The organism is Pseudoalteromonas sp. APC 3893, from assembly GCF_030408095.1.
In the GTDB taxonomy this organism is placed as follows: Bacteria; Pseudomonadota; Gammaproteobacteria; order Enterobacterales; family Alteromonadaceae; genus Pseudoalteromonas.
Genome location: NZ_JASDCD010000007.1, coordinates 1 through 57,671 on the forward strand (window position 1 = coordinate 1; position 57,671 = coordinate 57,671).

General features: G+C 41.0%; 45 protein-coding genes and 1 riboswitch (1 of these 46 running past the window's edge). Of the genes, 26 read left to right on the forward strand and 19 right to left on the reverse strand.

Annotation, left to right across the window (positions count from 1 at the left end):
* Window positions 1–180 precede the first annotated feature (180 nt).
* From QMA12_RS10445 to QMA12_RS10465, 5 genes are all read left to right on the forward strand, one after another.
* Entirely contained in the window at window positions 181–870 is a 690-nt protein-coding gene (locus tag QMA12_RS10445) for a DTW domain-containing protein (protein ID WP_290210143.1), read from the forward strand.
* 869 nt (window positions 871–1,739) lie between these two features.
* On the forward strand, window positions 1,740–2,744 hold the full coding sequence (locus QMA12_RS10450; RefSeq protein WP_290210144.1) for a Fe(3+) ABC transporter substrate-binding protein: 1,005 nt from the start codon (window positions 1,740–1,742) through the stop codon (window positions 2,742–2,744).
* Complete coding sequence (locus tag QMA12_RS10455) at window positions 2,744–4,375, forward strand: iron ABC transporter permease (protein WP_290210145.1); 1,632 nt, start codon at window positions 2,744–2,746, stop codon at window positions 4,373–4,375. The genes QMA12_RS10450 and QMA12_RS10455 overlap by 1 nt, the downstream gene beginning before the upstream one ends.
* A 12-nt stretch (window positions 4,376–4,387) precedes the next feature.
* Window positions 4,388–5,434 carry an ABC transporter ATP-binding protein gene (locus QMA12_RS10460; protein WP_290210146.1) on the forward strand — a complete coding sequence of 349 codons (1,047 nt, stop codon included), beginning with the start codon at window positions 4,388–4,390 and terminating at the stop codon, window positions 5,432–5,434.
* Between the two features lie 35 nt (window positions 5,435–5,469).
* Window positions 5,470–6,369 carry a Dyp-type peroxidase gene (locus QMA12_RS10465; RefSeq protein ID WP_290210147.1) on the forward strand — a complete coding sequence of 300 codons (900 nt, stop codon included), beginning with the start codon at window positions 5,470–5,472 and terminating at the stop codon, window positions 6,367–6,369.
* Here the strand turns inward: QMA12_RS10465 and argR are convergent.
* Entirely contained in the window at window positions 6,366–6,833 is a 468-nt protein-coding gene (argR, locus tag QMA12_RS10470) for a transcriptional regulator ArgR (protein WP_006794541.1), read from the reverse strand. The genes QMA12_RS10465 and argR overlap by 4 nt on opposite strands.
* A 250-nt stretch (window positions 6,834–7,083) precedes the next feature.
* Here argR and mdh point away from each other — a divergent pair, with 250 nt between their 5' ends.
* Entirely contained in the window at window positions 7,084–8,019 is a 936-nt protein-coding gene (gene mdh / locus QMA12_RS10475) for a malate dehydrogenase (RefSeq protein ID WP_290210148.1), read from the forward strand.
* A 96-nt stretch (window positions 8,020–8,115) separates the two neighbouring features.
* Here mdh and ispB read toward each other — a convergent pair whose 3' ends face one another.
* Complete coding sequence (gene ispB, locus QMA12_RS10480; RefSeq protein ID WP_290210149.1) at window positions 8,116–9,087, reverse strand: octaprenyl diphosphate synthase; 972 nt, start codon at window positions 9,085–9,087, stop codon at window positions 8,116–8,118.
* 409 nt (window positions 9,088–9,496) lie between these two features.
* Between ispB and rplU the strand changes: the two genes are divergently transcribed.
* The 6 genes from rplU (at window position 9,497) to QMA12_RS10510 (ending at window position 14,727) form a co-directional block, all read left to right on the forward strand.
* Complete coding sequence (gene rplU, locus QMA12_RS10485) at window positions 9,497–9,808, forward strand: 50S ribosomal protein L21 (RefSeq protein WP_004587921.1); 312 nt, start codon at window positions 9,497–9,499, stop codon at window positions 9,806–9,808.
* A 16-nt stretch (window positions 9,809–9,824) separates the two neighbouring features.
* The gene (rpmA, locus tag QMA12_RS10490) at window positions 9,825–10,082 is read left to right on the forward strand and encodes a 50S ribosomal protein L27 (protein ID WP_087531066.1); all 258 of its coding nucleotides are present in this window, start codon (window positions 9,825–9,827) and stop codon (window positions 10,080–10,082) included.
* Window positions 10,083–10,235: 153 nt separating this feature from the next.
* Complete coding sequence (gene cgtA, locus QMA12_RS10495) at window positions 10,236–11,390, forward strand: Obg family GTPase CgtA (RefSeq protein ID WP_290210150.1); 1,155 nt, start codon at window positions 10,236–10,238, stop codon at window positions 11,388–11,390.
* Window positions 11,391–11,462: 72 nt separating this feature from the next.
* The gene (gene folA / locus QMA12_RS10500) at window positions 11,463–11,954 is read left to right on the forward strand and encodes a type 3 dihydrofolate reductase (protein WP_176372482.1); all 492 of its coding nucleotides are present in this window, start codon (window positions 11,463–11,465) and stop codon (window positions 11,952–11,954) included.
* A 79-nt stretch (window positions 11,955–12,033) separates the two neighbouring features.
* Window positions 12,034–12,411 (forward strand): DUF3718 domain-containing protein, encoded by a 378-nt coding sequence (locus QMA12_RS10505; RefSeq protein ID WP_087531063.1) that lies wholly within the window; start codon window positions 12,034–12,036, stop codon window positions 12,409–12,411.
* A 282-nt stretch (window positions 12,412–12,693) separates the two neighbouring features.
* Window positions 12,694–12,846, forward strand: a riboswitch (cobalamin riboswitch).
* Between the two features lie 33 nt (window positions 12,847–12,879).
* Window positions 12,880–14,727 carry a TonB-dependent receptor gene (locus QMA12_RS10510; protein WP_290210151.1) on the forward strand — a complete coding sequence of 616 codons (1,848 nt, stop codon included), beginning with the start codon at window positions 12,880–12,882 and terminating at the stop codon, window positions 14,725–14,727.
* Window positions 14,728–14,845: 118 nt separating this feature from the next.
* Here QMA12_RS10510 and msrA read toward each other — a convergent pair whose 3' ends face one another.
* The 3 genes from msrA to QMA12_RS10525 form a co-directional block, all read right to left on the reverse strand.
* Complete coding sequence (msrA, locus tag QMA12_RS10515) at window positions 14,846–15,382, reverse strand: peptide-methionine (S)-S-oxide reductase MsrA (protein ID WP_290210152.1); 537 nt, start codon at window positions 15,380–15,382, stop codon at window positions 14,846–14,848.
* A 128-nt stretch (window positions 15,383–15,510) separates the two neighbouring features.
* Window positions 15,511–18,612, reverse strand: coding sequence for an efflux RND transporter permease subunit (locus QMA12_RS10520; RefSeq protein ID WP_290210153.1), 3,102 nt, complete (start codon window positions 18,610–18,612; stop codon window positions 15,511–15,513).
* A gap of 3 nt (window positions 18,613–18,615) precedes the next feature.
* Window positions 18,616–19,668 (reverse strand): efflux RND transporter periplasmic adaptor subunit, encoded by a 1,053-nt coding sequence (locus QMA12_RS10525; protein WP_087531059.1) that lies wholly within the window; start codon window positions 19,666–19,668, stop codon window positions 18,616–18,618.
* Window positions 19,669–19,910: 242 nt separating this feature from the next.
* On the opposite strand from QMA12_RS10525, the gene QMA12_RS10530 reads away from it, so the two are divergent.
* The 4 genes from QMA12_RS10530 to QMA12_RS10545 all read left to right on the forward strand — a co-directional run bounded on the left by QMA12_RS10530 (window position 19,911) and on the right by QMA12_RS10545 (window position 23,275).
* Window positions 19,911–20,618, forward strand: a complete 708-nt coding sequence (locus tag QMA12_RS10530; protein WP_087531058.1) for a DUF2982 domain-containing protein — start codon at window positions 19,911–19,913, stop codon at window positions 20,616–20,618.
* A 33-nt stretch (window positions 20,619–20,651) separates the two neighbouring features.
* Entirely contained in the window at window positions 20,652–20,984 is a 333-nt protein-coding gene (locus tag QMA12_RS10535; RefSeq protein WP_087531057.1) for a hypothetical protein, read from the forward strand.
* A 105-nt stretch (window positions 20,985–21,089) separates the two neighbouring features.
* The gene (locus QMA12_RS10540) at window positions 21,090–22,769 is read left to right on the forward strand and encodes a DUF1566 domain-containing protein (RefSeq protein WP_290210154.1); all 1,680 of its coding nucleotides are present in this window, start codon (window positions 21,090–21,092) and stop codon (window positions 22,767–22,769) included.
* Complete coding sequence (locus tag QMA12_RS10545) at window positions 22,766–23,275, forward strand: DUF1566 domain-containing protein (RefSeq protein ID WP_290210155.1); 510 nt, start codon at window positions 22,766–22,768, stop codon at window positions 23,273–23,275. The genes QMA12_RS10540 and QMA12_RS10545 overlap by 4 nt, the downstream gene beginning before the upstream one ends.
* A 16-nt stretch (window positions 23,276–23,291) precedes the next feature.
* Here QMA12_RS10545 and QMA12_RS10550 read toward each other — a convergent pair whose 3' ends face one another.
* On the reverse strand, window positions 23,292–24,401 hold the full coding sequence (locus QMA12_RS10550; RefSeq protein WP_290210156.1) for a tRNA nucleotidyltransferase: 1,110 nt from the start codon (window positions 24,399–24,401) through the stop codon (window positions 23,292–23,294).
* 127 nt (window positions 24,402–24,528) lie between these two features.
* Here QMA12_RS10550 and QMA12_RS10555 point away from each other — a divergent pair, with 127 nt between their 5' ends.
* Together QMA12_RS10555 and QMA12_RS10560 are read left to right on the forward strand one after the other, a co-directional pair.
* Complete coding sequence (locus QMA12_RS10555; RefSeq protein WP_087531053.1) at window positions 24,529–25,446, forward strand: AAA family ATPase; 918 nt, start codon at window positions 24,529–24,531, stop codon at window positions 25,444–25,446.
* A gap of 12 nt (window positions 25,447–25,458) precedes the next feature.
* A complete protein-coding gene (locus tag QMA12_RS10560) occupies window positions 25,459–26,475 on the forward strand; it encodes a general secretion pathway protein GspB (RefSeq protein WP_290210157.1) in 1,017 nt (338 codons plus the stop codon).
* On the opposite strand, the gene QMA12_RS10565 is transcribed toward QMA12_RS10560, so the two are convergent.
* The 7 genes from QMA12_RS10565 to putA all read right to left on the reverse strand — a co-directional run bounded on the left by QMA12_RS10565 (window position 26,476) and on the right by putA (window position 42,952).
* On the reverse strand, window positions 26,476–29,148 hold the full coding sequence (locus QMA12_RS10565; RefSeq protein WP_087531051.1) for a TonB-dependent receptor: 2,673 nt from the start codon (window positions 29,146–29,148) through the stop codon (window positions 26,476–26,478). It lies immediately after the preceding gene.
* Window positions 29,149–29,247: 99 nt separating this feature from the next.
* Window positions 29,248–30,276 carry a FecR domain-containing protein gene (locus tag QMA12_RS10570; RefSeq protein WP_087531050.1) on the reverse strand — a complete coding sequence of 343 codons (1,029 nt, stop codon included), beginning with the start codon at window positions 30,274–30,276 and terminating at the stop codon, window positions 29,248–29,250.
* Between the two features lie 23 nt (window positions 30,277–30,299).
* Complete coding sequence (locus tag QMA12_RS10575; RefSeq protein ID WP_290210158.1) at window positions 30,300–30,878, reverse strand: RNA polymerase sigma factor; 579 nt, start codon at window positions 30,876–30,878, stop codon at window positions 30,300–30,302.
* 73 nt (window positions 30,879–30,951) lie between these two features.
* On the reverse strand, window positions 30,952–33,696 hold the full coding sequence (locus tag QMA12_RS10580; protein WP_290210159.1) for a family 20 glycosylhydrolase: 2,745 nt from the start codon (window positions 33,694–33,696) through the stop codon (window positions 30,952–30,954).
* A 144-nt stretch (window positions 33,697–33,840) separates the two neighbouring features.
* Entirely contained in the window at window positions 33,841–36,126 is a 2,286-nt protein-coding gene (locus tag QMA12_RS10585) for a family 20 glycosylhydrolase (protein WP_290210160.1), read from the reverse strand.
* An 83-nt stretch (window positions 36,127–36,209) separates the two neighbouring features.
* Window positions 36,210–38,738, reverse strand: coding sequence for a TonB-dependent receptor (locus QMA12_RS10590; protein ID WP_290210161.1), 2,529 nt, complete (start codon window positions 38,736–38,738; stop codon window positions 36,210–36,212).
* A 410-nt stretch (window positions 38,739–39,148) separates the two neighbouring features.
* On the reverse strand, window positions 39,149–42,952 hold the full coding sequence (gene putA, locus QMA12_RS10595; RefSeq protein WP_290210162.1) for a bifunctional proline dehydrogenase/L-glutamate gamma-semialdehyde dehydrogenase PutA: 3,804 nt from the start codon (window positions 42,950–42,952) through the stop codon (window positions 39,149–39,151).
* Window positions 42,953–43,122: 170 nt separating this feature from the next.
* On the opposite strand from putA, the gene QMA12_RS10600 reads away from it, so the two are divergent.
* Complete coding sequence (locus QMA12_RS10600; protein WP_290210163.1) at window positions 43,123–43,605, forward strand: winged helix-turn-helix transcriptional regulator; 483 nt, start codon at window positions 43,123–43,125, stop codon at window positions 43,603–43,605.
* Window positions 43,606–43,899: 294 nt separating this feature from the next.
* Here QMA12_RS10600 and QMA12_RS10605 read toward each other — a convergent pair whose 3' ends face one another.
* The 5 genes from QMA12_RS10605 to QMA12_RS10625 form a co-directional block, all read right to left on the reverse strand.
* On the reverse strand, window positions 43,900–44,415 hold the full coding sequence (locus QMA12_RS10605) for a DUF2931 domain-containing protein (protein WP_290210164.1): 516 nt from the start codon (window positions 44,413–44,415) through the stop codon (window positions 43,900–43,902).
* A 183-nt stretch (window positions 44,416–44,598) separates the two neighbouring features.
* Window positions 44,599–45,117, reverse strand: a complete 519-nt coding sequence (locus tag QMA12_RS10610) for a DUF2931 family protein (protein ID WP_290210165.1) — start codon at window positions 45,115–45,117, stop codon at window positions 44,599–44,601.
* Window positions 45,102–46,814: a DUF2235 domain-containing protein gene (locus tag QMA12_RS10615; protein ID WP_290210166.1), complete on the reverse strand. Its 1,713-nt coding sequence runs from the start codon at window positions 46,812–46,814 to the stop codon at window positions 45,102–45,104. The genes QMA12_RS10610 and QMA12_RS10615 overlap by 16 nt, the downstream gene beginning before the upstream one ends.
* 3 nt (window positions 46,815–46,817) lie before the next feature.
* Window positions 46,818–47,474, reverse strand: coding sequence for a peptidoglycan-binding protein (locus tag QMA12_RS10620; protein ID WP_290210167.1), 657 nt, complete (start codon window positions 47,472–47,474; stop codon window positions 46,818–46,820).
* A 292-nt stretch (window positions 47,475–47,766) separates the two neighbouring features.
* Window positions 47,767–48,366, reverse strand: coding sequence for a TIGR04211 family SH3 domain-containing protein (locus QMA12_RS10625; RefSeq protein WP_087531043.1), 600 nt, complete (start codon window positions 48,364–48,366; stop codon window positions 47,767–47,769).
* 208 nt (window positions 48,367–48,574) lie between these two features.
* On the opposite strand from QMA12_RS10625, the gene QMA12_RS10630 reads away from it, so the two are divergent.
* From QMA12_RS10630 to QMA12_RS10640, 3 genes are all read left to right on the forward strand, one after another.
* Window positions 48,575–50,095 carry a CYTH and CHAD domain-containing protein gene (locus tag QMA12_RS10630; protein ID WP_087531042.1) on the forward strand — a complete coding sequence of 507 codons (1,521 nt, stop codon included), beginning with the start codon at window positions 48,575–48,577 and terminating at the stop codon, window positions 50,093–50,095.
* 32 nt (window positions 50,096–50,127) lie between these two features.
* On the forward strand, window positions 50,128–50,787 hold the full coding sequence (locus QMA12_RS10635) for an START domain-containing protein (protein WP_290210168.1): 660 nt from the start codon (window positions 50,128–50,130) through the stop codon (window positions 50,785–50,787).
* A gap of 172 nt (window positions 50,788–50,959) precedes the next feature.
* Window positions 50,960–51,352 carry a diacylglycerol kinase gene (locus QMA12_RS10640; protein ID WP_087531184.1) on the forward strand — a complete coding sequence of 131 codons (393 nt, stop codon included), beginning with the start codon at window positions 50,960–50,962 and terminating at the stop codon, window positions 51,350–51,352.
* Between the two features lie 241 nt (window positions 51,353–51,593).
* On the opposite strand, the gene metK is transcribed toward QMA12_RS10640, so the two are convergent.
* Window positions 51,594–52,745: a methionine adenosyltransferase gene (metK, locus tag QMA12_RS10645; protein ID WP_290210169.1), complete on the reverse strand. Its 1,152-nt coding sequence runs from the start codon at window positions 52,743–52,745 to the stop codon at window positions 51,594–51,596.
* 276 nt (window positions 52,746–53,021) lie between these two features.
* Between metK and tkt the strand changes: the two genes are divergently transcribed.
* The 4 genes from tkt to QMA12_RS10665 form a co-directional block, all read left to right on the forward strand.
* Window positions 53,022–55,013, forward strand: coding sequence for a transketolase (gene tkt / locus QMA12_RS10650; protein WP_290210170.1), 1,992 nt, complete (start codon window positions 53,022–53,024; stop codon window positions 55,011–55,013).
* A gap of 517 nt (window positions 55,014–55,530) precedes the next feature.
* A complete protein-coding gene (locus tag QMA12_RS10655) occupies window positions 55,531–55,842 on the forward strand; it encodes a pyrimidine/purine nucleoside phosphorylase (RefSeq protein WP_087531038.1) in 312 nt (103 codons plus the stop codon).
* A gap of 183 nt (window positions 55,843–56,025) precedes the next feature.
* Window positions 56,026–56,382: a ribosome-associated translation inhibitor RaiA gene (raiA, locus tag QMA12_RS10660; RefSeq protein WP_087531037.1), complete on the forward strand. Its 357-nt coding sequence runs from the start codon at window positions 56,026–56,028 to the stop codon at window positions 56,380–56,382.
* 132 nt (window positions 56,383–56,514) lie between these two features.
* Window positions 56,515–57,671: the 5' portion of a divalent metal cation transporter gene (locus QMA12_RS10665; RefSeq protein ID WP_290210171.1), read on the forward strand. Its footprint extends 76 nt past the window's final position; the window shows 1,157 of its 1,233 coding nt (coding positions 1–1,157); the start codon lies at window positions 56,515–56,517; the stop codon falls past the right edge of the window.

Genomic DNA, 57,671 nt, shown 5'->3' on the forward strand with positions numbered 1-57,671 from the left:
TAGCTGATAGCTGATAGCTGATAGCTGATAGCTGATAGCTGATAGCTGATAGCTGATAGCTGATAGCTGATAGCTGATAGCTGATAGCTGATAGCTGATAGCTGATAGCTGATAGCTGATAGCTGATTTCTCTTTACTTTACGTACACTGCGCCGAGCAATTTTTAGGTATCTAATCACTGTGACTAACACTTCAAACAATGCTGTCTTGACCTTACGAGCGCAGCAAATTAGCGAATCTCGACGTGAGTTTAATGCTCGTGGCGGTAAAATGGACCGTTGTGAACAGTGTTTGATTGCAAAGCATTATTGTATTTGTGAAGGCGTTGAGCAGGCTCAGTGTAATGCAGCTGTCTGTATGCTTATGTATCATAATGAAAGCTTTAAACCTTCTAATACGGGGCGTTTAATCGCTGAAATAGTGCCTGATAATTATGCCTTTCGTTGGGACAGAACAGACCCTGACCGTGAACTTTTAGCCTTGTTAAATGATTGTCGATATCAGCCTATGGTGATTTTTCCTGCCACAGATGTTGAAGATACTGATCGAGTAATAACTGAGGTTAAACTGCAACCGAGTAAGCGAGCATTATTCATCTTTTTGGATGGCACATGGCGTGAGGCCAAAAAAATGATTCGTAAGAGTCCATATCTTGATAACTTACCGGTATTATCGATTACAGCTGAAAAACTGTCGGATTACCGTTTACGGGTTGCACCTCATGCACATCAACTTGGCACTGCTGAAGTCGCAATCATGGTGTTAGCATTAGCGGGTGAGTTTGATGCATCCCATAAACTTGAACAGCATTTTATGAAGTTTCGCGATGCATATTTATTAGGTAAACGAAATAAAGGTCGGCCACTATAGCGAGTAAAGTTATACGTTGCATGTATTACAATAAGATATAAATATTTATTAAAATGTTTTGTAAATAAAATATTGTTTTTTTTGATAGTTGAACTTCAGGCAAAAGAAAAGCGCGTACTATCTCTAGTCGCGCTTGCGGAATCTTCTAATTTTCTGCATCCTGCAATTGAACTTAATCAACTCCTAATTTTTACTAATCCATGTTATTACGCTTTTACTTATTCGTTCTGCGTAATTTAGGCTGTCCGGGCCTGTATCCAAGTAGTATCCGTTCTTCCATGTTGGTAAAATCTATTACCCATCCGTTACGCACCGTCCTGATGCTATCCTTTTATTAAGCAGTTCCATTGTGTTGCCTTTAAGGCCTGTCCATTCGTCCGCTTTGTAACTTCCTGTATAACAACTCTCTTTCGAGCCCTGTTGTTCATCCATTTCGCATCATCTTGACGCTGTCCGTGTGTGTACTATCCTTTGTGTTACCCATCCTGAGCCTGTCCGTGAGTCCTTATTTTCCTAACGTAACCTTAATCCGAGGTTGCTGAGTAATCATTCCTTGTCCGTTTACTCATTAAAGCCTGTTTGCTTAACCGATGAAGTAAGTATAGAGCGTTTAAGCAAACAAAATAGGCATCTAATTACACTTAAAATTAGGCTGTCTCTTATTAGATGTTGATAAGTTCTTTATTAACAATGGGTTGGTTGTTTTTTGAGACGTTTGTCCTGTTGTTTATACTCATTAGCTGTCAGTATCGTAAGATATATCTCACAAGTAATTTCCTCTTATCTCTTTAACTTAGATAGTGGGTGCACTTTTTATAGGGAAAAGGTATTATTTGCTGATAATAATTACTATTTAGATGAAAATACTTATGAGAAAAACACTCGCTATTTTACTTGGGTTTACAGTGTCAGCTCCTGTTCTGGCTGATGATGCCGTTAATATATATTCTTTTCGTCAATCGTTTTTAATTCAGCCGATTTTGGATGACTTTACTAAACAGACAGGTATTAAAACTAATGTAGTATTTGCTAAAAAAGGGCTGATTGAGCGAGTGAAGCGTGAAGGTAAGCATAGCCCGGCCGATTTAGTGCTAACGTCCAATTTTAGTGATCTAGTCCAGTTAGATGAACTGGATTTAACCCAAACTATTAGTAGTGACACGGTTAATAATAATGTACCAGCTAAGTTTCGTGATGATGAAGGGCAGTGGATTGCACTGACTAAGCGTGTGCGTAATGTATACTCATCTAAAGAGCGCATCGGCGTATTGACGCATTTAAGCTATGAGGAGTTAGCTGATCCTAAATATAAAGGGAAACTATGTACTCGCTCAGGTAAACATCCTTATAACTTAGGTTTAGTAGCATCTATGATAGCGCATCATGGTGAAGCTAAAACGAAACAGTGGCTTGAGGGAGTAAAAGCTAACCTTGCACGTAAACCACAAGGCAATGATCGCGCTCAGGTTAAGGCTGTTAAAGAAGGTTTGTGTGATTTAGCGTTAGGTAACAGCTATTATTTTGGCAAAATGATCCAAGACCCAGCGCAAAAACCGTGGGCCGATGCGGTGAATATCAACTTCCCGAATCAAGATAATAGAGGCTCACATATTAATGTATCGGGTGTGGTTATTACTAAGTACGCTAAAAACCCAGAAAATGCCTTGAAACTAATAGAGTTTATGACCGACAATAAGGCACAAAATATGTATGCCTCGGTTAATATGGAATATCCGGTTAAGCCAGGTGTGGAATTATCAAGTTTAGTAGAGTCATGGGGTAGCTTTAAGGAAGACAGTTTACCACTTGATGAGATTAGCAAATATCGTCCGTTAGCGCTTAAGTTGATTGATGAGGTGAAGTTCGATCTTTAATGAGTTTTAATTTTTCGCCGTCACGGTGGCAGTTTTTTGCATGGGTTACTGGCCTTGTATTAGTAACCCCATTATGCTTTTTACTTTTCGAGTCGCTGCAAGGCGACTCTGATGTTTTTAGCCACCTTTGGAATACCGTATTATGGGATTACACTCGCAATACATTAGTGCTTATTGTGGGTGTGTGCGTAGTGAGTTGTGCACTTGCATTGCCATTAGCTTGGCTTACAGCCTATTGTAGCTTTCCAGGTAGAAAGCAGTTTGAATGGGCGTTAATGTTACCCCTTGCTATGCCGACTTACATTATTGCCTATGTTTACACTGACCTATTTGATTACGCAGGCCCTATACAAATAGTACTGCGGGATTGGTTTGGTTGGCAATCACCCGATGATTACTGGTTTTTTGATATTCGTACTTTGCCTGGTGCGATCATGATGATTGCACTGGTGTTATACCCATACCTTTATTTAATTTTTAAAACCGCATTACGCGAACAATCATTTAAATTAGTTCAGGCAAGCCAAGGTATGGGTTTGTCTCCTTTGCAAAGCTTTTACCGTGTGAGCTTACCCCTTGCTCGTGGTGCAATAGTGGCTGGGCTTACCTTAATAAGCATGGAAACGATGGCAGATTTTGCCACAGTTAACTATTTTGCAGTAAGTACACTAACAACAGCTGTGTACGACACTTGGCTTGGTTATTACTCATTAACTGCAGCGGCAAAAATTTCAGGCATTATGTTGTTAATACTATTTTTAACATTGATGTTAGAGCGTTTTAGCCGTCGAAAACAAGCTGTATTTGAGCGCCAATCTGGGTTTAACAGTGAAACCCTTTACAGCTTAAAGGGGAAGGCTGCTTGGTCGGCAACCTTGTTTTGTTGTGCGGTGTTATTTTTTGCGTTTGTACTACCTGTTGCGGTGTTACTCAATTATGCATTTGCGTATGCCGGTCAAGCGTGGAATGGCGCGTTCTTTTTGTACGCGTGGCAAAGTTTTAAAGTTGCCGGCATTGTGTGTGTGATCACTATTATTTTAAGTTTGTTGATGGTGTTTTATCAGCGAATTAGTACACAACAATATTCACTTGTACCTGGGCGCCTAGCCAGTACGGGTTATGCATTACCTGGCACTGTTTTAGCTATTGCTGTACTACTTCCTTTAACCTTACTTGATGACCGCCTTAATACTGGGTTAGAGCCTTTTGGGGCTGCACCAGGGCTGCTGCTTAGTGGAACGTTATTTGCCATAATCTTTGCTTATGTAGTGCGCTTTTACGCAATCGCGCACGGTGCTGTTGAAGCGAGTTTTATGCGAATTAGTCCATCGCTTGATATGGCAAGCCAATCTATGGGGAAAAGCTATGGGCAAACGTTACGCAAAGTACATATTCCTTTATTACGACGTGGAATTTTAACCGCAGGCTTATTAGTGTTTATTGAATGTATGAAAGAGCTACCAGCTGCTTTACTGCTCAGGCCATTCAATTTTGAAACTCTGGCGACACATGTGTTCCAATATGTCAGTGATGAGCAATTGGAGCTGGCGTCTATCTCTGCGCTTGCTATTGTCGTGGTAGGCTTAGTGCCTTTGTATTTTGTTAATCGCTCAATGGAGCAACGTAACTAAATGAGAAGTTAAATGAGCAGTTTAGTGTTAGAAAATTTATCGTATCAATATAATGATACTGCAGTGATCGAACATTTAAATTTAACTGTTGAAAAAGATGAGATTGTTTGTCTGCTTGGGCCAAGCGGTTGTGGTAAAACAACCACTTTAAAAGCGATTGCGGGTATTGTTACTGCTAATCAAGGTAAGGTGTTCATTGATACTAAGTTGGTTTCTGATGAGGATACTTTTTTAGCACCTGAGCATCGTAATATTGGTATGATGTTTCAAGATTATGCGTTGTTCCCGCATTTAACAGTTGCAGATAACATTGGATTTGGCTTAGCTAAAATGAATAAAAGCCAGAAGCAGCAACGTGTTGACGAAATGCTTGAGTTAGTGCAGTTGCAAGGGTGTGCCATGCGTTTTCCACATCAGTTATCAGGAGGACAGCAGCAAAGAGTTGCTATTGCTAGGGCATTGGCTTATAAGCCAAGCTTACTGTTGCTTGATGAACCTTTTTCAAATATAGACACTCAAGTTCGTTTTGAATTAATTACTGATATTCGCCGCATTATTAAAAATCAGCAGGTTTCAGCCGTGTTTGTTACCCACTCAAAAGAAGAGGCATTTGCGTTTTCTGATACGTTGGCTGTTATGCATCGAGGGAAAATTGCACAACAAGGCACGCCAGAGCAGCTTTTTAGCGCTCCAAACTCAAAGGTGGTTGCAGAGTTTCTAGGTCAGGGCATATACTTAAATGCAGATGTATTAACGGCGACTGAATATTCGACATGCTACGGAGTGGTCGAATCGCTTATTGCGCATCACCATAGCACTGATAGTGGACAGCTATATATTCGCCCGCATCATTTAACTCTAACGCCGGCCTCGGTGCAATGTGAGCAAACAGTTAAGGTGCTAAGCCGTCGTTTTATTGGTTCAAGCTATGTTTATAAAGTAGTCGTGAATGAGCAAGAGATTGAAGTTGCCGCTGAACTAGCGCAGTCATTTGATATAAATGACCTAGTTACAATAAAAATAAAACCACACACGGTAAATTTTTTTACTGATAAATAATTAAAGCTGTGTCCAATTTAAGTTAAGGATGTTCCATGGCGCAAGCGCAATCAGGGATTTGTGCTGAAGCAAACTTACACGGTTTGCATTTGTTTTTTAATGTATTTGATGGTCATGATGAGTCACTACGCAAAAAATTAAAGCGAGTTAGTGCTATTCAGGATGAGTTTGCCGATCAATTTTCAGAATCAATGCTATCTAGTTTTGTTGCTGTAGGTGCACAGTACTGGCCGCATATACTGCCAGAATTTATCCCAAGTCAACTTCAAAGCTTTCCTAATATCACTCATAACGATCATGTTGTGGGAGCTCAACCTTTTGATTTATTTGTACAAATACGTTCTGATCGGGAAGATGTAAACCACCTTTTTGCGTTACAAATACTGCAGTTGTTCGCTCCTGATGTTGAATTAGTTGAACAAGTGCGTAATTTTCGGTTTTTAGATGGTCGCGATTTTAATGGCTTTATTTTAGGTGAAAATACTCCCCATGGCCGACAAAAGCGTGTTACGGCGTTGGTAAATAACCCTGGGCATTTTGAAGATCAAGGCAGTTATATCCATGTTCAACGCTATAAGCATGACCTAAGTGTTTGGCAGCATTTATCGCTCAATGAGCAAGAACAAATAATGGGTCGTACTCGGTTAGATAATAACTTATTAGAGCCTAGCGTTGATACGAGCCATGCGGTACGTACTGAGCTCAAAGATGAGCACGGTCAGGCGTTATTGTTAAGCCAAAGCATGCCTTATGGTGATGTTTATGAGCAAGGAATTTTATCGATTAGCTGTGCAGCGCAAGGCGATGCATTTGAAACAGTATTAAAAAGTAGGTTAGGGCAGGGCGATTGCTACGACCATTGGCTCGACTTTACGCAAGCCGATATGGGCTCTGCTTTTTTCGCCCCATCAATTAACTTTTTAAAACAACTTTAAACGGTATCGAATAAGATGCGTACACGCTCTAGTGTGACATCTATTTCAGATATTTTTGCTGGAGCAATAAATATTGTATCGTCGCCAGCAATGGTGCCTAACACACCATCGGCTTTACCTAAAGAGTCGAGCAAGCGAGCAATTAACTGTGCGGCACCTGGGCTGGTACGAATAATGATCATCATTTCGTTATGCATAATATCAATAACCAGCTGGCGTAGCGGGCTTTTTGCTGTGGGTACACCCATTTCTGCAGGCAAGCAGTAAACCATTTCTTGTTTTGCGTTACGGGTTCGTACTGCACCAAACTTACTTAACATGCGTGAGACTTTACTTTGGCTTATATTATCAAAGCCTTGCTCTTTTAAGGCATCAACAATTTCGCCTTGAGAACCAAAGTTTTCTTCTTTTAAAAGTGATTTAAAGGCTTTAACTAACGCTTCTTGCTTATCTTGTGGTTGCATGTCAATTTTCTGTTTTGTTGTTTGATGTCCTAAATTCTACACAAAAATGAATATTTATGCAGTAGTTGTTTTTATTAGTGAATAGAGCTAATAAGTTGCTGTTTGAGGTATGCTTTTGTCGATAGAACAGTTTATTTACAACTATGGTCGAAATTATATGCAAAATAAGCAGGATAAATTTGTTTTTAGGCGCTAATTTCTTTATCTTAGTGCCACAAATATTTTCTACCTTAAATTACGGAGAATTCCCATGAAAGTTGCTGTATTAGGTGCTGCAGGCGGTATCGGCCAAGCGTTGTCTTTATTATTAAAAACAGGTTTACCAGCTGGTTCTGAATTATCACTATATGACGTTGCGCCAGTTGTTCCTGGTGTTGCTGTTGACCTTTCTCACATCCCAACAGATGTTAAAGTTGCAGGTTTTGGTGCTGACGCATTAGATCAAGCGCTAACTGGTTGTGATATTGTACTTATCCCTGCTGGTATGCCACGTAAGCCAGGTATGGATCGTGCTGATTTATTCAACGTAAATGCTGGAATCATCAAAACATTAGCTGAAGGTATTGTTGCTAACTGCCCTAAAGCATTAGTGGGTATCATCACTAACCCTGTAAACGGCACTGTGCCAATCGTTGCGGAAGTATTCAAAAAAGCGGGTACTTATGATGCAAACCGTGTTTTCGGTATTACAACGCTTGACGTAATTCGTTCAGAAGCATTTGTTGCTGAGCTTAAAGGTGTTGATGTTGCAACTGTAAAAGTACCAGTAATTGGTGGCCACTCAGGCACAACTATTCTACCGCTACTTTCTCAAGTTGAAGGCGTTACTTTCACTGATGAAGAAGTTGCAGCTCTTACTCCACGTATCCAAAATGCAGGTACTGAAGTCGTAAATGCTAAAGCAGGTGGCGGTTCAGCTACATTATCAATGGGTGCTGCAGCAGCTCGTTTTTGTATGTCTCTAGTTAAGGGCTTACAAGGCGAAGACGTTGTAGATTACGCTTACGTAGCTATTGAAGATGGTGATGCAGAATACTTTGCACACCCTGTACGTTTAGGTAAAAACGGCGTAGAAGAAATTCTTTCTTATGGTGAGCTAAGTGCGTTTGAGCAACAAGCTAAAAACGACATGTTAGATACACTGAAAAAAGACATTCAAGAAGGTGTTGATTTCATCAACGCATAATCTTGTTATTACTGCCAAGTAGTTGGCGGTAATAAAAAAGCCTGCTTTTGCAGGCTTTTTTTATGCTCGAAGTGTTATATATTGTAATACGTGTTTTTAGTGGTTTCGGTCAACCGCAATACGGGCTAGGCTAACTAACGCTTCTTTATAAGGTGAATCAGCTAACACAGATAAACAAGCTATGGCTTTATCGGCTTCTTCATCTGCTTTATTCATAGTAAATTCTAATGCGTTTGTTTCTCGTAACGCTGCTAATATAGCCTCTAAGTGATCCATTCCGTTGCTGTGCTCTATGGCATCACGGATTAGCTGAACCTGCTCTGCATTGCCTTGCTGCATTGCATAAATAAGTGGCAAGGTAGGTTTACCTTCAGCGAGATCATCGCCAATATTTTTGCCAAGCTGTTCAGCGTCAGCATTGTAATCAAGTACATCGTCTACTAATTGAAATGCAGTACCTAAATGCATACCGTAAAGGTTGAGTGCTTTTAGAACCGTATCGTCTTGTTCTGTTATAACGGCAGCAAGTCCTGTAGCTGCTTCAAACAACTTTGCTGTTTTAGAGTAGATGACCTGCATATAACTGTCTTCGCTGGTATCTGGGTCATTGCAGTTCATTAATTGCAATACCTCACCTTCAGCGATGACATTGGTTGCATCTGCCAGTATTTGCATGACTTGCATCTTGCCTATACCCACCATGAGCTGAAATGAGCGAGTATAAATAAAGTCACCTACCAGCACACTGGCTGCATTACCAAATTCAGCATTCGCAGTGGGTGTACCGCGTCGCAGGTTTGATTCATCAACAACATCATCATGTAATAAGGTTGCGGTATGAATAAACTCCACGATAGTTGCTAAGGTAATGTGTTCATTTCCTTTATAACCAAGCGCTTTTGCCGCTAAAATAGCTAACATAGGGCGAACGCGCTTGCCACCGCTATTAACTATATATAAGCCAAGTTGATTCACTAACGCGACATCTGAGCGCATTTGTGCATGTATAAGTTGATTGACGTCATTCATATCGTTTTCGATTAACGCCTGGATAGCTTTTATATCCATTGATCTCCGAGCCAATTTTAATGGGTATACGCAGCCGATTGTACAACAAAAAACGCGCCTGCTCGATATTTTGTGACAATTCACTGAAAAAATAGGTTTAAAGTACTTTTTTAACTCGTTTTGCAAGGGTTAAGTTAAAAATAACGATAATTCACATGCTTACTTTTTATTCTGATGATGACTTTGCAAAGGCTGTAATTTATTTGTCACCTTGTGTTAAAAAGCGCTTGGCATACCTGTGATTTAATATAAAATAGGTGAAAATATTGAATTGCTCTCAATGCAGCTATTTTTTATTCATTTAATTAAAAAACAGGCTTGCTAGTTTTTTCGCATTAGCGTAAACTTCGCGCCCTATTGAAGAATATTTTAGTTGCGTCGATTTGAGGGCGCACAGACGGAGTTAATTATGTACGCGGTTTTCCAAAGTGGTGGTAAACAGCACCGTGTGACTGAAGGTCAAACAATTCGTCTTGAGAAATTAGACGTTGAAACTGGTGCAGCAGTTGAATTTGATTCAGTACTTTTAGTTGCTGATGGTGAGAAAATCGAGATCGGTGTACCGTTCGTAAACGGTGGTAAAGTAACAGCTGAGGTTGTTTCACATGGTCGCGGTGAGAAAATTAAGGTTGTTAAATTTAGACGCCGTAAGCATTCTCGTAAGCAAATGGGCCATCGTCAATGGTTCACAGAAGTTAAAATCACTGGCATTAGCGCTTAATTAGAGGTACTTAGAAATGGCACATAAAAAAGCAGCTGGTAGTACTCGTAACGGTCGCGATTCAGAAAGCAAACGCCTAGGTGTTAAGCGTTTTGGTGGCGAATCAGTTCTAGCGGGTAGCATCATTGTACGTCAACGTGGAACTCGTTTTCACGCAGGCGCAAACGTAGGTATCGGTAAAGACCACACTATCTTCGCGAAAGCAGATGGTAAAGTTCAGTTTGAACAAAAAGGTCCTTTAAACCGTAAATACGTAAGCATCGTATCTGAGTAATCAGAGCCGGTTCTTAAAAAACCCCGCCTTTGCGGGGTTTTTTGTTTTAAGCCTTGAGAATATATACCCAAGTGTTCTTACACATAGTGTGCTCTATAGGCCACTTGGGTATATAATAGAGTAATTAACAAGCCAATCCTAAAGTGAGTAATCATGAAGTTTGTAGATGAAGTAGAAATTCGCGCAGAAGCTGGTGACGGTGGCAGTGGTATCGTGTCTTTCCGTCGTGAAAAGTATGTCCCAGATGGTGGCCCAGATGGCGGCGATGGCGGCGATGGTGGCAGTGTTTATCTACAAGCAGATGAAAACTTAAATACCTTGATCGATTATCAGTTTGAGCGCTTCCATCGTGCTGAACGTGGTACTAATGGACAAAGTCGTAACTGTACCGGTAAAAAAGGTGAAGACCTATATATTAAAGTGCCAGTAGGAACGCGTGTAACAGACGTTGATACTCAGGAATCTTTAGGTGATTTAACACAAGATGGCCAACGTTTAGTTGTGGCTAAAGGTGGTTTTCATGGCTTAGGAAACGCACGTTTTAAATCAAGTACTAACCGTGCGCCACGTCAAAAGACATTAGGCACACCTGGTGAAGTGCGTATGCTTAAGCTTGAGCTAATGCTACTTGCTGATGTGGGCTTACTTGGCTTGCCAAATGCAGGTAAATCAACCTTTATTCGCAGTGTATCTGCTGCAAAACCAAAAGTAGCTGATTACCCGTTTACGACGCTAATACCAAACTTAGGTGTAGTACGTCCAGATGCAAATAAGTCATTTGTTATTGCTGATATTCCAGGTCTAATTGAAGGTGCCTCAGATGGCGCAGGCTTAGGTATTCGATTCTTAAAACATCTAGAGCGTTGCCGTGTATTATTGCATATTATCGACATAATGCCTGTTGATGGTTCTAGTCCTGTTAATAATGCGTTTGCCATTATTAATGAGTTACATCAATATAGCCCTAAACTTGCAGAGAAACCGCGCTGGCTGGTGTTTAATAAGATTGACTTACTTCCAGAAGATGAAGCACAAGCATTGTGTGAACAAATTGCAGAAGAGCTAGGTGAAGAAACAAATATTTACCGTATCTCAGCCGTTAATAAACAAAATACACAAGCACTTTGTCACGATATTATGGCGTTACTTGATAGTATGCCTAAAGAGAAGTTTGTACCAATCGAAGATGAAGAAGTTGAATTTAAGTGGGATACCTACCATAAAGATGCAACTAAAAATAGCGATGATGATGATTGGGAAGACTGGGACGAAGATGACTATGATGTTGAAGTTGTCTACGAACGTTAGTAGCGTATAGATTTTAAAAAGGAGCTGATGCTCCTTTTTTCTTGTTTAGTTATAAAGTATTAGGTGATTACTGTGAAGATTTCAATGATTGCAGCCATGGCGAACAATCGTATTATTGGCCAAGATAATAAAATGCCTTGGCATTTACCTGCTGATTTACAACATTTTAAAAGTGTAACTATGAGTAAGCCTGTGATCATGGGTCGTAAAACATTTGAGTCGATCGGTCGTCCATTGCCAGGCAGAAAAAATATTATTATTAGTCGTAATACTCAATACAGTGCGCAAGGGGTTGAAGTAGTAACATCGCCAGAAGAAGCGTTATTGCTGGTTAAAGACTGTGAAGAAGTGATGATTATTGGTGGTGGAAATATCTATCAGCAGTTTTTATCACAAGCAAGCACACTGTATTTAACTTTTATAAATCTTGATGTTACAGGAGATACTCAGTTTCCTGACTATGAAAAAATTGCTAATTGGCAGGTGGTTGAAGAGCAAATTAATAACCCTGATGATAAGAATTTACATCAGTATAAATTCGTAACCTTGGATAAAGTTGAGTAACATTATTGCGCTTAAACTTATAGATTGGTACAATAATAACCAATAAACGTAGGTAAAAAGTATTACTCAAGGGTGTCCAATGGTTAAATTATCAACATTACTAGTTGTTACTGCTGTTATTTCTGGTTCGGTGGCTTTTAGCGCCCCGGTTAAAGCTGATGATCAATTAGCTGTGTCAATTTGTGAGTATATCGCGGCAGACGATAAAAACCGTCTTCGCAGTAAGCTAAAAAGCTCTCGTGTAAAAATTCGTAATATTTATGATGCAGTTTTATGTAACGGTAACAATTTATTACGCCATGCAATTGCTAGTAATGCAGTTGATGCGGGTGAATATGTAGTTAAAAATCTATCTAAAAGCTCATTATCAGATGGTGCCGATATAGCCTGGGCTGAATCAAATGGCCATGGCGGTTCTGCACTTATTCCAGTAATTAAAGATCGTGCTGGTTTATAAGTTAAAAAGCTAAAATAAATCATAAAAAACCGCACTTGTTGCGGTTTTTGTTTTTTAGTATTAAAAAATAAGAATGAGTTCGAATGTAGTTGCTTTAAAGTAAGTCACGCTACTATTTTTCGCCAACTCGCACCTTTTATAAGTAATAACCAACTCGCCAACTCGCACCTTTTATAAGTAATAACCAACTCGCTAATCTAACTTTAGATGTATAGCCGTCCATTGACATTTATCCTTAAAATAATCACAATAACGACCTATTTTCAAGGTGCTTGCTAAATACATCAGTATAGGTTTCAAGGTATTGAAATTTGTAGCAGGATAATCGGGAAGTTGGTGCATGTTCATGATGAGCATAATCCCAACACTGCCCCCGCAACGGTAATGTGCTTTAAGTGCAGAGTCCGGAGACCGGCCTTGAAACAAACTTACTATTACTTGTGCGGTGGGCACGGGTCAGGGGATATCATGCTAAAAAAATCAACTCTAGGCGTAGCTGTCACTGCTGCGTTGTCTTTTTCTGTGTCTGCAGAGCAACCAATTGAACGTATTACAGTAACAGCAAATAAATTTGAGCAATCAATTACTGATACGCTGGCTACCGTTGATGTTATCGAGCGTATTGAAATTGAAAAAAATAATTACCGAGACCTACCGTCAATATTAAACACGATTGCTGGTGTGGATGTTGTACGCAATGGCGGTTTTGGCCAAAAGGCCGATGTATTTGTTCGTGGTGCGAGTGCTAAATATACCTTAGTGTTAGTTGATGGCGTAAGAGTCAGTGACGCAAGCTCTGGTAGTGTGTCGTTGACCAATATACCTGTAAACAGCATTGAACGAGTAGAGATAGTTAAAGGGGCTAGAGCTGCTATTTATGGCTCAGATGCAATTGCTGGTGTTATTAATATTATAACTCGTAAGGCTAGCCGAAATACGCTATCTGCGACATTGGGTAGTGATAGTTATGAAAACTATCAACTAGCGGGTGGGGTTGTAAAAGACGCCGTTACTTTTAATTACAACTTAGGTTATGAAGATACCGATGGCTATGATGTAACAGGTAAAGATCCATCACTACCAGTCACTAAAGATCATGATGACGACGGCTATACTAATAAAAATATAGGCTTTAACTTAGCTTATCGAACTGAAAGTGCAGGTGAATTTAGTGTACTAAGTCAGTATAGCGAAGGCCAAGGCGAGTATGATAACGCTTTTGGTAATGATGCCTATGATTTTGAGAACTACACTGCACAACTAGGTTGGAACCAAAGCTCAGCTATTTATACCCAAAGTGCCTCAGTGAGTATTTCACAAGAAGAAAATATTCAAACAGGCACAGATGTAGAACAAATTTATAGTACTGAACGTGTTGAGTTTGAATACAGTGGTTTGTATGCCCTAACAGACACCGTAGAGCTTACCGGTGGCGTTAATTTTTTAAACGAAGACTTGTCTGAATCTTCAGCTACATCATCTGAACAAGAGCGCGATAACAATGCTCTCTTTGTAGGTGTATTTTACGATGATGAAACTTGGTTGGGTAATGCAGTAGTCAGAACCGATAATTACGACTTTCATGGCCGTGCAAACACCTATACAACAGCTTTAGGCTATAAAGCAAACCAGTATGTTACGTTACGTTTAAGTCATGGTACGGCTTTTAGAGCGCCATCTCTGATTAATGCATTTGTCACTGATAGCCCATGGTATTTACCAAACAATGATATTAAACCTGAAGAGTCAGTTAATAATGAATTTGGCGTTACTATAGATACGCAATGGGGTCGTTATGATATTGCTATTTTTGACAATAAGATCGATAACTTAATCGACAATAAATATGATGCAGACACCGGTAAGTATATAGCAACTAATATTGATAAAGTATCTATGCAAGGTATTGAGTTATCAGCTGATTTTGAAGGTTTTGGATTTCAACATAACATCAACTTAAGCTTCTTAGACGCTAAAGATGAAACAACTAATACAGATTTACCGCGCAGACCATCTGAAACATTTAATTATACCCTTGGCAAAAACTGGGGCGATTTTGACGCTAATATCGCAATGCAATACCGCTCTTCGCGTCCATCAATTGCTTATTATGAGACTGAATTGGCAGCTTATACAGTGTTCAATATAGCTGCAAATTATCAATTACTGGATGAGTTATCATTTCAGGCTCGAATTGAGAATATTACAGATAAAGAATACTTTACGGCAGGTACTGGGTTTGCCGCTAACGGTGAATTACTTGGTTACAATGCCGCAGGGCGACAGTTTTTTGTCGGTGCAAGTTATCAGTTCTAAGTACATTTAGTGGACTGAACTTTGGCTAATCACAGCCTCTAAATAAAAAGCCCGTTATGGATTAATCCACAACGGACTTTTTTTATTTAACTTGAATTCAAGTATTAAGTGCAATCATTTAGTCTTTTAAAAACTGTTTATAGTCTTTTTCAAAACGTTGTAACTTGGGGGCAATTAATATGCTGCAATAACCTTGTTCTGGGTTTTGCTCATAGTAGTCTTGATGATATTGCTCAGCTGGGTAGAAAGTAGTTGCAGGGCTTACCTCAGTGACTATTTCTTCACGTATTTGGTTTTGTAGTTTAGTAATGTAATCTATGGTTTGGATACGCTGCTCATTATTGTGGTAATACACCACACTGCGATATTGTGTGCCAACATCGTTACCTTGGCGGTTTAATTGAGTTGCGTCATGCAAGGTGAAAAACATAGCTAATAAGCGCTCATAGCTTATCTGAGAGCGATCAAATTCAATATTTACCACTTCAACGTGCCCTGTTAGGCCTGTACATATCTGTTGGTAGGTTGGTTCACCAGTTTCGCCCCCTGTGTAGCCTGAGCTTACATGAGTAACACCTTCCACGCGCCTAAATGCAGCATCAATACACCAAAAACAACCGCCGCCAAATGTCGCTGTTTCAATTATTTTGCTCATTACTTACTCCATAAAACGTTAAATAGCGAATATGCCCAGCCTATCAGAAGGACGAGTAAGGTGGGTTTTTATTTCTTGAAAACAAAAGAGAAGCGCTGATATATGATTGTATCAGCGCTGAATATCGCTTAAAGTTCTTCTTTGAGTGGTTTTTCTGCTTCTTGTTGGTTAAGTTTTTGCTGTAAAAACTCAGGTGATTGCGTATTACGAGCTAATGCATAATATGCTGCTGGAACAACAAATAGGGTAAGTACTGTGGCTACAATTACCCCAGTAAATACAACCACACCAATTACCATACGGCTTTCAGCGCCTGGGCCTGATGCAAGTACTAGTGGCACTGCACTCATTACCGTGGTTAATGAAGTCATAATTATAGGGCGAAGACGCTGGCTTGCTGCTTGTATAATTGCTTCACTAAATTCGACACCTTTATCACGCAGTTGGTTGGTAAATTCAACAATTAAAATACCATTTTTCGCACTTAAGCCAATGAGCATTACAATGCCTATTTGGCTGTAAATATTAAGCGTGAGACCTGCCGCCCATAAGCCAAACATGGCACCCATGAGTCCTAGCGGTACAGTAAGCATTATAACAAAAGGATGTACAAAGCTTTCAAATTGAGCAGCTAACACTAAAAAGGTCACCGTCAGTGCTAAAATAAACACATAGGTCATGGCTGATGCACCTTCGTAAAATAACTGTGATTCACCTTTATAATCTACCGCGCCATCAATATCATTTTCTTCGGCTGCGACTTTATTTAAAAAGTTAAGTGCTTGTTCAAGTGTATAACCATCGGCAAGGTTGGCACTCAATGTAATAGCACGCATACGGTTATAACGATTTAACCTTGATGCGGTAGCTTCTTCTTTTAGTCTAATTAAGCTATCCAAAGGGACTAATTCGCCACTACGTGACTTTAGGTAAATGTTTGAAATATCGGTTGGATCTGTAAAGTCAGACTTAGTCCCTTTCAATATTACGTCGTACTCTTCACCACGGTCGATAAAGGTGGTAACACGACGTTGTCCCAGCATTGTTTCAAGAGTACGGCCAACATCCGATACAGATACACCTAAATCGGCAGCTTTATTCTTATCAATACTAATTAAGAATTGTGGAAACGTTTCTTTATAATCATGATCAATGCGTACTAGTCCTGGATTTTTCTCAGCGCGTTCAATAATACGGTCGCGCCAATCAGCAAGTTGATCGTAGTCGTTGCCTTGTAGAACAAATTCAATGGGTCGAGAGGAGCCACCACCGCCAATACCGCGTCGCATAATAGCAAAGGCACGTACATCGGTGACTTCGGTCATTTTACCGCTGATTTCATCCATTACTTCCCAGGTTGAACGTTTACGCTCATCCCAATCAGCCATGCCAACAATCGCAACACCGCCACTACCGCCCCAACCAGGAACGCGAATTAAAACCCGGCTAAGCTCTCCCGATTCAGAGTAGGGCATTAAGCGTTCTTCAATCTTCGCCATGTTTTCGGCGTTATTTTCATAGCTTGCGCCTTCAGGAGGGCTCATCATTATAAAGAATGTACCACGGTCTTCTTTAGGGGTTAGTTCTGATGGTATTTGCTGGAACAATAAATAACTAGCAAAACCAGCAAGTAATAAAGTTAAAGTCAGGCCGCCTGAACGGGTCATATTTGAGCGCAGCGAGTTTTGATAGCCTTGCTCAATTTTACTGAATAAACGGTCCATCCCTTGGTTAAACTTACTTGGTTTATCTGAGTGTTTTAGTACTTTTGAGCACAAGGCTGGGGAGAGAGTTAAAGCCGTAATACTTGAGAAAAATACCGCAGCGCTAACTGCCATCGCAAACTCAGTAAATAATGCACCAATACGACCATCCATAAAGACTAAAGGTACAAAGACCGAAATTAATACCAAGGTGGTCGCAATAATTGCAAAACCAACTTCACGGGCTCCGCGATAAGCGGCAAGTAAGGCTGGCTCACCTAATTCGATACGGCGGTGAATGTTTTCTAACATTACAATGGCATCATCGACCACTAAACCAATAGCTAACACGAGCGCCAACAGCGTTAATAAGTTAATTGAATAACCCATTGCGAGTAAGAACATAAAGCTACCCACTAACGCGACCGGTACTGTTACTGCCGGGATCAAGGTAGCACGAATATTTCCTAAGAATAAAAAGATAATTAATACCACTAAGGCCATTGAAATAGCTAAGGTACTGTAAACTTCGTTTATTGATTCTTTAATAAATATCGATGAGTCATAACTATCTTGAATAGTGGTGCCTTCAGGCAAGTTACGTTTGATTTTTTCAAGCTCTGCACGAGCATTATCAACAACCGTCAGCGTATTCGCTTTTGCTTGTTTTACAATACCAAGCCCTACCATGTTGCGACCGTTGCCACGGAATAGACTTTCATCGTCAGCTGCTTCAAGACGGACATCAGCGACTTCCCCAAGGCGAACTAAATAGCCATCGTCGCCGCGTTTGATTACCAGATTTTGAAAATCACGTTGTTCTTTATAACTACGAGCAGTACGTACCGTAAAGTCACGGTCAATAGATTCAATTTCACCAGCTGGTAGCTCAACATTTTCTGTACGCAGGGTGTTTTCAATATCGCTTGAGGTAATACCACGCGCAGCCATAGCTTGGCGGTTAAGCCAAATTTTCATTGCATATTTACGTTCACCACCTACCCGCACATTAGAGACACCATCAACTACCGCTAAGCGGTCGACAATGAAACGTTGCGCGTAATCAGATAGTTGCAGTGAGTCCATGGTGTCGCTGTTGAGTAAAAACCAGGCTATTGGGCTTTCATCGCTGTTTGATTTAGATACTTCCGGTGGTCGAACTTGTTCGGGCAAGCTATCCAGTGCACGGGCAACACGTTCACGTACATCGTTTGAGGCAGCATCAATATCACGGCTAATATTAAACTCAATGGTAATATTAGAGCGGCCATTCCTACTTGATGAGTTTATACTCTTTATGCCTTCAATCCCCGAAATTCGATTTTCTAATACTTGGGTGATTTTGGTTTCTATGATCTCAGCTGAAGCACCTGTGTAGTCAGTGCTTACACTCACTATAGGGGACTCAATATCTGGGTATTCGCGCAGTGGTAACATCGAAAAAGCCACTAAACCAAAAGTTAGTAGCAGTAAGTTTATTACAATTGCAAAAACGGGACGTTTAACACTAGTATCAGTAATTTTCACAGGTTACCCCTTCACTGTTACTTTACTGCCTGAACGAATTTTAATAATTCCTTCAGTCACAACTTGTTGACCATTGCTGATCCCTTGATCTATTGCCACCCAGCCGTTATGACGACCTGCAACATGCACTTCAACCTTTGTTGCTACACCATCTTCAATTTGGAAAACATAGTGTTTATCTTGTTGCGGAATAACTGCTTTTTCAGGCACCATCATCGCTTGATTAGAGCTAAGTTGTAGCGCGGTGTTTAATAACATACCTGGGCGTAAAAGGCCTGATTTGTTAGAAAAGCTAGCCGTTACCTCAACACTGCGAGTAACCGCATCTATTCGTGCGCTAACATGAGTTACTTTGCCGGTAAATGTCTTTTCTGGGTAGGCATCGTTTTGTGTCATGACCTTCATACCTACATTTAACTGCGCTAGGTATTTCTCAGGGACTTTAAAGTCAACTTTGATAATACTTATATCATCTAAACTGGTAATGATTGTGCTATTACTAACATAAGCACCGATGGATATTTGACGTTTACCTAAAATACCTGAAAAAGGTGCTTTGATAGTCATTTCAGCTAATTTGGTTTTAGCATTTTCTAGCTGCGCTTGTGTTGCATCAACACGAGAAAGTTGTTCTTCTAATAATGATTTTGCGGTTGCTTGAGAGCGTGATAACTCAGTTAAACGTTCTAGTTGACGTTTTTCTTCACGTAAATTAATTGCCAGCTCTTCAACGGTTAGTTGTTCTTGTTGAGATTGTAGTTGTACTAGCTTTTGACCCTTACTCACTAAGTCGCCATCATTAAAGAAAATGTCAGTCACATAGTCACTTTGCGCGCTTTTGATATATATAGCTTGATTAGCTCGAGCACTCCCGATAGCCTCAATCAAAACAGCATTTTCTTCACTTGCAACAGTATGTGCTGTTACCTGTGTAGCAGTAGGAGTGTAGCCTAATTGCTCGCCTTGGCTATTAGGTAAATAAAGATAAACACATAACCCTAAGAGTAGGGTAATAATAAACGGAAATAGCGCCTTGCCTGATTGCTTTGAATACATCTGAGTTATACCGGAAGATTAATTAGCTATAGTGTACAAAATAACCTCGTGAAAAAGTTGTCGCGTATCTCATAAATATGTCAGTTTGGCGTAAATATAGGTTAATTTGTTACTTGTCCCTGTTTTGTAAAGAGAAATGTATGCTATGAAATTTAAAACTGGCTGTCCGTATTGCATGAAAATTCGCAAATTAATAATATGGGCTATAATTATGTTTGTTTTGTATATGGTATTTTATCGTCATGGTTGAACAGTCAAACTTACTTTTAAAACTCAGAGCGCAAGGTGCTTCACACGGCATTGAAACTCTACTTGTAGGGGCGTTTGGTGTTGTCTTTATTATGTTATTTAACCAGCTGCGGCCTGGAGCAATTAGTATTATCGAGATATTTTTAGTTAGTTTATGTTTAGCCGCTGTATTTGTCGGCTTTTTAAAGACGCAAGAACCATTCTATAGTTTAATTATTTCTGAACAACTACTTACTTACCATCATAAGTATGGTTTTTGGTCTCTCAATAGAGAAAATGTGCACCATAGTGGCATTCCTAAAGTTGAGCACGGAGTTGAGTACCTTGAGTTAAATGCCGTCGGTATTATGCTTAATGACCGCGATGAGTTTTTAATGCATATTTCACCAAGGCTTGCGGGTAAATTATTGATAGAACAGCGACATTTATTTATGCAGGTTGTTCAAAAACATTGCAAAAATGGTAATTGCCCATCAGAATGGTTGGTAGAAGATAGTTTTTATACCTCTTTGAATGGTCACAACTTTAATGGACTAATTGCAATGTTCGCAAATAGAATGCGGCATTTGCAGCAATTAACAGGGTATGACTTGCTGTTACCTGCGAGTGTATTAGATCGAAGTATTTGGGATTTTAGTCATAACCTTAATAGGTGGCGAAAAAATCCCAAGCAGTTTATTCAATCTCAATTAAAGGGCTAAAAGCGCCTAAGTAGACGTTAGTAGGATAAAGCGATGAGTCAAGAAAGATCATTTATAAAAAGTGGAAGAAATACGATTATCCACAAAGAAAAAAAACTCGATTTAGTGATCGTAAACTCTGAAACTCACCCTAAGATTAAAGTAACACAACATGGTTTAGAGCCATTTAAAGAAGAATTGCCAAAAAACCGTCGTGAGGCAAAAGAACGATACCTAGAAATAGTTTATATAGGTTCAGTAGATGTATTTGGTGAAGAAAAACGTTTGCTGTTTATCCAGGCCTTAGATGGCCGCGAATATAAAATAGACTACAGTAAAGTAGGCACTAAACTTTTTGTACGTATTCATCAAGATAGTTACCTTTAACACTACTTATACAATTGGCACTGTTGTTGCTTGTTATCTAGCTTAAGAATGTAGCGTTAAGTATTTGTGCTGCAAAATTTTTTAATGTAGATGAGGAAGCAGTGCATGAGAGTGCTTTTCGTTATATTACCGATTATTTCTTTGTTAAGTGCGTGTGGTGGTTCAGGGGGCGGTAATGATAACCCTGAAGTTGCCACTTCAGTAAATGCTGGAGTAGATCAACAAGTCATTGAAAAAAATGAATTTACAGTTACGGCATTAGGCTCGCCAGCCGATGGTACATTTACCTGGCAACGAGTTAGCGGCCCTAGTATAGACGGCTTACCCGCTGACGGCGCTGAACAAACACTCATAGCTCCAGATATTAAGGCAGACAGCGAGCTTGTATTACGTGTTAATTATCAGACCACTGACGGCACTTTAGTTAGTGATGATGTTATAATTTCAATAGCGTCAAATAATCAACTCCCTGAAGCCATAGTAATGCAGACAGCTCCCACTGAATTGCCATCAGATTATAACGATACCATTACTTTGAGCGCCCAAACATCCTTAGACCCTGATGAAAACGGGGCAATCAATAGCTACAGCTGGCTACAGCTTTCTGGACCAACCATGGTTATTGATAGCGCTAGCAATGACACCATTAGCTTTACTCACCCCTTACTCGATGTAAACACCACTTTAGTTTGGCAGCTCACCGTTGTTGATGATGAAGGTGGTGAAGACAGCACACAATATACACATATTCTTAATAAAACGGATGAAGTTGTCATTGCAAATGCAGGCGCTGATCAAACCGTTATTGAAGTGGAACAGGTTACCCTTGATGCGACCTCAAGTGAAACAGTCACTGATACCTTCTCATGCTATTGGCAACAACTGACTGGTAATGCAACCTTAGCTAATCAACGGCAATGCATTGTTTCTTTCACTGCCCCCAATACTGACGCAATCAATACGTTAACTTTTGAAGTTACTGTGACCGATAGCAAAGGACGTACTGATACTGACGCTGTGAATATTACTGTCGAGTCTAAACCGCTTGGGTTGATTAATGACTCGGGTATGGGTAAGTGCTACAACCATACGCAAGAAGTTGCTTGTACTAGCCCTGATTTCCCACGTCAAGATGCGGCAGTTGGCCGTGATAGTGTGGTTACTACACATATAGATAAAGTAGGGGCAGGTGAACATGCCTTCGATTTTACTAAACTTAATGAATTTGCTGATGAATTGCCTGACACTGAATCTGACTATAGCTGTGTTCGCGATAATGTCACGGGCTTAATTTGGGAAGTGAAAGCGCCAAATACAGGGACGGTGCCAAATACTCAGTTAAGAGAAGGTCAAAATCATTATACTTGGTATTTAAACGATAATAACGGCGTACAAACAGGGAGTAGCTTAGGGGCTGCTAATAGCACTTGCCCAAGTACATCTAATTGCGGTTTGCAAGCTTATGTTGATGCCGTAAATGGACTTGATTATTGCGGTGGTACTAATTGGCGAGTGCCAACTTATACAGAATTAATGACATTATTAGATTATGGTAAACAAGGGCAATCATTACTGTTAGATGATGACTATTTCCCTAATACACCCAGCCAAAATACCTTTACTCAGGCGCCTTACTTACCTTATTGGACATCGCAAACCGCAGCTGATGGTACGAGTTTGTCGCAGGCTTATATTATCGACATGAGTAATGGTAACGATTTAGCTTATCCAAAAAGTAAAACTGCATTTGTACGATTAGTGAGAACAGCGGGGGGCACGCAATGAAAGCTTTATTAGTACTAACGCTATTATTTACACCTTCAATCTTAGCAGCTAAGACCTGTTATGATTCGATTAGCGAAACCACACCAAGTACCCGTTTTACACTGAATACTGATGGGACAGTCAGTGATAGTGTTACGGGTTTGATGTGGCAAACCTGTAGTTATGGACAAAGCTTTGATGCAGATACCACTCGCTGCACAAACAGCGCAATTAAAACGACTTGGCAAGAAGCGCTTAGAGCATCAGTTAATGACCGCACCGGTAATTATGATGATTGGCAAGTGCCAAATATTAAAGAGCTGGCAAGTATTTTAGAGCATAAATGTGTAACGCCAAGTATTAATGAAGACGTTTTTATTGGTAGTAAAAACGACAACTATTGGACAAATACATCAAACGTGACGGATCCAAGTTTTGCTTGGGTATATACTTTCGATAGAGGCCTTAACAGCTTGCATGCTAAAGCCTCAAATGTTTACTTGCGTTTTGTCCGCTACGAAGAATAGTTAGCCAGCATTTACGTTAGTTAAAATAATCGTTGAACATTTCAAGCCGCGCGTTCTCTAGCGCGGTTTTTATTTGTGCTCCTTGCACACCTTGGGCAATAAATTGCTGTGGGTTGATCGTTTTGGCTGCATCGGTCGCTCTTATTAACTTTTGCTTATTATTGAAAACGCCACAATTGGCAACCTCTAAAGCTAAAAGCAATCCTGTAAATCGCTCTGGGCGGCGCCACAAATCAAGTTGATTACAACAAGTAAGTAATTGCTCAGCGCTGAGTATTTTGCTCGTTAAAGTTGCTTGATGGGCATTGAGTTGTAATGCCAAATCGCGTACATCATTAGGTAAGCGAATCGATTCGCTTATGGCTTTAATGTCATCGGCGGTTAATGAGCTAGTAGCTTGTGCAAACAACAGTGACTTATCCGTTATTTCTTGGCTTTGTGCGTATGCATATCGATTTTTTAATTGTTGGTATAATTTATTGTTCCAGTTATTTGCTAGGGCAGGGCTAATTGTGTTGAGGGCTCCCAGTTGTGCGAGAACATTTAAAAACTCAGCAAACGCACCATCATCGAGTGATTTTTCACATTCAAGCCAAATACGCTCAGCGGTCAACGTATTTAGTTCGCCACGGTTAATCATTTGAGTTAATAATAACTGAGTTTCATCGGCAATGGTAAAGCCTAAATAGTGGTAGCGTGCAGCAAATCGTGCAACACGTAAGATACGCAGCGGGTCTTCACTAAAAGCTTCGGAGACATGGCGTAAAATACGGTTATCTAAATCTTGCTTGCCACCGTAAGGGTCAACTAAGCTGCCGTCATCTGCTTTAGCGATGGCATTAACAGTTAAATCACGACGGCGCAGATCGTCTTCTAGCGTTACATCGGCAGAAAATTCACAGATAAATCCTGTATATCCTTGGCCCTGTTTACGCTCCGTGCGGGCAAGGGCATATTCCTCTTTGCTTTTTGGGTGCAGAAATACTGGAAAGTCTTTTCCGACTTGTTGATATCCTAGTTGCAAAAGTTGCTCAGGGGTCGCTCCCACAACAACGTAATCACGCTCTTTTATTTTGCGTCCAAGAAGCTCATCTCGTACTGCACCACCGACCAAATAAACTTGCATAACTCACCTAAAAATTAACTGTTCAAACTATTTTACGTTATTTAACCAATAAAACGCTAACAAGGTTTTCACTTAGTGCATTTTTTTGCCATTATAGGCGCTGATTTACTCAGTAAGGAAATTCAGGGTGTATTTAAGCTATTTTGGCTTGTCGGAAAAACCATTTTCAATCGCGCCAAACCCACAGTATTTGTTTTTAAGCGAACGCCATAAAGAGGCTTTGGCTCACTTAACCTATGGTTTAGGTGAAGCGGGTGGCTTTGTGTTGTTAACAGGTGAAGTGGGCACAGGAAAAACTACCCTTACCCGTAGCTTGCAAGAGCAACTGCCAGAAAATACCCAAGTGGCTTTGATCCATAATCCTGCTTTGTCGCAGCTAGAGTTATTGGCTAGCATTTGTGATGAGTTTGCCATTGATTATGATGAGCAAAATGCCACCTTAAAAACCTTAACTGATGCCATCAAAAAACATTTAGAAGCGAACCATCAAGCAGGTGGCCATACTATTTTGTTAATTGATGAAGCACAGTTATTATCACCTGATGTGCTTGAGCAGCTCAGGCTCCTTACCAATATAGAAACGGATCATAAAAAGTTACTGCAAATTGTACTGGTGGGTCAGCCTGAATTACAAGCGTTGCTCAAGCGCAATGAGTTGCGTCAATTAGCGCAGCGGATCACTGCGCGATACCACTTGTTACCGCTTACTGAGGGGCAAACTATTGCCTATATTAAGCACCGTTTATATGTAGCTGGTTGTGAACGGGCGTTGTTTTCACCTGATGCAATAAAAACAGTGTATGTTGCGACCCAAGGTATTCCTCGATTAGTGAACCTATTATGTGAGCGTTGTTTAATGGGCGCGTTTTCAAAGCAGCTCATGGTGATAGACAGCGATATAGTCATGCGCTCAGCAGAGGAAGCATTACCCCCTAGCGCCATTAAAAGTGAGTTAAAGACTGAACAAAACTCTATTTATTGGTTACTACCTTTAGGTTTTCTTGCTGTGCTTGGTATGGGTATTGGCTTGTCGTTTATTTTTTAGTAGTGGTAAATTATGTCGTATTTATTAGATGCGTTAAAACAATCAGAACATCATGATGAAGCATCTGCTTATGATCAAAGTGCTCAGCAGCTTAAGCAACAACAAGAGCTAAAACGCTACCGTTTTATTGCGCTATCGCTCGGTGTAGTGTTCGCTTTAGGGCTAACTTTAGTTGCTGGTTTTATGATTGGAAAGTGGCTACAAACTGACACTATACAATTCAATGATGCTCAAGTAGCAGAACCTAAGCAGCAAGAAAAAGAAGCAAAACCCAAAGTAGAGCAAGTAACAGCCACTGTTGTGGAAAAACCTGTACAAGAGAGTACAACACCTTCTCAAGCAGGGGGTGCATCGCTGCTTAACCAAGCTGCGGCGCAAGTAATGCCTCAAGGTAGCCTGCAATCTGCTCAGCAATATCAATGGGTTCAAGTACCTGTTAACTCAGTACCTACTTACCCGCAGAATCAACCAGTGCTTATACAAACGCCGAATGGCTATCAACAAGTTTATAATGCACCCGCGCCACAGTACCAAGCGATGGCGAATCAACCGCCACAATTTACTCAGCAAGCAGCTAATACGAGTTCAAGTAATGTGGATTTAAGTAAGTATAAAGTGCTTGGTAAGCCAATTGGTGAACCTAACACCGTGAAAAAGCCTGCCACTGTGAGTGATGATGAATTAGATTCTGTGCCAAGTGAGCTAAAAAATGCGTTTGCTCGTGCAATCAAAGACACAGAGCAAACGCAAACACATCAAGTAACGCAAGGGACTAAAAACTCATCTTATGCGCAGCCTGTTGAGCTTCTGCCCGATGGTTTATTGGCTATTTTGCCGAGCATTAAATATCAAGCACATATATATTCTTCTTCGGTAGAAAAGCGCTGGATAAAGCTAAACAATCGAGAGTTGTATGAAGGCGATCGCTTCGGTGATTTTGAAGTGTTAGAAATTACGCCTGAGCAAAGTGTATTGAGCTTTGATGGTTATGAATTTAGCCTAAAAGCCCTACAAGACTGGCCAGAGTAACTAAAACCGGTAACTTAAAGCTAATTTTATGGTTCGGCCAAATATTGGTCGGCCATAAAATAATGGCTCTTGATGAGTTAGATCATCCCTTGGATTTCCTTCCGTTAAACCCAGCGTATTAGTTAGGTTTTTTACCTGTAGTTGTGCGCTTAGTTGCTCAGTAAATATAAACTCTGCAAACAGATCCCAGCTTTGGTAGGCAGGGAGTGCAAATTGATTGGCAATATCTGAATAGCGTTCACCCACATAAGACCAAGTAACGGCGACGGTTATAGGCTCTGCTTGGTATTTGGGCGTCAGGCGTAGTTGCAGCTCCGGTGTCCGAGTTATCTGATTCCCATTAAATTCGCTTTGCGGTAATTGCGTTGGAATGCCATAGAAGCCAGCATCTTGCCATACACCTATGGCCTTAAATTGCCAAGCTTGATTAAATTGATAGTCGTATTCAAACTCTAGCCCTTGGGTCTGCGTGTTGATCAACACCGCTTGTTGAGTGCTTGCAGCCCCGCGATAGACGGTAAAGGGAAGCGGATCAAAATTAGTATCAAACAAAGTGCCACTAAATTGCCAGTGCATTGCATGATAGCGCAAACCAACCTCTGTTAAGGTTAAGCTTATCGGTTGGCCGAAGCCTTGTGTATCCCGTTGTTCTGTATCTTTTTCCCAACCACGGGCATTGCCAAAGCTAATTAAACGGGGCATTTCAAACGCATCTGCGTAGCGAGTAAATACCGCCAGTTGTTCATTAATTTGATAGTTAGCACCAAGACTGACAGCGTTTTGATTAAAAGAATCAGTAAATGAGCTATTTGCAGAGTAATGTGAGTAATAGTCTTTGGCTGTGCTTGTTTGGCCAATTTTGCCTTGCTGTGTACTACTGGTTAATCTGAGTTGTTCATTTCTGAGGGCAAAATCAAACTTAAGCTTATCGGATACTTGCCAATCAAGGCTTGCGTACAATGAATGCGAACGTAACTTTCCTTGGCCAGTTAAATACACAGGTCCCGCGTAAGATAAAAAGCCCTGCTCGGTAAAGTTTGCGACAATATTATCCTGTTCATCTACCAGTACAATATCAAGGCGCTGTGGTTGATGTTGTACATCGGTCAGTATTTGCCCAAGCCACTGATCCAGTGGTAATGAACTAAAGTCATTATGCGCATACATATGGCCTAGCCTGAGTGACCACTGCGGTTGGTAATAATTGACATTAAAATGATTAATAAATTGCTGTTGCTTATAGCGAGAATACAAAGGGTAGCTCGACGTGATAAGGCCATTGCCATTGAGCAAAGACGGGTCTTGGATCAGTGTGTTATCAGCACTGCGCAGATATTTTGCTTGCACATTAGACTTGGAAAAATCATTGATGAATGTATTTACATCATCTGCGGCTAAGCGCGAACTAGCATCAATAATAGTCTCGTTGCCTAAATTCATTAAGGTATAAAACTGGTTACTAAGGTTTGCATATCGTGCATTGTTATTGATATGCCACTGCTTTGATAAAATACCTTTAAATTGCACTGTATAGCTGTTCATTAAGCTTTGCTGCGCGTCTTCTAAATCCCGTTTTATTTGCCCTTCTGGGGTGTGAAAGTCTAAATATTGCAAGTCATCACTCAGTAAGGTGCCGTAATCATAAGGGAGACTGGGCAGCTCCTTAATGTTGTTATAGTTTTGCATGACTAAGGGCGCATAAAAACTGGTTTTATCGTTTAGATGTTTAAAGCTTAGGTCTAACTCAAAATCATCCCTTATCCAGCTTAATTTCGCACTAAACTGGCCACCCAAGTCGCTATTAAAACCGGGCTCGCGAATGCCATTGGAGGTACGATAAAAACCACCAAGACTATAAAAAAGCTCTTCATTAATTGGGCCGCTAAATAGGGCGTCTAATCTGCTGTAATCATAATTAAGAGCGTGGCTAAATTTAACTAAATTAAAAGGGAGATCAGAACCTCGCCGGGTAATATAGTTAACCATGGCCGCTGGGCCATTAAGGGTAAAAATACCGCTACTACCGCCACGTACAGCCTCAATTGTTTGGTGAGTGAGATCAGGACGTAAAAAAAAGTCACTCCAAATACCATCGTAAGTAATAGGTAATCCATTTTCCATTAAACTAATAAAACGAAACCCTTCACCGCCTCTAAGTCCCCGTGGCGATACATTATTATTGGTTTCACCGCCGGAATCTTCAACCCAAAAGCCGGTAACCTCCTTTAGAATTTCGGCGCTAGAGTAGGGAGTGTGTTGCTCAAGCTGTTGAGTAGACAACTGAGTAATTGAAATGGAAGAGTTTAAAATATTACGGGTTTTACCACTGACACCCGTTACAATGATTCGCTCAAAATCATGTTTTTTTTCAGGCATAGCGAATGTTACAAAAATTCGTTGTTGCTGTGGGTCTAAATGAAATTGATACTGACTACTTTCAAAGCTTTTATTCAGTAGTTCCTCTAAACTAAAGCGTCCTTGTAATGGGGTTAATAACGCTTGCTCAGGTAACGCTGCGGCACTGAGTTGCCAACCACTTTGCGTTGCAACATCAAGTAAACGCTGCTGCAAAGTTGCCTCAGGTAAATTAAATTGATAATAGCTCGTAGCATGTGCATAGCTACTAAATAATATTAACCAAGGCAGTGGCTTGGTTAATAACCTTAATAACATAGTTTGATTCAATGTTTTTATTATTGTCCAAACTTTGTACCATTTTTAGCTCGCGTATGCCATGCCACTTTTAGCTAATCTAGCTAGCCAGAATTCAGTTTAGTTAGCCGTTAGGGTGAAAACGCCTCCCTGCTGGCTAACTTTTATTGGGTATATTTTATCTAGGCTATTGAGCCAAGAGTCAATTTCACTGGTTAGTAAAGTCCCGTTATAAGTTAGCTGAGCCAGTTGCTTATTGCTCAAGGTTACTTTTAATTCACTGTAACGAGCCACATCATTGAGTACATCGCCTAAACGTGCATTTTGATAAACTAAACGGCCTTGCTGCCACGCCATAGTCAGTTTATCTCCTTGTGCTTTGCTTCGGCTGATCATCCCTGTACTGGTTACTTCAGCAGCTTGTCCTTGGGTTAACTTAACTGGCTGCTCTGCTGCAACAGCTACAGTGCCTTCAAGTACATCAACACGGATCGATGCGGGGTTAGCGCGTACATTAAATACAGTACCTAATGCTTCAACCTGATTGTGCTGATGGCGAACAATAAATGGACGTTGTTTATCTTTGCTGACGCTAAAAAGCGCTTCGCCTTGGTATAAGGTCAGCTCTCGAAAGGTATCACTATAACGCACCGCTAATTGACTGTTAGCGCCTAAATCAACTTGGCTGTTATCGGCTAAAGTGATAGTACGATGTTCATTGATATGAGTGCGATAAAATTGGTTTTGTACGTCGCTTGTTACTTTACTACTCTTGGCTACCGTAGCCGTTTGTTTACTAGGTTGTTCAACATTAAGGTAAACGGTAAAGCTTAATAAAAAAAACGCAGCAGCAAGGGCAAAATAGCCGATTTTAGAGCGCTGTGTGGTTTGCTTGTTGATGCTATCTGACTCAGGTAATTGCGCGAGTTGTTGCTCGACATAGTCAGTGTCTAATTGCGTAGAAATGTGCCAAAGCTGCTGCATTTTTTCAAAAGTATCGCTGTGTAGCTTGCTTTGTGCTAACCACTCATTGAGCTGCGCTGGATAACTCTCACTGTTGCTCAGCGATAGTTGCTGCTCTTGAAGGAATAGCAGCCAGTCTGCTGCTTGCTCTTCAATAGCCGATAAATCATCAGGGGTTGGGTTCATGCTAATATCCTTAAAACTCATGATCAAAGCTCATGTTGTAACTGCTGATAGCAATGACGAACTGCACGAAGCACATATTTTCGTACCATACTGGGTGAAACTTGTAAGGTCAAAGCAATCTCTTCATAGCTTTGGCCACGTATTTTATAAAGCAAAAATGCGAGTCGACATTTATCTGGCAAACTGGCCAGAGACTTCTCCATTTCTTTTAATAGCTCTTGCTGATGATGACTTTTTTCTGGGTTAGCGCTGCTGTTAGGCTGACTCGCCTGCTCGCTATCATGAGCATAATCATCAAATGGGCTACGGGCTTTGCGACGCAATTTATCAATAGTTAAATTGGTCGCTATTTTATATAAATAGGCCGCAACATAATTACAGACTTGTGTTTGCTCAAGACCTAACAGTTTCACAAATGCTTCTTGGGCAATATCTTCCGCTTCGCGCTTATCAAGCCCTTTGGCCATAATATGACGCACCAATTTTTGTTGCTGCTGCAAAAACAATTGTTCCACTTGTTGACGGCGAATAACATCAGCCTGCAATACAGTTGGCTCTTCGTTTGCTGCTCTTTTTCGTTTAAATGATAATAAAGGTGGCATAGCTACGCATCCTATTCTTCCATTTATAATGTAGCGTGAGTGACTAAATAGACAGCTCACGCTATCTCCTAAGCTAGTTAATTTTTGCGATACGACTGACTTTGCCTGAATCAGTTACGGTTCTCAGTTGTACACTTGTCGTTGTAGCCAAAGTCACAGGACCTAGATAACAATGCCATGTAACACCTTGATCCGTTGAGTACTCAGTACCCATGCCAACAAATCGAGTATTAACGATTAATTGTCCGCCTTCAATTTTTCCCCCAGGTAATGGAACTCGATAATTTACTCCAACCTGCTGTGGCATTTGAGCATGAGTATCGACCACTTGGTAATAGTCCAATAGTGGTAGAGCGTATTGCCCTAAGGTATTGGTAAAAGTATGCCAAGCTTGCTCTGTGGCAAGGCCTTCAGCTGGCATCTCTTGCACCCAAGCACGTTCGGCCGCACCAAGTAATTTTGGAAAAGTCATATAATCTAGTATTTCTGGTGATTTCTGGTTTTCACCAAATAGCTGCGCTTGTATGCCTTGGATATTTTGTTTTCCAGTTTCATTGAGTAGAACCCAATTAGGATTCCAAGGAACTGGGTTACCTAGTTTATCGGTTTCAGCATTAGCGTAAATATTGAAAGGACGGTATTCGAATGTTTTCTTAGTATCTGTATAGCCCGCCCAGTGGTAGCCAATTTCGTCAGGGTGTTTGTTATAAGCTAAATCTAAGTACATATTAGTGGCATGGGAGAGCACCACTTGATAGCCTTGGTTAGCAAATTTATAGGCTTGATGCTCGTTGCCCCAACCCCATACATTGTTCCAAAAAATTGGGTATATTTCGCCATAGTTAACTTCACCGGTGCCATTGTGCGAAAGTACATCACCCCAAGTGGCCATATCAAACCCGTGTTGATTGACGATTTGTTTCCAACGTAAGAAAAAGTAATCGAATAGCTCAGCATCGGTTTTTCCTGCAGTTGCAGGGTTTAGTTGTACCGCAGGAGATTGTGCCCACCATTCATTAGGACCTAAGTGAGGAAGTTCATCGCCTCCGCCATGTAAACGGGTAAGTTTAGCATCAGGCACTGCATCATAAATGGCTTTAGTTTGCGCTAAAACATGGTCTAAAAAGGCAAAAGTACTTTCTAAGGCTGGGTTTACAAAGTTATCATTATAGAATTGCGGTGTGTAATATTGTGATTGATCAAGTGGATCTATTAAGCGAAACTTATTTGCCTCTAACGGATCGGTATCTTTGTATTTGTTGTAACGATACTCCATCGCTTTTATTGCAGCTCTTGCATGGGCCGGGAAATCATACTCGATGATCACATCAATATGTCGGTCTGCGCCATATTGTAAGATTTCCTTGAAGTCATTAACTGTATAATACCCCCATCCTTTGCCTAAAAAGTTTTGTTGCGCAATTTCAAAACCTTGAAAGTTAGGGGTAATACCTAAATTGGCCTCTGTGCTATTTGCTGGCTTATTTTCTATACCATCACCTGAATCAAATTCATTAGCGGCACCCATAAAGGTATGCAGCATTGTATCTTCGTTGAGGTCATAACCTCGTTTAGCGCCAAACTCGGTTAGTTCAGGAATGCCAGGGATCTCTAAACGCCACCCTTCATCATTTGCTAAGTTAATTTCGAACTTGTTGAGCTTATAAAAGGCCATTAAATCGAGCAATTTAAATATGGTCTCTTTAGACTGAAAGTTACGCGCTACATCCAGCATCATTCCGCGATAAGCAAATCGAGGAGCATCCACAATAACACTCGCCGGTAGCACAACGTTGTCGGCCAAGGTTGCTGAATTGCGGGCATTTTTGTATATCGATGTTGGGATCATTTGGCGCAAAGTTTGAATACCATAAAATACCCCTTGGGCATCAGTACCGGTAATTTTTATACCAGCATAAGCATCAACTTCGAGCTTATAACCGCTGGCGTCTGCTTGGCCATCTTGATTGGTGTCTAGATTACTATCAATAAGAAGGGTGATCTGATTTGGACCGTTTTGTTGATTGCTATTAATAGTAAAGCTACCACTGAGTAAATCGCTTAGCGCAGTTTGTAAATAAGCGGCCTCTTTGGTTAAGCTTGCCGGTGCCGTAATACTGGTTAGCTGACTCATCAGGGTTAAAAATTCATTCTCAGTGGTAACAACTGAGTGTGGTTTTGGCACCAGCTGGTTTTGCAATGTTAAGTTTGCTAGTGGGGCGTTGTTTTCACTAAACCGTAATGCAGTGGTTTGCACTGGCATGTTGTCGTTTGCGGTTTGTGTCGTTTGTTTAGGATCGCCCGGATCCATATTTACTTCTACTAATACGGCTTGTGGGGCTTGGCCATCATAACTAATATGAAAGCCAGATGGAGAGTCATTTTTCAGCATTTGCCAATATTGCGCGATAATTTCTATTTCACGAGATTCTCCTGGTTGTATAGGTGCAAATCCTGCTACCGGTTTTAATACAAAGTAATCTCCGCTTTTTGCCACGTCGGCATTATCTAGGCTTAAATGCTGCGCCGCAATATGTTGGCGAGCAAAATCACCATTTGCATCTGAACTTGGCAACACACTTGCAGGGGGCCGCACTGAACTAAAATATAAAGCCCAGCCCGTTTCTCCAAGCGGCTCTATGCCATTATTAGTAATTGTTAAACTGCCCTTAAATATATTTTCGCCAATACCATGATCAAGAACCTGCCATTTTAATGCTAGGTTATCTGGATTTGGTTGGGCATTGCTAAATTGGCTGGCAGTGAGTAAGGCTAACACTGAAAGTGCGCTAGTTAATTTTTGCTTTGTGACAAACATAGTGGCTCCTGAGTATTGTTGTTGTCGGTAGAGCTATTACTGCAAGTTGACTCCAATGCTATAAACGTAATCAGCAAGCTATTTGGGAAAGAAAAATGAAAAAAAGCCCTAAATACGTATTTAGTACTAGGGCTTTGGGCGGTTTTAGTATACGGCAATTTCATCAATATACAGGGGCAGTTTGGGAATTTGGATATCGTCAGATTGCTTAGCGTTAATGGCTATTACTTTTAAGTATCGCACTTTAATCGGGGCAAATGACAGCACAGACATAGGGCCTTGTGGTTGTGTAATGGTTGCTAGGTTTTGCCAATTTTGCTGATCATCTGAACCTAATACTTGTATTTTTGTTGGCGGGTGCAATTGACGATGACGACCACTGTTATAGCCTAAGCTTACTTGTTTGATTAACGTTGGGGTGTCAAAATCAATTACTGCATCAAGGTCGCTGTGGTAAAAAATGGCATAATCATCAGCGCTATAAAGTTGGTCATAGGCGAATTTTCCGTCTTGTAATTTTACAGCTGAGTCACCAGCGGCGGGGTTTTTTAATGTTATTTTTTTGCCAATAGCTAAATGTGGCGATAACGTAAGACGGGCATCACCGACAAGCTGAGCTTGTGAATCGATATAGCTGCGAGCGCGTAATTGACTGTGCTTAGTAATAGCAATGGGTTGCTGATATTGTGCTGACTTTAATGTTGGCTCACTACCATCCAAGGTGTAGTAAATCGTCGGACCCGCAATATCTGTGGTGATTTTTGCTACTAACTCATTATCTTTAACTTCACTGCTGATAATCGGTTTATAGCTACTATTGGCAGTATTTATCTGCATTTGCTGATAGCGCTTTAGTAAATTAGGCAAGCGATGCTGACTATAATCAGACCACGATTTATTCGCCTTATTTGACCATAAGGTTTCAGCTAAAGCACTTAAGCGCGGAAACAGCATATATTCGGCGTGGCGTGGGGTTTTAATGTACTCGGTCCATAAAGCGCCTTGTGCGCCAATAATATACCTCTGTTGCTGATCAGTTAAGTGACTAGGTTGAGGGTCGTATTGATAGACATCTTTTAACCTGGTTAAGCCATGAATCGCTTTGGGTTCGTCGAGATTTCGCGATTGATAAGCATCAAAATAAATATATTGATAGGGGCTCATAATTACTTGATGGCCCATCTTAGCGGCTTCTATTCCACCTTCGGTGCCGCGCCATGACATGATCAAAGCATCATCAGCGACACCACCTTCAAGAATTTCATCCCAGCCGATTACTTTTTTATCTAGCCCTTGGACAATTTTAGCCACCCGTTTGATAAAGTAGCTTTGCACTTGTTCAGGGGTTGATAGATTATGTTGTTGCATTAGCTGCTTCACAATTGGACTTGCAAGCCATTGTTTTTTGATCACCTCATCGCCGCCAATATGAATGTATTGGCTAGGAAATAACTCGGCCACTTCTTTATACACTTGTGCAAGAAACTCAAATACATCTTCTCGCGGGCAAAGTACATCTTCAAAAATACCAAACTGCGGTTGCACAGAAACGGGTTGTTGATGACATGAAAGTTCAGGGTAAGCAGCAAGAATTGCACTGCTGTGGCCTGGAATATCAATCTCAGGGATCACTTCAATATGGCGTGCTCTGGCATATTCAATCACTTCTTTAATTTGTGCTTTAGTGTAAAAGCCTGATACCGGTTGGTTATCAAACAGCGGTTTATAATCGTATGTATGGCCTACAACTGTGTGTGGGCGAGTGCCACCGATTTTAGTTAATTTGGGGTAGGCGTCTATTGCAATACGCCATCCTTGATCGTCTGTTAAGTGCCATTGAAAAGTATTTAATTTATGCATGGCTAGCCAGTCGATGTAGCGTTTAACAAAAGCGACATCAAAAAAGTGACGGCTGACATCCAAATGCATACCGCGATAAGAAAAACGAGGCTGATCTTCTATCTCTACACTAGGGATAAGCCAGCTCTGGCGATTGATTGGCATACGAGACTCTATTTCGTTGGGTAGTAATTGCCGTAGTGACTGCATCGCCCAAAATAATCCCGTTGCAGTGCGTGCTTTTACTTCGATAAAGTCTTGTTTTACGATTAATTGATAGCTTTCTTTGTTTAGCGGTAAATCCACTATTTTGAAGGCAATAGTTTGTTTAATCGTGTTATTAGCTTGCGTAACCGGTAATTGATACCCTGTAGGAGCGCGTAAAAAGCGAGCTAACTGTTCTGCCACAGGCTTAGCCGTATTATGGTTATAACTAATTTGACTGTGATGCGTTAGGCTAAAGTGGCCTTCTCCGAGTGCCATATTTGTTGGCTTTGGGATGATATTTGCAGCAGCATAAAATGGTGCAAGTAAAACAGTAAATACAAAAAAGCAGCTGCGCAGGTATTTACATAAAGCGTGTCTATTCATTGTAAAATCCTAAGAAAAGCCCGCAAATGCGGGCTTGAGTAAACTAATTAGCACTGGGCATAGCGCAAATTAGCAAGGGGACGTTAAAAATTAAGGGTTAAAGAGGCACTTATCGTGCGCCCTAAAATAGGCCGAGCATAGTAATAATCATAACCAGCTTGCACGTCGTTAATTGCTCGTGGATTACCTTCGGTTAGGCCAAGTTCATCGCTGATATTTGTGGCCTTAACATGCAAGGCAACGCTGTCATTAAAGCGATAATTTACACCCATATCGAATGTGGTATAGGCGGGTAGCTCAAATTTGTTCTCGCCATCAGAGTAACGTTCACCTAAATGGTGCACAGTTAGGTAGATATCACCGTCATCAAAATAGTAAGTAGGCGTTAATCGAAATTGTACTTTAGGGGTACGTTTAACTTGTTTACCTTCCCAGTGCGAAAATGCGCCGGTGAAGCCTTCCATTTTTGGATCTTGTAAAACTCCTGTCAGTTCAAATTGCAGATCCTCAAGGGCCTGCCAAACGGCTTCAAATTCAATCCCATCTGTTACTGTATCTATTGTTTGATTAGCCACTTCTCCATTACTGCCAGTAAAGTTTCGCTCAACCAAGTCATTAAATTTAGTTCTAAATAATGTCACTGATGAGCCTAATGTATCGCCAGAATAGCGGGCCCCCAACTCACTAAAGGTTAGGTTTACGCTGTCATTAAAGTCGGCATCAATGCCGGCATGAATATTTTGTCCATAGCTCATTAAGCGTGGCATTTCAAAGGCATCAGCGTAGCGGCCAAACATTGAAACATCGTCTGAAAAAGTATAATTAAAACCAACAGTCCAAGCGGTTTCGGTTTCACTGCGTTTTTTAGATAAGTATTTTGTTGAGGTCGTATCAACGTAGTTATTCGCTAGGTTGTTATCAATGTCATTGCCATCGGCATCAAATGCGCCATCGACGGGTTTTGCAAACTCAGTGCCCGATGCTGTACTCTCAAGTTCTAGCCATTCAACCCGAATACCACCATCAATACGAAGGTTGTCAGTGGCTTGGAACTGTTCATTGATAAATAATGAATTAGAGGTGCTAGTACCAAACGCTGTTGCTTGCCCCCAGCCAGGCGCATAACCCGTTGAGCCGTTATCAGTGAGCTGACCAACAACTTGTTGGTTGTTATCTACGGCGACAATATCAAGCAAGCGGGCGTTATCTTTAACTTCGGTTAAAAATTGCGACTCCCACTTATCCACTGGTAATGAATCGGCATCAACATAAGCAAATAACCAACCCATGGTAAGGGTGTGTTTATCGCCTTCGTAAGTAAAATTAAGCTTATTTACAAACTGTTCTGCGTCATAGCGTGAATACAGTGGGTAGCTGGTGGTGACTAAGCCATTGCCGTTTAAGTTATTTAGATCGCTGAGCATTTCACCGTTATCAACATAACGATACTGAGCGGCCACTGCGCCGTCATCCGCAAATTGATCAAGCATAGACAGTACGTCTTGTTGGCCCAATCGATCGTTGGCATTGACTAAAGTTGAGTTATCAAAGTTAAGCAAAATGTACATGTCGTTTTCAAAGCTTGAGTAGCGACCAGCTGTATTTAATAACCAGCGATCGTTAAGCTCCCAATCTAAGTTGTAACCTAAGGTACTAAACTTAGTGTGTTGGCCGTCTTTTAGGTCACGAGTATGGTAACTGCCGTCTTCTTGTAGATAGTTTAGCAAACGCTGACCATTACCAATTAGGGTGCCATGTTGGGGATCAACGCCGGGTATTCCTTTTGGGTTGTCTTGATCTTGCAATGGAATAGGCACAAAAAAGGTAGTGTGATCATTAAGGTGCTTAGCGGAGAGAGTCAGTTGTCCTTTATCAAATTCGCGCACTAGGCTGAGTCGTAATTGGCCCCCATGATCGGCGGTGAATTCGGTGTCTCTTACGCCATCAGAACGGCGATAAAAGCCACCTAATGACATTTTCCAGTCATCACTGATTGGTGTACCGTAGAAAAATTCGCTGCGATATATACCATAATCGGCAGTGGTCAGGCGAATCGTGGCTTCTTCCACATCATCGGGTTTACGAGTAATAAAGTTAACTAAAGCAGCTGGGCCGTTGGTGGTGAGTAGGCCAGATGTGCCACCGCGCACGGCTTCCATGTGTTCGATAGTTATATCTTGACGCTGATAGAAATCGACCCACACGCCATCATAAACGACGGGGAGACCATCTTCTTCAACCCCAATATAACGAAACCCTTCACCGCCACGCAGGCCTCTTGGCGCGACGTTATTATTGGTTTCACCGCCTGAGTCTTCAACCCAAAAACCAGGCACTGATTCAAGTAAGTCTGCTGTGCCAAGTGGCGCTTCACGGGCGAGTTGCTCACTGTCTAGGGTGGTGATAGATACCGAAGATTCAAGCTTAGTTTGCCCGCGCCCACCGCTACCTGTCACTACGATGCGTTCAAGGTCGAGTAGTTTTTTTTGCTGGGTGTTGGATTGAGCACTTTGCTCTGTACTTTGCTCGGCTGCTATTGCATTGAAACTGAATAATGCGCTGCTCACTGCCAGTGCAATAAGATGTTTGTTGTAAGATTTGTTGTTGTTCATCGTATTCCCTTCGTTGTTGTTGTATACCCAAACCACCTCAAGATGCGAGTTTCAGTTGGAGTTAAAAGCGATTTAGGCAAGGCATTGATTGCAAGTAATAGTGGTTCTATTGTTAAAATCAATAACGCAGTATAAATCGCTTTTAAACCAACCCTTTGGGCGTTTCACAGGCACTTACTCTCATCGTTGTTACTTCTTAAAAGGGACTGCCATTCTTGCAAAGTAACGCCTTGATATTAAGCCCCTGTGAAACGCTGAATTCTGCATCTTGAGGTGGCTTGGGTATATACAAAGCTGACGGATTAATGGCTTTGTAAATTTATAAACGAACGAAGGGAGCGTTTTAGGAATAATTAGTTAAAATAAAAAAAGGGCGCTTAAAAGCGCCCTTAAATAGTTAGTCGTTAACTTTACTCGTCATCTTCAACCAAGGTCATTAGTGATGTATTACCACCAGAGGCCGTAGTATCAATACTGATAGTTTTCTCAGTTACTAAGCGCTTGATAAGCGTATCGTAGTACTCAGAGCTTATTACAGGCAAGATTGCGCCTTTGCGCTGTGCTAGCTGTTGGCTAAAGTAACCTAGACGCGACGAACGCGCAGCAACTAAAGCGCCTGCTAAATGAGGGTGCGCTAAAAGAGCTTGTAACTGGTTCGGTTTAGCTACTTGGAATACACCTTCTGCAACACCTGTAGAAATAAACTTATCTTTAAACGCCACGGCTTCATCATAAAACAATTCAGACGCTACAGTGATCACAGTATTACCTGCAGCAAGTGCTGTGATGATTGAGATAGCCCAAAAGTTAAATGATGTACTCTTATCTGCATAACATACTACACAGCCACGTGCTTCAAGGTGTAAAATGTTTGATTCACCCGTAGGTCCTGGCAACGTCGTAAATTTACGCATGTGCTTTTCTAGGCGATTAAGTTGAGCACGCGCATCGGCAAGTGTTAATGCTAAATCGTCGGCAAGCTCGTCGATAATATCAACGGTAGCAACTTTTGCGAGTAACTGACGTACAGCCGAAACACGGTCGTTTAATGGTGTTGCGCGCCAGATTTTTTCATCGCGTAGTGAGTTTGCCATTAACTTATCAACTTGTTCGTTTGCACCCGAGTAGTGGTGTAAATCAAGCTCGTCAGGAGTTAGGTTTGTCATTTGCACGTTATCTGGTGATGCTTTTTCTTTCACTAAACGTTGTAAGTAGTTAGGACCACCGGCTTTTGGACCAGTACCTGATAACCCACGACCACCGAAAGGTTGCACACCAACGATTGCACCAATCATGTTACGGTTAACGTATACGTTACCTGCACGCGACATCTTAGCTAGGTACTCACAACGCTCTTCGATACGAGAGTGAATGCCCATGGTTAAGCCAAAGCCAGTCCCATTGATTTGATCAATAACACTGTCAAGCTCAGTCCCTTTAAAGCGAATAATATGCACACATGGGCCAAATACTTCACGTTTAAGTACTGATAAATCTTTGATTTCGTATAAACGAGGAGCAAAGAAATAAGCACCATTTTCACTGTTATCAGGAATGTCACATTGATAATGCAGTGTCGCGTTACCTTTTAAGTACTCAACATGGTCGTTTAAGCTTTTCAGCGCTTTTTCGTCGATTACCGGACCAATATCAGTCGAAAGCAAAGATGGATCGCCTACGTGCAACTCTTTAAGTGCACCTTTGATCATCTCAATTACGCCATCAGCAATGTCTTCTTGTAAAAATAATACTCGAAGTGCTGAACAACGTTGACCGGCACTTTGGAAGCCTGAACTAATTACATCATCAACCACTTGCTCTGGAAGTGCAGTTGAATCAACGATCATACAGTTTTGGCCACCGGTTTCTGCGATTAGCGGTACTTGAATATCGTTACGTGCAGCTAATGTTTGTGAAATGATGGTGCCTGTTTCTGTCGAACCTGTGAACATAACAGCTTGGATACGCTCATCAGGTACGATTGTTTTACCGACTTCACTACCGCGGGCAATAACTGGTTGCACAACATACTCAGGAAGGCCAACAGAGAGCATTAGTTCAATGGTGCGAAGCGCAATATAGCTTGTTTGTTCAGCAGGTTTTGCGATGACTGTGTTACCGGTCACGATGGCAGCTGCGACTTGACCTAAGAAAATAGCAAGCGGGAAGTTCCAAGGGCTGATACATAAGATCACACCACGCGCTTCAAAGCGTTCATCTTCGCTAAGCTCTTCTGCACGCGCTGCGTAGTAACGGCAAAAATCAACGGCTTCACGCACTTCGTCAATACCGTCTTGAGCAATTTTACCTGCTTCTTTAATACAAATAGCCACTAGCTCATCGTGGTGACGTTCTAAAATATCCGCAATACGGCGTAATAAATTAGCACGCTCTTTAACCGGTGTTTGCGACCAAGACTCAAACGCAGTTTCGGCGTTTTCAAGTAAAGTGAGCATTTCATCGCTGTTTTGCAGTTTTACATGACCAATGACTTCTTTGTGATTGGCTGGATTTTTAACCGCAAGAGCACCTTCAGGAACATCACTTTCGCTAATACGGTGTTCTTCAAACCACGAATCTAAGTTTTCTTTAAATGGCGTAATAACGTTAATGTCTGTTAAATCCATGCCTTTTGAATTAGCACGTTCTGCGCCATATAGATCAATTGGCATTTTGATTTGAGTATTGTATTTATTACGTAAGCCTTGCAGTGTTTCAACAGGATCTGGCAGTAATGCTTCTACTGGCTGAGTTGTATCAACAATGGCGTTTACAAATGACGAGTTAGCGCCATTTTCAAGTAAACGACGTACTAAATAGGCAAGTAAGTCTTCGTGTTGACCAACAGGAGCATAAACACGGCATTGAATTTTTTCTTGCGTTACGATTTGGTCAAATAAAGATTCGCCCATACCGTGTAAACGTTGGAATTCAAATCCATCGTGATCGCCTTTAGCAACTTCTAAAATAGTCGCTGCTGTATAGGCGTTATGTGTGGCAAATTGTGGGTAAAGCACGTCACGGGCTTCAAGCATTTTAATTGCACACGCTTTATAGGAAACGTCAGTCGTTGCTTTACGGGTAAATACAGGGTAGTGATCCAAACCGTCTTGTTGAGTGGTTTTGATTTCTGTATCCCAGTATGCGCCTTTTACTAAACGTACCATTAATTTGCGACCAACACGGGTAGCAAGATCAGTTAGCCATTCAATAACAAAAATCGCACGCTTTTGATAAGCCTGTACAGCTAAGCCAAAGCCATTCCAACCTGCTAGATCTTCATCGCTAAATACAGCTTCAATAACATCGAGAGAAATATCTAAACGATCAGCTTCTTCAGCATCAACGGTAAAGCCGATATCATAGCTTTTAGCAACAAGCGCTAGCTCTTTAAGTTTTGGAACTATCTCTTCCATAACGCGTTCTTTATGAGTGAACTCATAGCGTGGGTGAATAGCTGAGAGTTTTACAGAAATACCCGGGCTCTTAATTGGACCACGGCCATTTGCAGCTTTACCAATCGAGTGAATCGCATTTAAATAACTTTGATAATAACGCTCAGCATCTTTCATAGTGCGTGCGCCTTCACCTAGCATATCGTATGAATATACATAGCCTTTACGCTCGGTTTCTGCTGCACGTTCAATCGCTTCGTCAATGGTGCGGCCCATAACGAATTGCTTACCCATGATCTTCATAGCAAAGTTCACAGATTTACGAATTACTGGCTCACCTAAACGACCAATGGTTTTTTTCAATACACCAAATTGCTGTTCTTTGGTTTTGTCTGTGTAGTTAACCATTTTACCGGTAACCAGTAGACCCCAAGACGATGCATTAACAAATAAAGAGTCGCTGCTGCCTAAATGTGAGCTCCAGTCGCCTTTAGCTAATTTGTCACGGATAAGGGTTTCTTGAGTTTCTTTATCGGGTACGCGAAGCAAGGCTTCTGCCAAACACATTAGCACCACACCTTCTTCACTCGAAAGTGAGAATTCATTTAAAAGTGCATCAACACCGCTTTGACCATCTTGATCTTTACGAATATTGTGAACTATTTGACGCGCACGTTCCCATGCACGACTACGGGCTTTAACACCTACTTCGGCAAGGGGTAAAATATGATCAATTACTGCATTTTCATCGATGCGGTAAAAATCACGGATTTTTTGTCGAATTGGACACGTTGTAGTCAAATCGCCGTTGAATAACATAAGTAACCTCAAAAGTGTGGAGTCTTGCAGCGAAAAAAATTTGCTGCTCGATTATCATGTTGTTTAATGCGTGCATTCTAATTAAATTCCAGCAGAATATGCTGGTTAAATTTGGCGTTTTACGATAATTTACAGGGCATACCTTAAACTTATCCGCATAAAATTCTGTTATGACAAGTCCCAATAGATTACGCCTGCTTGATCGTATCGATTTAGCAATTTTAGACGTTCTGCAAAAAAATGGCAGAATTTCTAATGTTAACCTCGCAAAACAGGTTAACTTAAGCCCTAGCCCTTGCCTTGACCGCGTAAAACGACTTGAGCAAGAAGGTTATATAGAAGGCTACTTTGCTAAGCTTAGCGAAGCAAAGCTTAATCAGAGCTTATTAGCGCATGTGCAAGTGTCATTAGTAACATCTAATACGGCTGTGTTTAAAGTGTTCCGTGAACATATCTTAAAAATAGATCAGGTTGTTGAGTGCGATATGGTTGCTGGTGGCTATGATTATCTTTTAAAAATACGGGTGTCTGACATGGATGAGTATCGCCAAGTATTGGGCGATTTAGTCGATATACCAGGAGTGGGCACACATCACACTTATATGGTGATAGAAAAGATCAAACAGGATAGAGGCCTGAGGCTAGATACTTAATCTCGCCGCAACCAGAAGTAAGCGCGGGTTTACCCCGCGTAATTATTAACGTTCAACCAAGCCAAATCCCACAACGTAAGAAATGGCTTTAGCCATGAATGTTATTAAACGCGCGGCTCAATTTTTTATATAAAGCTCAGTGCCTCTTAAGCTTTTTTTGAACCATTCATTTAAACCATTTTTAGTTCTGATTACCATTGTATGCTTGGCTCAGCTTGAGCTGGCTGGTTATAAAAAAGCTCACGTTATTGGTTTTTAGTGGTAAATTTACCTTCTGGGCTATGAGCAATCGCATTACTCGTTATTCTCACGCCACTGGGCTTGTCCTGAGCCAAGCTCGTGTAATACACGGCCAGTAAATCCAGCGGATGGTGTATTTGAAATCCAAACCTTTATCTCACCTGATTCACCCATACCGACTATTAAATATGGGTAAATATCAGTTTCTACTTCGCCTGTATGGTAACTAAATCGAGGTAATTTATTTGCTAATTTATAGCCTTTTTTATCTATTGCAACTTCACCAAAGTAAAGTCTATTTTCTGACTTATCTAACCATTCAACCGCGACTTTTCCTGGGAATACCCTATCATATACTCCAACCATAGCTCCCGCTGTGGCTCGACAACAAGACATAGTTCCTGCGGGTACATCCCACTGGTCATCAAACTTAATTAAAGTCACGAATATATCATTACCTTCATCCGTTGAACCCGATACAACCATATAATCTATTTCACCTGTTGTTGCACAGGCGCTTAGTAATACAGCAAACAGACTAATAAGAAGTAATTTTAAGATTTTGTCCATAATGGGTATCCATTTATTAATTGTAATTGCCATTGCTCACTTGTTTCAGCGTGTTCTGGCTGATTGTAAAAAAGCTCGCGTTGTTGGTTTTGGGTAGTGAATTCAGCGTCTTCTTCAGGGCCATGAGCTACGGGCTTCCTCAGCGAATACTTTATAGAACATGAGCTTAGGGTCGTGGCTTTACTACTTATTCTCACGCCACTGCGCTTGCCCAGAGCCAAGCTCGTGTAATACACGGCCTGTTCTATTTCTGTCAGATCGTGCATTTGATAACCATACTTTTATCTCGCCACTTTCCCCCATGCCAACAATTAAATAAGGCCTGATATTTTCTTCTACTTCTCCTGTACTTACCCATGTATAAGCAGGTAAATTTTTAGCTAACCTATAACCATTTTTATCTATTGCCACTTCACCAAAGTAAATTCTATTTTCTGACTTATCTAACCATTCAACCGCGACTTTTTCTGGGAATTTTTGATCGTATACACTTACAGTACCACCAGCTTGTGCATAACAACATTCTATTGCACCGGAAGGAATACCCCATTCATCATCAAATACCACAGAACGCCCCCAAATTGCATTGCCATTTTCGGTGCCGACACCTGCGACCATGTAATCAATTTTACCTGTTGACGAGCAACCCATTACAAATAATATAAAAGTGAGTGTGATGAGTGATTTTATGAGGTTGTCCATAATCTATATCCATTTATTAATTGTGATTGCCATTGCTCACTCTTTTGGGCTTGTTCTGGCTGATTGTAAAAAAGCTCGCGCTGTTGGTTTTTAGTGGTGAATTCAGCGTCTTCTTCTGGGCCATGAGCAATCGCATCAATCGTTGCTGAATATTTAACACTGTGGTGGATGTAATCTTTATATAAAGCCTGCCAGGCATCACTTTGTGGGCCAAAGCTGCGGGCACTATCAACCAGTGCTTTAAGCTCGTTAGGTAAAATATAAGGTAAAGCTTGGCCGCCAGCCTGTTTGCGGTTAGCAAGCTCCGTTAAGCTTTGTAGTGGCACCCCTTGGTTAACCGCCGTTTCATGCATTAGCGCTAGGCTATAATGGGGTAAGGTATTATTTAAATTGCGCCGCCAATACGGTTTATAGCCGGTATAAACTATATCTTCTGATTCTCTACGAATTCGCTTTGGCTTTCTGTTCATCCTTGGCCTACTTGCTTTAAACTCAATATTAATGGTTGGCCAATAATATTTTTGCTCAAGTGACTTTTTAAGCTGCGCTAATTCTTTATCGTGCTCTGGTTCTCCGGCTTGCCCAGCAATATATTGCCACGGGTATAATATGGTGGTTTCTACGGGGCCATAACCGCCACCAATATCTGAATGCACACCGGGTAATTCTATTTCTCGCTGGTTTGCTAAAAGCTGCTTATTACGGGGGCGTAATGAGCTAAGTGGAAATTTATCACGCTTTTCATCAAACGCCGCCAAGTGCATTACAAAACCCGCACTACTACTGGCTAGGTTTAAATTAACGGGGTAATCAAGCTCATCATTGGCATAAAACTCACTGTGGTTGTTATCACCATCGCCACCAATAGAGGCAACACTATCAAATAAACCAACAAAGCGAATTACAGGTTTAATACCGCCCCAATAGTGTGGATTATTTTTATAAATCGCATTCACTTGATTAACAAATGCCCGTGCTTGCGCTGCGCCTCGACTAAAACCAAATACGTCAATAAAAATGATTTTGATATGCTGAAAATGACTACTACGTATAAAGCGGCTTAACGATGTTATAGACCTTTTAATTCGCTCATCAAAACTAAACGCTAAGCCCATGTCTAAGGTTGAATCGCTTTCGTGGGCTTTAGTGCCAATACCTTCTGCATAATAGCGTGATTGATATTTTTGAAAGGGATATAACTCAAACAACTTGACCACATTAGTCGGTTCTTTGCCGTCGGTTGAATCTTGTATGTCGTTAAGGCGGTTATTTCCCGTGCCATCAAAGAACACGCCAAAACTAGGGGGCTCTGCGAGTAAGGTTATTTCAATATGGCCTTTTGGTAATATTTTATGTTCGAGTAATTGCGGCCCGCCTTTTTCACCAATATTGAATGACTGAACTTTTAAAGGATCGAAATAATCTGAAAAGCTTTGTTCGTTAATAAGGGTTAATTCTGCTTCGCCCGCTATAGTTACTTTTAAGGTATAAAGCGCTTGTTGAGACAGGTTTTTAAAGTGGTATTGTTGATTGCCCTGTTGCTCTAAGTTAACCGCGCTACCTTGGCTAAACAACTGCGCTTTTATAGCTACATCACCAATCACTTTAACTATGATACGTTTTTGTAACGCACCAACATTTGTTTTGATAACCAGTGTGTTAACTTTATTGACTGCCATGGGCATTGCTTGGCTCATAACTTAAGCTCCATAAACATAAACAAGACGGCTTTTAGTAACTGGCCCTGCAATGCCGTCTACCTGAAGTTTTTGCGCTTGTTGAAATTCCCTCACCCCGGCTTTGGTTTTTGTGCCATTAACGCCATCAACTTTACCGCAATTAAACCCCAACATATTACACCGGCCTTGCACACCTGAAAGTGCCTCTATCGGATCTAGATTACCTACTTGTACCGCAAAGCTTTTAGTTGGCGTGGTGTCGCCTGCTTTTAAATATAAATCGACGCTGCCAGTAAGGGCGTCGTTATTATTAAGTTCTACTTCGATAAGTCCATCCCTTTGCAATACGGTATCAATAGTTTGGTCACCTATATTGAGTACAAGACGTTTACCGGTAATATCATCGCCATCGTCGTACGCTACTTTTAAGCGAAAATATTCTTTTTCGTTTCGAACTACAAATGTGTTTTTACTACCTGTTTTTAGTGGCATAAATTTTTCGGTTTTTTGCGGGATCTTTATAATATCCCCCGGGAAAATCAGATTAGGATCGGGGCGTAGTGCTCTAAATTCAGCATTAATTGGGTGCTGGTAAAGGCTTTTTGAAGTCCTAAAACCATATTGGCGCGCTATGCGTAGCAGTGTTTCGCCTTGAGTGACGGTATGTTGTTGCTCCATCGTTTATATCCTTATGTGTGTTGCTAATTTATGCTCCTTTACTTGCACTATTTAGGGACAAGTATTTTGTTACACTATACAAAGATGAAGTAATATTCTAGTAAATATTTAACGGATAAAAAAACAGGTAAGTGTGAAAGGGTAATAATGACGAACTATTGAATACAATGCAGTTTTATGTTGTTCGAAAATATACATTTATTAAATTGTTAGTTTCTTTGAGTATGAAAAGCCGATTATGTATCGGCTTTTACTAAGTGATTAATAAGTCTGGACTATTTCGTTATACGGTTTATGCCCAGCCATCGTAACGTTTACGACGCGATAATACGATAGTTAAAATAATACCCAAGAACAAGCCAATAAATGCAATTGCGCCACCATAGGTAAGTAATTGGCGCTTCTCTTTGGCACCTGCTTGTTGCTTTTGCGTACGCTCAGCATTTAAGGTGCTTTTAAGTTTACTGATTTGCTCTGATAACAATGTGTTTTGATCAGTCAGCGTTTGGTTTTGTTCTTGTAGCTGTGGCAATTCAATTTGTGCTTGGCGAAGTTGTTCTTGCATTGATGCCATGTCTTCGCTCAAAGTACGGTACTGTTGATGTATGCCGGCTGCTTTTGACACAAACTTAGCTTCAACCCAGCCTTCACGCTCTTTATCGTCAATAACTTTAACAAAGCCATTTTCTTCCCCTGATAACTGCGTTAACTTTGTACCCGCATCAACTGAGCCAATAATTCGGTAGTTTTTACTCGAACCCGAATGCATAAACGTATATAGGTTATCAACAATATAAGCCGTATTGTCATCGCTTGCTGCATTGGCTTCTTCAGCGTGGCTTATAAAAGCAACCGCACTTAGTAATAAAGCTAATAAATAATGTTTTAACATCAATCTACCCTGTTAATGTAACCGTGATTGTTACGGCAATTTATTCGTATAAGTATAGAGATAGTATGGATTTAGCACTCTAATAGCAAGGCTGATATTGTAATCGCTTTACATTGGAGGTGGGTAAATCTCACTAAAAAATTTGCATTACAGCTGTGCTTTGTTTATTTTGAGCTCTTATTTATTTTAAAGGTAATCCTCAAGCCTAATGGATACTGAGATAGAACTGAAGTTTTTGGTGTCAGATGCCGTTGTTCCACTGATCCCCGCGTTAATTACTCAATTTGCAAAAACCGTTACAAATAAGCCTTCTCGAAGTTTGCAAAATGCATACTACGATACGCCAAGTCGTGAGCTTAGAGCGCTTGATATTGGTTTTAGAACGCGTTGTTCTGATAGCCAATGTGAGCAAACAATTAAGCTTGCAGGTGAAGTGATGGGGGGATTACATCAACGCCCTGAATATAACTTACCACTTGAGAGCAATCGTCCAGACATTAGCGCTTTTGATAGCAGTATCTGGCCTCATGGTATGCAAGTGAGTGCAATTGCAGCAAACTTATATCCTATTTTCAGTACTAACTTTATTCGCCGTACTTGGTTAATTGAAACCGACAGCGGTGCAAAAATTGAAGTGGTTTTAGACAAAGGCGAAATTTCAGCATCAGGGCAAATGGAACCAATCTGTGAACTTGAAATTGAGTTGATGGAAGGTAGCCGCGATGAACTTTTTGCCTTAGCCGATAAATTAGTAGCACAAAATAATATTCGCTTAGGTTTATATTCAAAGGCAGCAAGGGGCTACCGTTTAGCGGATGAAAAACCGCTAAAGCCGAGTAAATCTATAGGCTTTGTATCATTGCCTAAAAAGCCAACGCAAGAACAAGCATTAATAGCTGCAATTGGCTTTGGCATTCGATTTGTGCAAAAGCATGAGCAATGTTATTTCAATAAACCAAGCTTAAAAACACTTAAGCGTGTAACGGATGGCATTAGCTTAATTCGTCATACATTTTGGTTGTTTGATGACATCGTTGATAAAAGCACCACAGAATCTTTGCGTGTGGAGCTAAAGTGGCTGTTAAGTGAGCTTGCTTGGGTAGAAAATGCTATTCAGTTAAAAACGTATACTTCAAAACGCCACGCTTACTATAAAAAAATAAACAGTGCGCCTGAGCTCACGCAAGTTATAAATGACTTAAAAGAGCTACAGCCGAGTATTGACGATATTAATAAACTATTTCATACCGCACGCTATAACCGACTATTATTAGCCTTAACCACTTGGCTTGTTGATAAGCAATGGCGCAAAAGCTGGAGTCAAGCTGAATACCAAGCTGCGGAGCAGCCGGTGGCTGACATTGCAAGCCGATTATTCAATAAGGATTGGCAAGACTTACATCAATTGCTACCAGAACAACAAGCTATTAGCTCTAAAGAGTACTTAAATCTTAGGGCTCGTTTAGAAAATAGCCTACTGAGCGGTAATTGTTTAGGTGCGTTGTACGATAAAGAAGAGCGCAGTGAATTTCGTATTCCTTGGTTAGACATTTCTCATGGGATTTATGAGTTAAGTACGCTGGAATACTTAAAGCAGTTATGTGCGGGACAAGACGACGAAGAGCTTGCAAAAATTCAGCGCTGGCTTGAGAAAAAGTCAGAGTTTTTAGTCGCAGCGATGGAGCAAAGCCGTCAAGCGTCCTTTAAAATTCAGCCTTATTGGCAATAAGCGTTTGTAATAAGCAACGCAAAGGAATGTGAATGCTAACTAAATTACTGTTATTTATTACTGCTTTTTATTGTTTAACTGCGCCAGCTCAGGAAAAACAATGGCAGCTATGGAAGCAGCAAGATGGCGCTAGCATTTCCTATAAAAAGCATGAAAACGGCATATTAGAAGTGCGTGGAAGCATCACAGTACATGGCAGTAGTGCTGATGATTTTATGGCGCTATTGAGTGACACGCAGCAAGCTCCGTTATGGATAGAAAATGTCACCTTTGTTGAAGTGCTGTCTCGGCTCAGTAGTTCAGAAACAATAGTATATACGCAACTTGATTCGCCGTGGCCGGTTACAGATCGAGATATGGTAAGTTATTCTTGCTATCAACGATTGAGCCCCTCTCAAACACAGTTAATAATTACAGCTTATCCTGATTATAAAGCAGAGGTTAACTCAGTAATTAGAATAAAGGATTTACAAGCCCGTTGGTTGTTAAATGAGGAAAACACCGAGCAAGGTCGCAGTTTAACTCTAACGCATGACGTTTATGCCGATCCCGGTGGTGCAATCCCGCATTGGATAAGTAATAAAGTTGGGTTAAAAAGCGCCCTAAAAACGTTACTTGAGTTACGCCGACAGCTCAATATGAAAGCATACACTCCTGCGCTACAGATAAGCCAAGCAGGTGATTGTGCTTAAGGTATTTTGTATTGAGTTCGGGTTATATTGAATTAATAATAAGCTTTTTATTGTTGATGATTAATAAACCGGTAAAATCGATCTTTATCGCTGTTATTCGATTCTGAACAACTTTTGAAAGTTAAGTTTAGATTACGCAAATTTAAGATATAAAAAAATGAATAAACCAGAAATAAACTTAATTAATAAGCCCAACGGCATTGGTCTTGGGCGTATTATTAAAGCAACTAAATGCTCTATTAAAGGCTTTAAAGCAGCGTTTAAAGAAGAGTCAGCTTTTCGAACCGAATTGGCGTTAGGGATTGTGTTATTGCCATTATCATTTTGGTTCGCGCAATCACCACAACACTGGGCGATATTGGTTGTTAGCTTTTTATTTTTATTAGTTGTTGAGCTACTTAACTCAGCCATTGAAGCGTTAACCGATAGAGTTGGGGTTGAGTACCATGTTTTATCTGGCCGCGCGAAAGATATTGCCTCTGCGGCTGTTAGTTTAGCCTTGTTGATATTAATGGTAGTTTGGGGGGTAGCAGGGTATGAGAAAATACTTACATTGATAGGTTAGGAAGTTAGGTAAAACGGCTACGGGCTTCGTGAGGCGAGCTTCGAATAGATCTTAGCACCGAGTCAGTTCTAGCTATTATTTTTATAATTACTTCTCTAAAGCGCAGCGCCTCTTAAGCTCTTTGTGAATAAATTACTTTTTAATTTAATTGCACGGGGTAAACTCGCGACACAACAACACGATTTATAAGCATAAAAAAAGCGCCAAACGGCGCTTTTTTTAATTCGAACAAAGACTGGAGTTAAAGGCCAGCAGCGGCGCGAAGTGCGTCAGCTTTATCTGTGCGTTCCCATGGGAATTCATCGCGACCAAAGTGACCATAAGCCGCAGTTGGTTGATAAATAGGACGCTCAAGATCAAGCATTTGAATTAAGCCGTAAGGGCGTAAGTCAAAATGTTCACGAATAAGTTCGATTAAACGTGATTCTTCAAGCTTACTTGTACCAAACGTTTCAACACTGATTGACGTAGGCTCTGCAACACCAATAGCGTAAGACACTTGTAGCTCACACTTATCAGCAAGACCAGCCGCTACTACGTTCTTAGCAACGTAACGTGCAGCGTATGCAGCTGAACGGTCAACTTTTGATGGATCTTTACCAGAGAATGCACCACCACCATGGCGTGCCATGCCGCCATAAGTATCAACGATGATTTTACGGCCAGTTAAACCACAGTCACCCATAGGTCCACCAATTACAAAACGGCCAGTCGGGTTGATAAAGAACTTAGTTGCGCTAGTAATTAACTCAGTAGGTAGTACCGGCTTGATAATAGTTTCCATCACCGCTTCTACTAAATCTTTTTGTGAAATGTCTTCACTGTGCTGAGTAGAGAGTACCACAGCATCAATGCCTACTGGCTTGCCGTTTTCGTATGCAAACGTAACCTGTGATTTTGCATCTGGACGTAACCAGTTTAGCTCGCCGCTTTTACGTACTTGTGCTTGGCGCTGTACTAAACGGTGAGAATAAGTGATTGGTGCAGGCATTAGCACTTCAGTTTCGTTACATGCGTAACCAAACATTAGGCCTTGGTCGCCAGCGCCTTGCTCTTCTGGGCTAGTACGGTCAACACCTTGGTTAATGTCAGGTGATTGCTTACCGATAGTGTTTAAAATTGCACATGAGTCTGCATCAAAACCCATGTCTGAATGCGTGTAGCCAATTTCACGCACTGTTTTACGGGTGATCTCTTCAATATCAACCCATGCGCTAGTAGTGATTTCACCACCAACCATCACCATACCGGTTTTTACGTAAGTTTCGCACGCAACACGGGCATGAGAGTCTTGCTCTAGGATAGCATCAAGTACCGCATCAGAGATTTGATCGGCGATTTTATCCGGATGACCTTCAGAAACAGATTCAGAAGTAAATAAATGTTTTGCCATTGTATTTCTGCTCACAAATATTGCGCTTCACAAACGTCGGTATTAGCGCTAAAAAATTAAGGGGCGTATTTTATCTAAAACAAGGTTACTTGCATAGTTTTTTTACGCCTAGACGTCTAAATAAAATTACTAATAACATTTTGTTCTTAAAAAAAATTCATAATGCCTAATTTAATCAGGTTTTTAATTGCACACAGCCCCCACAATAAGTAAGAATGGGTGTTCTTGTTAAACACACAATAACCAGCGCAAATACAGTTAAAGGTAGGAGAATTCATGCCGTCTCGCAAAGAACTTGCAAATGCTATTCGCGTCTTATCAATGGACGCAGTACAACAGGCCAAATCTGGCCACCCTGGAGCCCCTATGGGCATGGCTGATATCGCAGAAGTACTATGGCGCGATTATCTAAATCACAATCCAACGAATCCAGAGTGGGTAGACAGAGATCGATTTATACTCTCAAACGGCCACGGTTCAATGCTTATTTATTCTCTTTTGCATTTAAGTGGTTATGATTTGCCTATTGAGGAAATTAAAAACTTCCGTCAAATGCATTCAAAAACACCAGGACACCCGGAGTATGGTTATGCACCCGGTATTGAGACTACTACGGGCCCATTAGGTCAAGGGATCACAAATGCGGTAGGTATGGCGATTGCTGAAAAAGCATTAGCGGCACAATTTAACCGTGAAGGTCACGATATCGTTGATCACTATACTTATACGTTCTTGGGCGATGGTTGCCTAATGGAAGGTATTTCTCACGAAGCGTGTTCACTTGCAGGTACATTAGGCCTTGGTAAGTTAGTTGCATTTTGGGATGACAACGGTATTTCAATCGATGGTGAAGTTGAAGGTTGGTTTAGCGATGATACACCAGCACGTTTTAAAGCCTACGGCTGGCATGTAATTAGTGGTGTAGATGGTCATGATTCAGACGCAATTCGCACCGCAATCGAAGAAGCACGCAGCATCACCGACAAACCAACACTAATTTGTTGTAAAACTGTGATTGGTTACGGTTCACCAAATAAATCGGGTAGCCATGATTGTCACGGCGCACCACTAGGTGAAGACGAAATCAAAGCAGCACGTGAGTTCCTTGGTTGGACTGGTGAGGCATTTGACATTCCAGCTGATATTTACAGTCAGTGGGATGGCAAAGAAAAAGGTAAGCAACTAGAAGCTAATTGGGATGAAAAATTTGCCGCATACGCAGCTGCACACCCAGAACTAGCAGCAGAGTTCAAACGCCGTACAAGTGGTGAGCTACCAGCTGATTGGGCTGAAAAATCACAAGCGTATATTGAGCAACTTGACGCAAACCCAGCAAATCCAGCATCGCGTAAAGCATCACAAGATGCGCTCAATGCATTTGGTCCTTTATTACCTGAATTTATGGGCGGCTCTGCTGATTTAGCAGGTTCAAACTTAACAATTTGGAAAGGCTCTAAAGGCCTTGAGGCAAATGACGCTAGCGGTAACTACATCTATTACGGTGTACGTGAATTTGGTATGTCTGCGATTATGAATGGTATTGCACTGCATAAAGGTTTTATTCCTTACGGTGCGACTTTCTTAATGTTTATGGAATACGCACGTAACGCTGTACGTATGGCTGCATTAATGAAAGTGCCAAGCATCTTTGTATACACGCACGATTCAATTGGTTTAGGTGAAGATGGTCCAACTCACCAACCAGTAGAGCAAATTGCTAGCATGCGTTTAACGCCAAACCTAGTTAACTGGCGCCCGTGTGATCAGGTTGAGTCTGCAATCGCGTGGCAACAAGCCATTGAACGTAAAGACGGCCCAACGTCACTTATTTTTACGCGTCAAGGTCTTGCTCAACAAGCTCGTTCAGCGCAGCAATTAAGCGACGTGAAAAAAGGCGGTTATGTACTTAGCTGTGATGGCGAGCCAGAGCTTATCTTAATTGCCACAGGCTCTGAGGTGCAATTAGCGCAAGACTCAGCGGCAGAACTACGTAAGCAAGGTAAGAAAGTACGTGTTGTGTCTATGCCATCTACTGATGTATTTGATGCACAAGACGCAGCCTATAAAGAAAGTGTACTACCAGCTGCAGTTTCACGCCGCGTAGCAGTCGAAGCGGGTATTGCTGATTACTGGTACAAATACGTAGGCCTAAACGGCGCAGTAGTAGGTATGACCACCTTTGGTGAGTCTGCACCTGCTAACGAGCTGTTTGAACACTTTGGCTTTACAGTAGAAAACATCGTAAACAAAGCAAACGACTTGTTTTAAGCTTTAACGATTAAAATTTAAAAGCCCGCACTGTACTAAACGCAGTGCGGGCTTTTTTATTGGTAGGTTGGGTAGAGCGTAGCGAAACCCAACAGCCAGAGCCCAGGCCAGAACCACAGCTGTCAGTCATAAGCCGTCAGTTTTTAATTTGAGGACAGTGCCAAGGAAAAATCGTAGGAGGGTGCTTTAGCCTCGATTTTTAGTGCCTTTTTTAGTCTTTTTAGGTTTCATTATAATCGTTCTGGGTAGTGGAATTACTGCTAATATGAGACAAGGCAGTTATGATTGAATCTGTTTATTAAAAGATAACTGGGGATTTAATCACTTATTTAACCTTTAAATCTCGACGCGCTAGAGCACGACCTGCACTGTTAGCCCGAAGCCCGAAGCCCGAAGCCCGAAGCCCGAAGCCCGAAATCAAATGAACTTTTTTCACATCACTGCACTTGCAAGCCTTAGACGTATCAGGCACTGTGTCATTAATTAAAATTATAAACTTAAATAAACAGGAGTGAGGATGTCTCAGTTTGATAATGTAAGTGTTGTTAAAACAGCAAACGTGTACTTTGACGGTAAAGTTTCAAGCCGTACGGTAATTTTTGCAGATGGCAGCACCAAAACATTAGGCTTTATGCAAGCGGGTGAGTTTGAATTCGCCACTAGCAAAAAAGAATTAATGGAACTCAATGGCGGTCAGTGGCAAGTTTTACTACCAGGCGAGAGTGAATGGAAAACAATGTCAGCAGGTGAGTCATTTAACGTTGATGCGAACGTTACTTTCCAAGTAAAAGTGGCTGATTTTGCCGATTACTGTTGTTCGTACACTTAATATACAAAATCAACAATCGCGCTGAAAGCCCCGCATCATGCGGGGTTTTGCATATTTAATGCCCTCGGATTGATCTTAATCACCTTTAATAACAAATAAATGTCATATTTCTGAGTTTTCTGCTTGTGTTAATTCAAATAGCCCCCAATACTAGAGTTGAGGTAACAAAAAAAAGGATACCCTATGAAAATTAATCTTTCTGGTCACCATGTTGACGTTACTGACTCTATTAGAGAACACATCAACGAAAAGTTTTCAAAAATTGCGAGCCATTTTCCATCTCTGATCGCACTCGATATTATTCTTTCAAAAGAGCATCATAAGCTCCAAGCAGAAATTAGCACTATTTATGAAGGCGCGCGTTTATCAGTAAAAGGTGAAGATGAAGTTCTTTATCCTGCAATTAAAAACGCGGCTAAAAAACTCGATGCGGCACTAAAACATCGTAAAGGACAAATTAAAGCGAACCTACACGAAAAACCAGTGAGCACCACACCTGAAATTGCTCACGAAAAAGTTCAAGAAATGGACTTGCGTTAAAAATAAAGGGGCTAGGTTCTAGGTAACTAGGATCTAGCGAACCGTTTAATCTTCCACTAATTTTCTCACTTTCAATCCTTAGTAAAACGCTGTAACTTGCTTATTAATAAAAACAATATAGTAAGCACACACATGCAATCAGCAGTATCAACTTGGCAAACCCGTTTAAACGCACTAGGCCCTGGCATTTTAATGGCTACAGCGGCAATTGGTGGTTCTCATTTAGTAGCATCAACCCAAGCAGGGGCAATCTTTGGCTGGCAGCTATTTTGGCTAATTGTGGTGGTAAATATTCTTAAATATCCGTTTTTTCGCTTTGGTATAGAGTACACGCTAGCCACTAAAAAAAGCTTAGTTGAAGGCTATCAGAGTAAAGGGCCTTGGTTCTTTTACAGTTTTATTGGTTTGAATATTATTGCTGCCATAGTAAATACCGCTGGCGTGTTATTACTCACCGCAAGCCTATTGCATTATGCTTTGCCAGTGAGTATTTCTGTGACGCTATTATGTTGGTTAATTTTAGCGGTATGTTTGGTTATTTTATTGCTTGGGCATTTTAAAGCACTCGATAACGTTGCTAAAGCGATTATGGGCTTACTCACCCTTGCTACTGTTATTGCCCTTATAATTGCATTTAGTAATGGGCCAATGGCACCTGTAGGCTATGTTGGCCCCTCACCGTATGAGCTTGCTATGCTGGGTTTTATGGTCGCACTTATGGGCTGGATGCCTGCTCCCATTGAAATTTCAGCTTTAAGCTCGCTATGGCTAAAAGAAAAACAAAGCCAACAAACGGTAACACGAGCGCAAGGTTTGTTTGATTTTAATTTAGGTTATTGGTTAACCGCAGGGCTGGCATTAGTATTCTTTTCACTCGGTGTGTTAGTGCAATACGGACAAAGCGCAACTATAGAGCTAGGCGGCGTGGCGTTTGCAAAACAGCTGATTGATATGTACGCCTTCACAATCGGCGAGTGGGCAAGGCCATTGGTGTCGGTTATCGCCTTTTTATGTATGTTTGGTACTACTTTAACTGTGCTAGACGGTTACGCGCGTACACTTAACGAATCACACAAGTTATTAGGCTTTAAGCAAAGTAAACACAGCTTAAACACCTGGCTAATACTGCAATCACTCGCTGGCATGGCGGTGATTTTGTTTTTTAAATCAGCCCTCGGCCCCATGCTCACCTTTGCCATGACACTTGCATTTGTCACCACCCCGGTATTTGCATGGCTAAACTTCAGCCTAGTGCGCTCAGAGCCCAGTATTCAACACTCTAAACTAGT

Excerpts from the sequence above, each read along its gene's own strand:
- QMA12_RS10450 (WP_290210144.1), top strand. The coding sequence starts at position 1,740 with ATGAGAAAAACACTCGCTATTTTACTTGGGTTTACAGTGTCAGCTCCT.
- QMA12_RS10455 (WP_290210145.1), top strand. The coding sequence starts at position 2,744 with ATGAGTTTTAATTTTTCGCCGTCACGGTGGCAGTTTTTTGCATGGGTT.
- QMA12_RS10460 (WP_290210146.1), top strand. The coding sequence starts at position 4,388 with ATGAGCAGTTTAGTGTTAGAAAATTTATCGTATCAATATAATGATACT.
- QMA12_RS10465 (WP_290210147.1), top strand. The coding sequence starts at position 5,470 with ATGGCGCAAGCGCAATCAGGGATTTGTGCTGAAGCAAACTTACACGGT.
- argR (WP_006794541.1), bottom strand. The coding sequence starts at position 6,833 with ATGCAACCACAAGATAAGCAAGAAGCGTTAGTTAAAGCCTTTAAATCA.
- mdh (WP_290210148.1), top strand. The coding sequence starts at position 7,084 with ATGAAAGTTGCTGTATTAGGTGCTGCAGGCGGTATCGGCCAAGCGTTG.
- ispB (WP_290210149.1), bottom strand. The coding sequence starts at position 9,087 with ATGGATATAAAAGCTATCCAGGCGTTAATCGAAAACGATATGAATGAC.
- rplU (WP_004587921.1), top strand. The coding sequence starts at position 9,497 with ATGTACGCGGTTTTCCAAAGTGGTGGTAAACAGCACCGTGTGACTGAA.
- rpmA (WP_087531066.1), top strand. The coding sequence starts at position 9,825 with ATGGCACATAAAAAAGCAGCTGGTAGTACTCGTAACGGTCGCGATTCA.
- cgtA (WP_290210150.1), top strand. The coding sequence starts at position 10,236 with ATGAAGTTTGTAGATGAAGTAGAAATTCGCGCAGAAGCTGGTGACGGT.
- QMA12_RS10505 (WP_087531063.1), top strand. The coding sequence starts at position 12,034 with ATGGTTAAATTATCAACATTACTAGTTGTTACTGCTGTTATTTCTGGT.
- QMA12_RS10510 (WP_290210151.1), top strand. The coding sequence starts at position 12,880 with ATGCTAAAAAAATCAACTCTAGGCGTAGCTGTCACTGCTGCGTTGTCT.
- msrA (WP_290210152.1), bottom strand. The coding sequence starts at position 15,382 with ATGAGCAAAATAATTGAAACAGCGACATTTGGCGGCGGTTGTTTTTGG.
- QMA12_RS10525 (WP_087531059.1), bottom strand. The coding sequence starts at position 19,668 with ATGTATTCAAAGCAATCAGGCAAGGCGCTATTTCCGTTTATTATTACC.
- QMA12_RS10530 (WP_087531058.1), top strand. The coding sequence starts at position 19,911 with ATGGTTGAACAGTCAAACTTACTTTTAAAACTCAGAGCGCAAGGTGCT.
- QMA12_RS10535 (WP_087531057.1), top strand. The coding sequence starts at position 20,652 with ATGAGTCAAGAAAGATCATTTATAAAAAGTGGAAGAAATACGATTATC.
- QMA12_RS10540 (WP_290210154.1), top strand. The coding sequence starts at position 21,090 with ATGAGAGTGCTTTTCGTTATATTACCGATTATTTCTTTGTTAAGTGCG.
- QMA12_RS10545 (WP_290210155.1), top strand. The coding sequence starts at position 22,766 with ATGAAAGCTTTATTAGTACTAACGCTATTATTTACACCTTCAATCTTA.
- QMA12_RS10550 (WP_290210156.1), bottom strand. The coding sequence starts at position 24,401 with ATGCAAGTTTATTTGGTCGGTGGTGCAGTACGAGATGAGCTTCTTGGA.
- QMA12_RS10560 (WP_290210157.1), top strand. The coding sequence starts at position 25,459 with ATGTCGTATTTATTAGATGCGTTAAAACAATCAGAACATCATGATGAA.
- QMA12_RS10565 (WP_087531051.1), bottom strand. The coding sequence starts at position 29,148 with ATGTTATTAAGGTTATTAACCAAGCCACTGCCTTGGTTAATATTATTT.
- QMA12_RS10570 (WP_087531050.1), bottom strand. The coding sequence starts at position 30,276 with ATGAACCCAACCCCTGATGATTTATCGGCTATTGAAGAGCAAGCAGCA.
- QMA12_RS10575 (WP_290210158.1), bottom strand. The coding sequence starts at position 30,878 with ATGCCACCTTTATTATCATTTAAACGAAAAAGAGCAGCAAACGAAGAG.
- QMA12_RS10580 (WP_290210159.1), bottom strand. The coding sequence starts at position 33,696 with ATGTTTGTCACAAAGCAAAAATTAACTAGCGCACTTTCAGTGTTAGCC.
- QMA12_RS10585 (WP_290210160.1), bottom strand. The coding sequence starts at position 36,126 with ATGAATAGACACGCTTTATGTAAATACCTGCGCAGCTGCTTTTTTGTA.
- QMA12_RS10590 (WP_290210161.1), bottom strand. The coding sequence starts at position 38,738 with ATGAACAACAACAAATCTTACAACAAACATCTTATTGCACTGGCAGTG.
- putA (WP_290210162.1), bottom strand. The coding sequence starts at position 42,952 with ATGTTATTCAACGGCGATTTGACTACAACGTGTCCAATTCGACAAAAA.
- QMA12_RS10600 (WP_290210163.1), top strand. The coding sequence starts at position 43,123 with ATGACAAGTCCCAATAGATTACGCCTGCTTGATCGTATCGATTTAGCA.
- QMA12_RS10605 (WP_290210164.1), bottom strand. The coding sequence starts at position 44,415 with ATGGACAAAATCTTAAAATTACTTCTTATTAGTCTGTTTGCTGTATTA.
- QMA12_RS10610 (WP_290210165.1), bottom strand. The coding sequence starts at position 45,117 with ATGGACAACCTCATAAAATCACTCATCACACTCACTTTTATATTATTT.
- QMA12_RS10615 (WP_290210166.1), bottom strand. The coding sequence starts at position 46,814 with ATGAGCCAAGCAATGCCCATGGCAGTCAATAAAGTTAACACACTGGTT.
- QMA12_RS10620 (WP_290210167.1), bottom strand. The coding sequence starts at position 47,474 with ATGGAGCAACAACATACCGTCACTCAAGGCGAAACACTGCTACGCATA.
- QMA12_RS10625 (WP_087531043.1), bottom strand. The coding sequence starts at position 48,366 with ATGTTAAAACATTATTTATTAGCTTTATTACTAAGTGCGGTTGCTTTT.
- QMA12_RS10630 (WP_087531042.1), top strand. The coding sequence starts at position 48,575 with ATGGATACTGAGATAGAACTGAAGTTTTTGGTGTCAGATGCCGTTGTT.
- QMA12_RS10635 (WP_290210168.1), top strand. The coding sequence starts at position 50,128 with ATGCTAACTAAATTACTGTTATTTATTACTGCTTTTTATTGTTTAACT.
- metK (WP_290210169.1), bottom strand. The coding sequence starts at position 52,745 with ATGGCAAAACATTTATTTACTTCTGAATCTGTTTCTGAAGGTCATCCG.
- tkt (WP_290210170.1), top strand. The coding sequence starts at position 53,022 with ATGCCGTCTCGCAAAGAACTTGCAAATGCTATTCGCGTCTTATCAATG.
- QMA12_RS10655 (WP_087531038.1), top strand. The coding sequence starts at position 55,531 with ATGTCTCAGTTTGATAATGTAAGTGTTGTTAAAACAGCAAACGTGTAC.
- raiA (WP_087531037.1), top strand. The coding sequence starts at position 56,026 with ATGAAAATTAATCTTTCTGGTCACCATGTTGACGTTACTGACTCTATT.